We start from the raw sequence: 57,671 nt of genomic DNA on the forward strand, positions 1-57,671 counted from the left end.
GTTTATAAACCGGGCCCGGACCGTGGGCCCGGTTTATAAACTGGGCCCGGGGACGGGGCGGAGGTGGGGCAGGGCGCAGGTGGGGGTGGAGCGCGGGGGCGCTAGGGAGCGCGGCGATAGTGGGCGGCCAGGCGCCGGAAGCCCTCGTCCAGCGATACTGACGGGGTCCAGTGCAGGTCGGCGCGGGTGCGCCGCTGGTCGAACCAGTGCGCGGTCGAGAGCTGCTCGGCCAGAAACCGGGTCATCGGCGGTTCATCATTACCGGGACGACGATGCCAGATGGCCTCGATGATCGAACCGGCGGCCCGGGCAGCGGATGCCGGCACCCGCCAGACCGGCGCGGTCACGCCGGCCGCGCCACAGATTCCGGCCAGCAGTTCCGCGACCGGGCGCGGTTCACCGTTGGTGATCACATAGGACTGCCCGTGCACGACCGGTGCGGCGTCGAGCGCCGCGTGGATCGCGGAGGCGGCATTGTCGACGTAGGTGGTGTCGATGAGCGCAGCGCCGTGTCCGAGCAGCGGCAGCCGTCCGTGGCGGGCGCGGTCGACGATCCGGTCGATCAGCTGGGTGTCGCCTGGCCCCCAGACCAGGTGCGGGCGCACCGCCACCACGCTGAATCCGGGAGCATCAGCGGCGAGCGCGAGCAGTTCGGCCCTGGCTTTGGTGCGGGCGTAGTCGCCGCGGGCGTGCTCCGGCGAGGCCGGCAGAGCATCGGAGCCCATGATCGAGGCGCCGGTGTGGGCCACCGACGGCGAGGAGACGTAGACGAATCGGGAGACGCCGGCATGCTCGGAGGCCTGCAACACGGTGCGCGTTCCGCCGACGTTGACCGCCTCGAACTCGGCCGGGTCGCCGGCGAGCGATACCTTGGCGGCGAGGTGCACGACCGCGTCCATGCCGCTCACGGCGTAGGCGAGGCCGGCATAGGGGGTGTCGGCGGCTGTCGTGATCGAGCCGTGCACGTCTTCGACGCCGGTCAGGCCCGACGCCCGCCGCTGAAAGGTGCGCACCTCGTGCCCGGCAGCGCTAATGCGGGCGGCGACGGCCCGGCCGAGAAATCCGCTGGCGCCCGTGACCAGGACTCTCATTACCTGGCCCTCACGGCTTCACCCAGCGCCCGCCAGAGAGGATGCCGGTGGCCCAGCGCGACAGGCGGCTGCGGTCGATCTTGGAGTTGTGCCGAATGTCGGTCGGCAGGGCGCGCACGACCAGCACGGCGGCGACCGGCGAGCCAACGGCCGCGCGCACAGCGGCGGCGAGTGGTTCGGGCGCCCGGTGCACTCGATGGGCCGGCGACACGGTTTCGATCACGGCGACCTGCTGCTGGGTGCCGAGCGGACCGACACCGACGAAGGCGGCGCGAGAAACCTCGGGCAGCGTTTCGATGCGCTGCTCGGGACCCACCGGGGTGACCACGCCGTCGGCCGTCACGATGATGTGCGGCAGGCGGCCCTCAACCCAGAGTCGGCCCGCGCTGTCGAGGTGACCGACGTCGCCGGTGCGGTGCCAGCGTTCGCCCGGCGCAGCCCCACGACGCGAAGCCCGTTCGGTCAGCCACAGCCGGTCGTAGTGGTCCTTGACGTGCGGTGCAGACACCACGATCTCGCCGGTCACGTGGGGCTGTTCCGACAGCTCCCCAACGGATGCCCCGCTCGCGTCGAGCGCGCTGATACGAATGCGGGTGGTCGCCGTCGACCCGCCGACGCAGACGCCGCCGGCCGGGTTTATAGTTTCGGCCGAAGTCACTATCGAAGCGGCCGCAGCCTGAATTCCCTCGAGGGTGATGTCGGCCATGAGCAGGCCTTCGGTCATGCCGTACGGGGTGTGCGCGGTGGCGCCCGGCATGAGCGCCCCGGCCTGAGTGAGCAGGCTTTCGGAGATGGGCGCGCCGGCCGACAGAAAACGCTGCACGCCGGCAAGGGCGGCGTGGTCGGCGGGAGTGAGCGCGGCGGCAGTAGCGACGACGTTCACGAGGGCCGCGGGCGAGAGAAAGACGACGGTCGCGTCGATCGCGGCGACGGCGGCCGCAACGGCGCTGGCCGTGAGGGTTTTGGGCGCGGTGACGTCCATGTCGGGGGTGACCGAGCGGGCGCCGAGGGCCGGACCGAGCAGGGCGAACGGGGCGAATCCGGCCACGAGGCCGGTGCCAACACCCACGCCATACTGCAGAAAGAGAGCGCGGCTCACGGCGGAAAGCTGCCCGTGCGTGTAGACAACGCCCTTGGCCGGGCCGGTCGAGCCGGAGGTGAACAGCACGGCCGCCGGGTCACTCGGTGCGGGCTCCGCTGGAAGACCGTCGCCGGCGCTGAGTCGGGCCTGGCCCAGGGCGATCAGCTCCGCGAGGGTGTGCTCGATGCTCAGCAGCCGTGCCATCGGGGCCGGAAAGCCTGCGACCGAGATCTTGCGCCCTGGCCAGCCGAGGGCGCGGGCGGCCAGGAGGCCGGGAGCGGCCCCGATGACGAAGTCGGGGCGGGCGCCGCGCACGGCGCGGGTGAGGCCGGCCAGACCGAGGCCGGCATCCGCTACGACGACGACGGCGCCGATGCGCACGCAGGCGTAGAGCACCGCGGTGAGGTCGGCGCTCGGCGGCACCAGCAGCGAGACGCGGTCGCCGGGCTTGACGCCGATGTGCACGAGTCCGGCACCGAGCTGTCGCACGCGGCGGGACAGCAGCCGCCAGCTGACCGTGCGCGGGGCCGGCAGCATGTCGACCAGGGCGGTTTCGTCGGAGTTCTGTAATTCGTCGAGGTAATGGCAGAGCGGATGCGTCCCCGCCGCGATCCACGCGGCGCCAACTTCACCGCTGGCGGTCTCGGCAGGCCCGACGGACAGAGACGGCGCGGCCGCCGCGACCGGCTCGGTACCCGAGACGGCGGTCTCGGCAGACTCGAGCAGCGACACGGGTGCGGCCGCCTCGGGCGCGAGTGTCGGAGTAGCGGCGGGCAGCGCGCCGGGCGCTCCCACCCGCTGATCCGGTCTCGACAGGCTAGACAACCGGTCGATACCGTCACGTTGGGAACGCGACGAGGCTACGCGAACGGGGTCGAGCAGACCGGGCGTGACGGCATCGCCCAGCCAGAGCAGCGTGGCGGCGGCGTAGTCCGCGTCTTCGGCGAGCAGGTGGCCGGCACCCTCGAACCGGTGCACGCGGGCGTGCGGCATCCGTTCGACGAGGTCGTCGAGGTAGCGGTCGCTGAAGATCGGGTCGCGCGGGCCCCAGAGCAGCAGCGTCGGCACTGCGAGCTCGCGCACGGCCTCGGCGATTCGGTCGAGTTCGGGCCGGCTCTCGTGCGCGAGCCCGACCGGAATGTCGGCGACGAACCCGCCGATTCCGCCACGACGGTCGCCGGTCAGGTACGGAGCGCGGTAGCCGCGCTTGACCGCGGTCGAGAGCGGCGGATGCGCGAGGTTCAGCGTGGTCGCGAGGAAGGCTGGCGTCGTGACCGTCGCCTGGCTGAGGATGCCGCGCCCGAGGGCGAGCCGCAGCGGCGCCGGAATCGGGTCGCCGGCAGGCTGGTGCACCGCGGTATTGAGCAGCATGACTCCGGCCAGCCGTTCGGGGTGGTCGACGGCCCAGCCGAGCGAGACGACGCCGCCCCAGTCGTGACCCAGGGTGACCACCGGGCCGGTAAGTTCCAGGGCGTCGGTAAGATCTCCAAGGTCACGAACCCGGCGGGCGAGGTGGCGAACAGCGCCAGCGGGCCGGCGGCCGGGCGCGCCAGCGGGATCAGGCAGAGCGCCAGCGGGCCGGCGGCCGGGCGCGCCAGCGAGATCAGTATCCCCGGTGCGGGCGGAGAAGCCCATGTCGAGCTGGTCGACGGCGATCACGCGCCAGGCCGGCGCGCCGGACGCCGCGGCATCCGTTGCGGCTGAGATCAGGCCGCGCCAGAGGTAGGACCAGGTGGGGTTGCCGTGCACGCACAGGATCGTTCCGACCGGAATCACGCCGAGAGCATCGAGCTGCGGGCCGTTGTCGAGTACATGCCAGCCGCGGGTGACGCCGATCGCACTGCCGCTCTGTGTGACCTCGATCAGGCGAGACCACTCCGGGTCGAGCCCCGCCAGGCCGGCCGGTGGCAGCTGGGCCGGGGCCGAAGCGGTGCGGGGCAGACGACGGGAGGTACGGTTTTCAGTCACAGGGCCATTTCTGAACGGATCACGGTCACCAGACGAGTTCCATCATGGCGGTATTGAGGCCAGAGCCGACGCCCATCAGCAGCACCCGGTTGCCCGGTTGCAGCTTCGACGCCTCCTGGGAGAGCGTGATCGGGATCGACGCCGGGCCCACATTGCCAAGCGTTGGATAGGTCAGCGGAACCTTGGTTTTATCCATGCCGGTCGCCTTGACAATGGCGTTGGTGTGCACGTCCGAGACCTGGTGCACGATGTAGCGGTCCATGTTCGACCAGCTCCAGTCGCGTTTGGCTTCGGTCCAGGCCGAGACGACCAATTCCATTCCGCCCTTGAGCAGCGCTTTCGCGTCGGTGAACATGCCGTCGACGCTGCCGACGCACAGCCCATTGAACTGGGTGGCCGCGCGGGTGACGCCGCCGAGGATGCGGTGGCCGGCGGGGTGGGCATCCGCTGGACCGAGCACGGCGGCCGCGGCACCCGAGCCGAGGGTGAGGCTCGCAAACTCGCTCATGAAGTCTTTACGCTTGATTCCCGGGCGACCGAGGCGGTCGATCGTGTTGGTCTGGATCTCGTCGGCGTCTTCACCGTCGATGATCACGGCGTACTTAATCTGCCCGCTGTCGATAAGCTGCGCGGCGAGCGTCATGCCGTTGACGAAGCCGAGGCAGGCGTTGGCGATGTCGAAGTTGATCGCCGACGACGGCAAGCCGAGACCGTGGTGTATCCGCACGGCCACCGAGGGTTCGAGATGCTTGCGGGTGACCGAGGTGTTGATGAGAAGGCCCACGTCGCTCGGCTTGATGCCGGCCTCTTTCAACGCGATCTTTCCGGCCTTGACCGCGGCATCGTCGAAGGTCTCGTTCGGCCCCCAATTTCGGCGCTCGTACACTCCGGCCACACGTTGCAGCAGCCCGGTCGGCAGTTTGAGGCGCGCCAAAACCGGCTTTAACCGAAGATCGATCTCTTCCGACGTCGTGATGAGGGGCGCCATCAGGCTGGTGACCGACAACAAGGCGACGTTTCGGTGCGTCGTCGTCGCATTTCCGTTCAAGCGTGAACCCCTGTCGAATTGTGGACAGCGGTAATCATACGTCCCCTATGAGTTTGCCCCACGAAACTGTATGTAAACCGCGCGTAGCCTGCGCGCACTTTCGCAGAACTGCGGAGAATTCCGCCGAAACCGCCCCCCAGCGTGTGGTCGGGGGCGGTTCAGCCAAAATCTCCGCAGTTATGTGCGGCGTCCGCCCTAGATCACGCCGTCGGAGAGCGTGCTCGGGTTGCCGAACCGGTGCGCGGTGATCGAGATGGCCTGCTCGCGCAGAAACGGCAGTACCTCGATGCGGCCGGCTTGGGTGACAGCGTTCGAGTACACGGCGATGTCGGGGCTGCCGTTCAGAGCCGCGGCGAGAGCGGATGCCGCCTCCCGCGCTCCCAGCACCGGGTCGCTGCCGATGAGGCGCACGCGGCTGGTCGTGATTTCGCCGGAGCGGGCCCGAACGAGCCATTCCTCGTCGCTCTCGATGACCACAGGGATCTCCCGCTCGGCGAGAATGTTGCGCACGGCGGGCGGCACCGGGATGGTGCTCGACACGTCGAAACGCGACGTCGACAGGGTCGCGGCGGCGATCACGCGCAGCAACTGGGCGAGGGTGCCGGTCTCGGTCAGGCGCACGGTGACCGGCAGCGCTCGGTAGCGGAACAGGTTGCGCTCAACGCCGAGGTCGGTCGCATCGCGCACAACATTGAACTCTTCACGCCAGGCCAGGGCGTCGCTCACGGCCGAGCGACGCAGCACATCGAAGTCGGCGTAGTCGAGGAAAGGCTGGCTGGCCTCAATGATGTCGGTGACGCGCTGCTCGAGACCGCGAAGGTGCAGCGTCGAGCTGTTGCGGCCGGGCTCGTTGACCCAGCTGCCGAGGCCGAGAAGATAGTTCGGCCCGCCCGCCTTGGTACCGGCGCCCACGGCGGAGCGCTTCCAGCCGCCGAACGGCTGCCGCTGCACGATGGCGCCGGTGATGCCGCGGTTGACGTAGAGGTTGCCGGCTTCCACTGTGTCTACCCAGAGGGCCAATTCCTCGGCGTCGAGCGAGTGCAGGCCGGTGGTGAGCCCGAAGTCGACGGCGTTCTGCAAGCGGATGGCTTCTTCCAGGTTGCGCGCGTGCATCACGCCGAGCACCGGGCCGAAGAACTCGGTGAGGTGAAAGTACGATCCGGGCGCGACGCCGGTGCGGATGCCCGGCGACCACAGCTTGCCGGTCGTATCGAGCTGCTTCGGCTCGACCAGCCACTTCTCTTCGGCGCCGAGGGTGGTCAGGGCGTGCAGCAGTTTGCCGTCGGCCGGCGACATGATCGGACCCATCTGGGTGACCGGGTCGCTCGCCGGGCCGATCTTGATCGAGGTCGCGGCATCGACGAGCTGGCCGAGGAAACGCTCCGACTTCGCGACCGATCCGACCAGAATGACGAGGCTCGCGGCCGAGCACTTCTGGCCGGCGTGACCGAAGGCGCTCTTCACAACGTCGGCGGCGGCCAGGTCGAAGTCGGCCGAGGGGGTGACGATGATGGCGTTCTTGCCGCTGGTCTCGGCCAGCAGGGGCAGGTCGTGCCGAAAACTGCGGAACAGCTCGGCCGTCTCATAGCCGCCGGTGAGGATGACGCGGTTCACCGCGGGGTGCGCGATGAGCTTGGCGCCGAGGTCGCGGTGCGGCAGGTTGACCAGCGCGAGGAGCTCCCGCGGAATGCCGGCTTCCCAGAGCGCTTCGACAACGACAGCGCCGGTGCGCTGGGCGACCGTGGCGGGTTTGATGACAACCCCGGCGCCGGAGGCGAGGGCGGCGAGCACCCCGCCGGCCGGGATGGCGGTCGGGAAGTTCCACGGCGGGGTGACCACGATGAGCTTGGACGGCACGAAGATGGCACCCTGCACGTGGTCGAGGTCTTTGGCTCGCTCGGCGTAGTAGTGGGCGAAGTCCACGGCCTCACTCACCTCGGCGTCACCCTCGGTGATGGTCTTGCCGCACTCGCTCGCCATGACTTCGATCAGCCGGTCGCGGTTGGCGGCGAGTGCCAGGCCGGCGCGGTGCAGCACCGCGGCGCGCTCGGCACCGGTCTTCTGGCCCCAGGCTGCTCCGGCGGTCAGCACGCCATCGATGATGTTGTTGAGCGCTGCCTCGTCGGGGACGGCGGCAGCCTCGATGGTCTCGGTACCGAGAACGGATGCGTCGGCGCGGGCCAAAATGCGACGTCCCCAGGCCCGGTTGGCGGGCAGTGATGGGTCGGTGTCCGGCTCGTTGTGAAAGCTGGAGTGCAGGGGAACCGAGCCGCGGGTGATGCCCAGCAGCGCGCCGGTCAGTTGCGGGTCGACGTCTGACGCGGTCTCGGTGTCGTGGCTGCGGGCATCCGTGTGGGCTGCGGCAAGTCGGTCGAGATCGTAGCTGCTGGAGCGGTCCTGCACCCGGTTGGGGGTCGGAACCCGATCGTCGAGGGCGTCGAGCGAGGCCTGAAACCGAGCCTTCTCTCGGTCGAACAGCTCGGGGTTGCTGGTCAGCTCGAACACGGCCGACATGAAGTTCTCCTGGCTCGCATTCTCTTCGAGCCGACGGATGAGGTAGCTGATGGCCACGTCGAACTGCGCCGGGTCAACGACGGGGGTGTACAGCAGCAGCTGTCCGACGTCCTTGCGCACGGCCTGGGCCTGGCCGGTGGCCATGCCCAACAGCATCTCGAAATCGACCCGGTCGTCAACGCCGCGGGCGACGCTGAGCAGGTGCGCCCAGGCCACGTCAAACAGGTTATGGCCGGCGATGCCGAGCTTAACCGCATCGGTGTTCTGCGGGGTGAGCGCCCAGTTGAGCACACGCTTGTAGTTGGTGTCGCTGTCTTGTTTGGTCGAGAAGGTCGCGAGCGGCCAGTCGTGCACGGCGGCGTCGACGTGCTCCATGGCGAGGTTGGCTCCCTTGACCAGGCGCACCTTGATCGGGGCTCCGCCGGCAGCCCGGCGATTCTGGGCCCAGAGGGTGAGCCCCTGGATGGCGCTGAGGGCGTCGGGCAAGTAGGCCTGCAGCACAATCCCGGCCTCGAGCTGAGCGAGCTGCGGCTGGTCGAGCAGCCCCTCGAACACCGCGATGGTGAGGTCGAGGTCGCGGTACTCCTCCATGTCGAGGTTGATGAACTTGGGGGTAGCGGATGCCGCGGCGAACTCGAACAGCGGCGTCAGGCGTTCGATCACCCGGGCGACGGTCTCGTCGAAGGCCCACATTGACAGCTGGCTGGCGATCGACGATACCTTGATCGAGACATAGTCCACGTCGGGGCGCTGCAGGATGCGCATGGTGCCCTCGAGTCGTTCGAGCGCCTCCTTCTCGCCGAGAACGGACTCACCGAGCAGGTTGATGTTGAGGCGGTTGCCGCCCTCTTTCAGGTGCACGAGCGCCGGACCGAGCTTGTCGGGGGTGGCGTCGACGACGAGGTGGCCGACCATTTGGCGAAGTACGGTGCGGGCGGCGGGAATGACGACCCAGGGCAGCACCGGCCCGAGAATTCCGCCGAGTCCGATGGCGGCGCGCATGGGAACCGGCAGAAAGCCGGGCGCCTTTTTGGCGACCTTCTGCAGGCTGTAGCCGGCGACCATCTTGTCTTCGGGGCGCATAACGCCGTCCACGAAACCGACCGTGAAGTCCAGGCCGTTCGGGTCCTTGAGCACACCGGCGAGCCGCTCCGCCGCGGCATCCGCTGGGATCGTGGCGCTTTCGTCTAGCCATTTCTTAACGAGCTTGACGACCTCCGAACTGAAATCCTCGTTGGCGGGGCGGGTGGAGGCGTTGGTCATGGTCACGAGACTAGTCTTTCGTTCGCGGATGGGCTGCTCTGGTGGTTCAAGTCTGAGGCCAGCCTATATTTAGCAAAAGCAATTGTTTGTGCAGCATATTGGTTACAATTTCTAATGATTTGGTTTTGCGTGCGACACAGGGTGTAGGGGGAACGGATGCTGGATGTCAGGCGGTTGCGACTGCTGCGCGAACTGAAAATTCGCGGCACCCTCGCCGGGGTCGCAGCGGCCCTCGCCTACAGCCCATCGGCGGTGTCGCAGCAGCTCGCCCTGCTCGAGAAAGAGGCGGGCGTGGTGTTGCTCAAGAAGGTCGGTCGCCGGGTGCAGCTCACGCAGCAGGCCGAGATTTTGGTCGAACACACCACCCATCTGCTGGAGCGACTCGAGCTCGCCGAAGCCGACCTGCGCGCGAGTACGACGACGGTGTCGGGCACCGTGCGGGTGGCCGTGTTCCAGTCGGCGGCCCTCGCGGTGATTCCGCGGGCGCTCACTCTTCTGGCCGAGGATTTTCCGGCGCTGCGCGTCGAAGTGACCGAACGGGAACCGGAACGTGGCCTGTTCGAGGTAGCTGCGCGCGACTTCGACCTCGTGCTCGCCGAGCAGTACCCCGGCCACACTCGCGCGCACTGGCCCGACCTCGACCGGGTCAACCTCGCAACGGATGCGCTGCGGCTCGCGGTGCCGCCCGAAGACACTGGCCGGGTGCGCGCGGCGACCCTCGAGGAGACTGCCGGGCTGCCCTGGGTGATGGAACCAGTCGGCACCGCCTCGCGGCAGTGGGCGACGCAGCTCTGCCGCTCGGCCGGGTTCGAACCAGACGTGCGGTTCGAGACCGCCGACCTGATCGCACACATCCGCTTGATCGAATCGGGCAATGCCGTTGGCATTCTGCCCGACCTGGTCTGGGCCGGGCGCATGCCGGCCGTGCAGCTGCACGACCTGCCGGGCACTCCGCATCGCACCCTGTTCTCGGCCGCGCGCCGGTCGAGTGCGCAGCGCCCGGGGGTGGTCGCGGTGCGCGGCGCCCTTGACCGGGCAGTGAGCAAGGTCGCCAAGCCCACCGAGTCAGACCCGCTCGAGCCGCCGCGCCCGTTCGAGCCCCTCGCGCCGGTCTAGCCGCGCACAGTATTCACCGGCGGCGCCCTGCCCTGGCCAGGCTCTGGCTAGGCTCTGGTCATGAGCGAACCCACACACGACGTCGTGATTCTCGGTGGCGGCCACAACGGCCTGGTCGCCGCCGCTTACCTCGCCCAGGCCGGGCGCCGCGTGCTCGTGCTCGAACGCGAACCGCAGGTCGGCGGCGCCGCTATTTCAGCGGATGCCTTCCCCGGCATGGGCGCGCGCCTCTCACGCTACTCCTACCTGGTGAGCCTGCTGCCGACCAGAATCATTCGCGAGCTGGGGCTCGACATCGAGCTCGCGCGGCGCCGATACTCGTCGTATACGCCGGGGCACTCTGCTGACGGGCTCCTGGTGGACCACGGCGACGCCGCTGCCACCCAGGCCTCGTTCGTGCGCATAGGTGCTGCAGCCGATTTCGATTCTTGGACCGCCTTTTATGACCACACCGCCCGGCTGGCCCGCGCGGTATTTCCGACGGTGTGCGAACCGCTGCTCACCCGCTCGGAGGCCCGGCGGTTGGTTGGCGACGACGCGCTGTGGACGTCGCTGATCGAGCGGCCGCTCGGCGAGGTGATCACCGACCGGTTCGACAACGATCTCGTGCGCGGCGTCGCCGCCACCGACGGCCTGATCGGCACGTTCACGAGCCTGACCGACCCGAGCCTCGCGGCCAACCGCTGCTTTCTGTACCACGTGATCGGCAACGGCACCGGCGACTGGGACGTACCGATCGGCGGAATGGGCGCCGTGACCGGGGAGCTTGAACGGGCGGCGCGCGAGGCCGGCGCTCGTCTCGAACTCGGCGCCGACGTCGAGTCCCTCACTCCGGACGGCGCGGTGACCTACCGGCAGAACGGGCGGCTGCAGGCGGTAACGGGCGGCGTGGTGCTGGCCAACGTGGCGCCGTGGGTGCTGCGGGAGTTGCTGGCGGTGGGGGGCGGGGCATCCGCTCTTTCGTCGCCGGCACCGCCGAAGCCCGAGGGCGCGCAGGTCAAGGTCAACCTGCTGCTGACCCGGCTACCACGATTGCATGACGCGAGCGTGTCTGGCGAAGCTGCCTTCGGCGGCACCTTTCATATCAATGAGTCGTACGAGCAATTGCAGACCGCGTTCGAGCAGGCGCTGGCCGGGCAGATTCCGGCCGAGCTTTCGTGCGAGATCTACTGCCATTCGCTGACCGACCCGAGCATTTTGTCGCCCGAGCTCGCCGCGGCCGGGGCGCACACCCTGACCGTGTTCGCGCTGCACACCCCGAATCGGGCGCTCACCGAGGCGAACAATGCGTCGATGCGGGCCCTGCTGCAGGCCGCCGTGCTGACCTCGCTCAACTCGGTGCTGGCCGAACCGATCGAAGCGCTGCTCATGGCGGATGCCGACGGTCGCCCCTGCATCGAAACCAAGACCACCCTCGACCTTGAGCACGCCCTGAACCTGCCAGGCGGCAACATCTTTCACGGGCCCCTCTCGTGGCCATTCCTCGAGGACGATGAGCCGCGCAGCACGCCCGCCGAGCGTTGGGGAGTCGCCACCGAGCACCCCCGCATTCTGATCTGCGGGGCTGGAGCCAGGCGCGGTGGCGGGGTCAGCGGGCTCGGCGGCCACAATGCTGCCATGGCCGTTCTGGAAGGCCTGTGACGTATAGCCGACGGGCGCAATAGGGCCTAGCCTGAGTTAAGACTCACGTTTCACTCACAGTGGAGGTCACCATGTCAGCTAAGCCCACCGGACGCCTCATTCACCGCGAGGACGGCCTGTATCTCATGCTGAATCGGCTCTTCAATGCGCCGATCGAACAGGTCTGGGCCAGCCTGACCCGCCCGGCCGAACTCGAGAAGTGGATCGGCACCTATTCGGGCTCGCCGGCGACCGGCGCGGTCAAGTTCAAGATGACGGCGGAGCCGGACGCCAGGTGGGAGTACGTGAGCATTCGCGAATGCCAGGCTCCGCACCGGTTCAACGGTGATTTTGGCGAGGGTGAGGATTCCTGGCGCGCGCTGTTCCACCTGGTCGAGGGCGACGGCATGACGAACCTCACGTTCGGGCAGCGTCTGCGCTCTGCTTCGGAGGCCGCCACGGTCGGGCCGGGCTGGGACTACTACCTCGATCGTCTGGTTGCCTCGCGCGCCGGCCTGCCGCTGCCGGAGTGGGAGCACTACTATCCCGCGCACGCCCAGTTCTACAAGGACCTCATCGTTCCGGTGCGCACCATCTAGGTTCGCTACTCGAATTGCGCCACCGGCGCAGCTCCCGCACCGCGCAGTACCGCCCGCAGCTAGTTCCAGATGCTGGGTGCGGCAGCTCGCGTGGCGGGAGCGGCAGCGTTGCGGCTCCACTCAAGCAGCCACTCGGGAACACTGACGTTGTCGGGGGCGACGCCGATCGCCTCGAGCAATTCGTCGATCGTCACGACGCCGCCGGTGCGCTTGAGAAAGCGACCACGAATGTAGCCGTGGGAGTAGATCTCGGGTGCGCCGTCGGCATCCGGTCGCACGAAGCGTTGCTCGACGTACACGGCTTTCTCGTCGAAGCCGAGGATGCGCGACTCCACCGTGAACTTCTGGCCGACCGTGAGTGACTTGCGAAAGCTGATCGTCTCTGACACCACGACCGGGTACCAGCCGCGTTCCTGGAAGATGGCCCAGACGCCGGTGCGATGGAGCATGTCGAAGCGCGCAACGTCCATGATCGACAGGTAGACACCGTTGTTCATGTGCCGCAAAATATCCAGGTCGGTCGGCATCGTCACGAAATTAGTGCGCGCGACGTCGAAGTGACCGAGCCGAGGACCGAACTTCGACAGCAGGGAGTGGAGGAGGGTTCGAAAGAACATATGCACGAGACGATGCTAACGAAGCGGGGGCACGGGCCGGGCATCCGTTGTGGGTGAGCGCCAGCATCCGCTGCCCCAGCGCCGATTGCGTGCACGATGTGCCACAGTCCCCGGCGGGTCTACCATTCAAGAATGCTCTCCCTGCCCACCCTGCTGACGTTCGCACTCGCGTCGATCGCGCTCATCGTCATTCCCGGTCCGACCGTGCTGTTCGTGATCGGGCGTTCGCTCGCCCTCGGCCGGCTCGGTGGGTTTCTCAGTGTGCTCGGCAACGCGCTTGGACTGATTCCGGTGATCATCGCGGTGTCACTCGGGCTCGGCGCCATCGTGACCCAGTCGGTGCTGCTGTTCACGATCGTCAAGTTCGCCGGCGCGGCTTACATCATCTATCTCGGAGTGCAGGCGATTCGCAACCGGAGCACGGCCGCCCACCTGAGCGAGACTCGGGTGGCCCGCAAAACCAAGTGGCGGCTCGTGCTTGAGGGCTTCGTGGTGGGGCTGAGCAACCCCAAGTCGCTCGTGTTCTTCATCGCGGTGCTGCCGCAGTTCGTGAACTACCGGGCCGGGGATGTGCCGCTGCAACTCGCGGTGCTCGGGCTGGTGTTCGTGGTGCTCGCCCTGCTCGGCGACAGTACTTGGGCCCTCGCCGCCGGCACGGCCAGGGCCTGGTTCGCCCGGTCACCGAAACGCATTGAAAACCTGTCGTCGGCCGGCGGGGTGATGATGATCGGCCTCGGCGGGGTGCTTGCCGCCACCGGCGCGCGGTCCTGACTTAGACAGCTACCGCCCGCGGCGCGACGGCACGCACAAAGGCACCGAGCTGGCGATAGACCTCCTGGGATTCCGGATGCGTGTCGTCCTGCTGCCAGGTGTGCTTGGTGTTGACGCTACGCCGACCGTAGATGAGGGTGTCAACCCGAATTTTGCGTACCCGCAGCGCCTCGATGAAGTTGAGGTTGGCGCGGTAGAAATAGTCCCGCTCCGAGGTCGTGACGAAGACCGGCGGAAAGCCCCGGTCGAGCCACTCGATCGGGGACATGAACCGCGCGGCCGTGCGCAGGTGCAGGCCGCGGCCGCGCTCGGGTAGCAGCATCCGCACGAAGTTGAGGCTCAGGACGAAGCCGCGATTGAACAGTACAGAGAAGTCGGCGATGCTGCAGTGCTGCACCAGGCCGCGCAGGTTTCGAGCCGCGACCGGATCGCGAATGCCGTAGTGCTCGGCGAGCTCTGGCGCGTAGGCAGCGGCCGTGAGCAGCGCCGCGATATGGCCACCGGCGGAGTCACCGCCGAGCACGATCCGGGTGGGATCGCCCCCGTAGGCGGCGATATTGCGGGCGACCCATTCGAGCACCGCGTTGCCGTCCTGCATCATGTGTTTCAGTTGGAACCGGGTGGCCATGCGGTAGTTCGCGTTGACCACGATCATGCCCTCGGCGGCTTGGGTCGCGCAGTACTTGGTGAGCGGGTCCTTGTCGCCCGAGGTCCAGCCGCCGCCGTGAAAGTACACGTAGACGGGCAGCGGTTGCGCGCCGTCATCCCGCTTGGGCGCTAATACGTCGAGCCGATGGATTTTCTCGCCATCGCCGACGTAATCGAGATCGAGATCGTACTCAACCGAATCGATCGGATTCAGATTGTACTTGTGCACCGGAGTCGCCCGTCGCAGCATGAGCGCGCGCCACGCCCAGACGGGCAGCCGGCGGATGCCCGTCTCCCGGTGCGCCGAGCGGTCGACAGTCACCCCGTCGGCGTGCAAACGGATGTCGTGCAGCCAGGCCCTGGCCGATGTGGCGGCGCGATTTGTGGGGGAATGGTGCGAGGGAGTGGGATGAACGGTGCTGAACGCGGTTCTGGTGTAACTCACCGCCTGAGGCTAAGTCGACTCCCCCGTATGCTCACTGGGAAGTACCCCATTTGGGGGCAACTCCCGGTTTCGGGTGGGCCGTCAGCACCCGCGCTCAGGCGGCGGATGCCCCGCCGGCGACTCCGGTCGCCTCCAGCACCGCACGCGCGAGCGTGTGAAAGTGCAGGTTGAAGCCCAGAACGCCCGGGGTGGATTGCGGGTCGAGGTCTAGCGTTGCCACATCGACGGCGTGCACGATGAACTGGTAGCGGTGCGTGCCGGTTCCGGGCGGCGGCCCGGCACCGACAAACGAGGTGAGGCGATACTCGTTCGGCAGCGTGAGCGAACCCGCCGGGAGAGCGCCGCCGGGGTTTCCAGCACCGGCTGCCAGCTCGGTCACCGACACCGGAATGTCAGCCACCGCCCAGTGCCAGAATCCGGAACCGGTCGGCGCGTCCGGGTCAAAAACGGTGAGAGCGAAACTTTGGGTATCGGCGGGGAAACCCGACCAGGACAGCTGCGGGGAAACATCCGCTCCCCCGGCGTCGGCCCCGTACTGGGCGGCGAGCAGCGGGCCCCCGTCGGTCATGACGGTGCTCGTGAGGGAGAACTGGGGCACCGCGCCGAAGCGAGCGAGCGGGTCGATGGTCACGTGTTGCCTCCGATATTTGTGCTGCCCTGTTGCAACACAAGCAGTTCGGCCAGCCTACGCGCGCTCTCCTAAAATAGCCCCATGGCCATTCCGAAGATTCTGCTCTATTACATCTTCACGCCGTTGGCCGACCCGGAGGTCGTGCGGCTTTGGCAGCGCGACCTGTGCGCCGGGCTCGGCCTGCGCGGGCGCATCCTCATCTCGGCAGACGGCCTGAACGGCACGGTCGGCGGCGACCTGCCCGCCATCAAGAAGTACGTGCGTAAAACCCGCGACTACCCGGCATTCAAGAACATCGACTTCAAGTGGAGCGAGGGCACCGGCCTCGACGCCAGCGGGCGCAGCCTCGACTTTCCACGGCTCGTGGTCAAGGTGCGCGAGGAGATCGTGAGCTTCGGCGCCCCCGGTGAGCTGCGCGTCGACGCAGCCGGAGTCATCGGCGGCGGCACCAAACTGGCACCGGCCGAGCTCAATGCGCTGGTCGCCGAGCGCGGCGACGACGTCGTCTTCTTCGATGGGCGCAACAAGTTCGAAGCCGAGATCGGTCACTTTAGAAACGCGGTCGTGCCCGACGTGGCCAACACCCGCGAGTTCGTGGCCGAACTCGACAGCGGCAAATACGATCATCTCAAGGGTAAGCCGGTTGTCACCTACTGCACCGGCGGTATCCGCTGTGAGGTGCTGAGCGGCCTCATGAAATCGCGCGGATTCGGCGAGGTCTACCAGCTCGACGGCGGCATCGTGCGTTACGGCGAAGCCTTCGGCAACGAGGGCCTCTGGTCGGGTTCGCTCTACGTTTTCGACCAGCGAATGTCACTCGACTTCGCCCCGAATGCTGCCGTGCTCGGTGCCTGCCGGGTCTGCGCGGCGCCGACGACGAATATGCTCAACTGCCGACAGGTGTCGTGCCGGGAGCAGCTCGTGGTCTGCCCCGAGTGCGTCGCGCTGGCGGCGCCGGCCTGCGCCGCGCACACCTGATCAGCTTCCGGCGAGCGCTCCCTGCCGAACCGACCACACTGTTGGTTCAATTCACCTCAGATTGCCCGGTCGGAGGAAAGAAAGCTCCGGAATCGGTGTCGCAATCCGTTCCCGCAACATGCCGGGTAATAGGGTGGGAAACACCACTGAGGGGAGTCGAATGCCTACCGGCGCTGTTATCGAATTCACGAGCATCAGCAAACGCTTTGGCGCGGTCGCCGCCGTCAACGACCTGTCGTTCACGGTGGAACCTGGCCGGGTCACCGGCTTTCTTGGTCCGAACGGTGCCGGCAAGACCACGTCGTTGCGCATCCTGCTCGGGCTGGTCGCAGCCAGCAGCGGCACGGCCACGTTCGGCGGCGTGCGTTACCGCGACCTGCCGCATCCGCTTAAAACGGTGGGCGCCGCTCTCGAAGCCGCGAGTTTCCACCCCGGACGTACCGCCCGAAGCCACCTCGGCGTCTATGCGATCGCCGCCGGGCTGCCGCGCACCCGCGTCATGGAGGTGCTTACCCAGGTGGGCCTTGCCGCCCACGCCGCCCAGCGCGTCGGCGGCTACTCGCTCGGTATGCGCCAACGCCTCGGCCTGGCCTACGCCCTGCTCGGCGACCCGGGCGTGCTCGTTCTCGACGAGCCGATCAACGGGCTGGACCCGGAGGGCATCCGCTGGATCCGTGGCTTTCTGCGCGACATGGCCGCCGAGGGTCGTACCGTTCTGGTCAGTTCCCACCTGCTCTCCGAGGTTGCGCAGAGCGTCGACGACGTCGTCATCATCGCCCGCGGCGAACTCGTGCATCGAGGCCCACTGTCGAGCGTCGACACGGATGCCGCGCCCCAGACGATCGTCGATTCTCCCGACCGCGAGAACCTCGCCGCAACCCTCACGGCGGCCGGCATCAGCTTCTCGATCGGCCGCACCGGGCTGCTCGCCGCGACGGGCGACCCGGCCATGCTCGGTCACCTCGCCTTCGAAGCCGGGGTTGAACTGAGCGTGCTGCATCGGCAGAAAGTCGGCCTCGAAGACTCATTTCTCGCCCTCGTCGGCGGAGGCCACTCACTATGACAGTGTTCCTGCGCTCTGTGTCAGCCGAATTCGCCAAGATCTTCACCACTCGCCTGTGGTGGATCCTCGCCATGATTTTGTTTTGCTACATCGGTCTGCTGGCCGGCGGCCTCGCGGCGCTGTTTTCCGCAATCCAAACCGGTGTGATCAGCCCGGATGCCGTGAACACCGGCGGCGGCCCCACCAATTTCGGCAGCCTCCCACCCCTCATCTACAGCTTCGCCTCCTCGGTCGGCTACGTCTTTCCGGTGTTGCTCGGCGCCCTCGCAACGACCGGTGAATTTCGCCACCAGACGCTGACACCGACGTTTCTGGCCACACCCCGCCGCGGTGTGGTGCTCGCCGCGAAGACGGTAACCCTGATTCTGATCGGCGCTGGCTTCGGGATCGTGGCGTTGGCGGCATCCGTTGGCCTGGGCGGCGGGGTTTTGAGCGCCTTCGGGGTTGACGCGCTGCTACTGGACACGGAGACCTGGCTCCTGGTGGCTCGCACGCTGCTCGCCATGGGCCTGTGGGCGGCGATCGGCGTCGGCCTCGGCGTGCTCGTGCCCAACCAGGTCGCCTCGATCGTGATCGTGCTGGCCTTCACCCAATTCGTCGAGCCGCTGCTGCGTCTGGCGGCTTCGTTTCTTGAGGTCACGGCAAAGATCGGTAACTTTCTACCGGGCGCCGCGTCCGATGCGCTCGTCGGCGCGAGCGTCTTCACGATTGCGAACCCGGTCGGCGCCGCACCGCTGAACTGGTGGCAGGGCGGCCTCGTGCTGCTCGGGTACGCCCTGGTCGCGACGGTCATCGGCTACGCCGCGAGTTGGAAGAAAGACGTCACTTAGCCTCATTCCCCAATTTAGGGGGGACCGTTCCACCCCTGCTTGGGGGCGTTACGACCTGAGAAACTCTCACTAAGCTCCGACCAGTGCGGTGGCTATCCTACGGCTGCAAACAGCGTCGAAGTGAGGCCTCCCCGGTGAGTGAGCTACTTTCTGTCCAAAATCGGTTTTTTGCCGTCGTCGCTACTGCCGCGCTCGTTGTGGGCGCCCTCGCGGTGCCATTAGCAGCCGTCGCTGACAGCCGCCCCGCGGATGCCACCACTCCCGTGACGGTATCCGCCGATTCGCTCCCGACCGCGCAGATCAATGGGGTCGTCTGGGCACAACTCATTGTGGGCGACACCGTCTATGTTGGGGGCGAGTTCACCCGCTCGCGACCGGCCGGTTCTGCCGCCGGCGTGAACGAAGTCGTGCGCAACAATTTGCTGGCCTACAACCTCACGACCGGCGTTCTGGTTTCATCCTTCAATCCCAATGTCAACGGCGCTGTCCGCGCCCTGACCGTATCGAGCGACGGGTCGCGGCTCTTCGCGGGTGGTACGTTCACGAATGTCGGTGGCGTCAGCCGGACCCGCATTGCCGCTTTCAATACGACAAGTGGCGCCCTCATCTCTGACTGGTCTCCGGTCATCAACTCGGGTGTCAGAGCGTTGACCATCGCCGGTGACACCGTCTATGCGGGCGGAACCTTTACCTCGGCGGATGGCCAGACCCGAGCCGGGATGGCCGCCTTCAATGGCACTACCGGGGCCCTGGAACCATGGTCAGGCGCACCGACCGGCGGCAGCATCAATGCCCTCGCCGCCTCACCCGATGGCACCAAAGTTGTCATCGGTGGCTCCTTCACGGCCTACAACGGCAGTTCAGATCCGGGCTACGGTATGGCCGCGACCGATGCGAGTACCGGTGCATCACTTCCGTGGAAAATCAACGGCCTCATTCGTAATGGCGGCAGTCAGGCGGCCATCCTCAGCCTGACCGGATCCGCCGAAGGCCTGTTTGGCACCGGCTATGTGTTCGGGACTGGCGGAAACCTCGAAGGAACCTTTCGGGCCAGCTGGGAGGACGGCAGTCTGATCTGGGTCGAAGACTGCCACGGCGACACCTACTCCGTGGCACCGGCCGGCGACACGGTCTACACGACCGAGCATGCGCACTACTGCGGAAATATCGACGGCTTCGAGCAGACCGAGCCGTGGACCTACCATCGCACCCTGGCCTTCAGCATGGATGTCGGCGGCACCATCACCGCAGACAAGCACGGCTACTACAACTTCGCGGGCACTCCCCGGCCCACGCTGCTCCACTTCTATCCCGACATCAACACCGGTCGCTACACCGGTCAGGGCCAGGGGCCCTGGCACGTCACCGCCAACACCGAATACGTGCTGTACGGCGGGGAATTCACAGTCGTCAACAACAAGCGCCAACAGGGTCTCGCCCGATTTGCCGTGCCGGCCATCGCACCCAACAACGAAGGACCGCGCATCGCCGACGTGTCCTTCGTGAAATCGGAGTTCGTACCATCGGTAGCGTCGTTCGTGAACGGAACCGCACGTCTCAGTTGGAAGTCGGCCTATGACCGCGACAACGAGAACCTCAGTTACGACGTGCTCCGCGATGGAGTCGTCGTGAACACTTTCCAGGCGCCCTCTTCCGACTGGAACCGGCCGAACCTCGCTTTCACCGACACCGGGCTGACTCCCGGGCAGAGCTACTCCTATCGAATCCGGGTCACCGATCCCTTCGGCAACACACACACCGGAGACGCGGCCAGCGTCGTGATCGCATCCGGGGTCGTCAGCGACTATACGACGGGCGTCCTGGCGGATTCCCCCCGTTCCTACTGGCCGCTCAACGAAGCATCCGGAGCCACTGCCTTCGATTGGACGGGCGGCGCCGACCTGGCCCGAAACGGCGGCGTCACCCCCGGTGCGCCGGGCGCAATTGTGGACGACCCGAGTACGGCCAGCAGTTTTGACGGCACGGCCTCCGGGTTCACCTCGACCCAAACCGCCGAGGACGCCTCGAATTCGTTCAGCGTGGAGGCGTGGGTGAAGACCGAGACAACACAGGGTGGAAAAATTATCGGCTTCGGCAACAGCGCCACCGGGCGAGGCAGCAACTACGACAGGCACGTCTACATGGACAACAGCGGTCGCATCTGGTTCGGCGTCTACCCCGGCGGAACGCGGACGATAACTTCGAGCGCGTCTTACAACGACGGCAAATGGCATCAGGTCGTGGCGAGCCTGGGCAGTGCCGGGATGTCGTTGTCAATTGACGGTAAAAAGGTCGCCCAGCGCTCCGATGTGACCACCGGTCAGGACTACCAGGGATTCTGGCGCATCGGCGGAGACAGCGTCAATGGCTGGCCCAACCAGCCAACGAGCGCCTTCATCGCTGCCGACATCGCTCAGGTCGCCGTCTATCCCGCTCCCCTCTCCCAGAAGCAGATCGTGGCGCACTTTGTGGCTTCCGGCCGAACGAGTCCCGTCACCCCCGCACCTGCAGACGCCTACGGCGCGGCCGTTTACAGCGCCGAACCCGCTTTGTACTGGCGCCTGGGTGAGTCGAGTGGAACCAAAGCGATCGACTCGTCGGCCTCCGAGCAGCCCGGAACTTACACGGACCCGGTCAGCCTCGGCGCTGCCGGACTGGTCAACGGCACGAGCAACACGGCGGCGACGTTTGGCGGCGGGATCGTCAGCAGTGACACCCGGATTGATGCTCCTGATACCTACGCGCTCGAAGCCTGGTTCAGCACATCGACGCAGCAGGGTGGAAAGATCATCGGCTTCGGCAGCGCTGTGACCGGGTTGTCGAACAACTACGACCGGCACGTCTATCTGCAAGACGACGGTCGACTCGTCTTCGGCACCTATACCGGGCAGACCAACACCATCCTGACCGAGGCCAGCTACAACGATGGGGCGCCGCACTATGTGCTTGCCCAGCAGTCATCTGCTGGAATGGCGCTCTATGTTGACGGCGTTCTCGTCGGCACGAATCCGCAGACCGGGGCACAGGGCTACTCCGGCTACTGGCGCATCGGCGGCGACAATACCTGGAACTCGTCGAGCCCGTGGTTCGTCGGCACAATCGACGATGTCGCGGTCTATTCCCTCCCGCTGAGCGCCACCGAGATCGCCCGCCACTATTCGCTCGGCTCGGCCACCACTACCCCCGACAACGCGGCACCCACAGCCGCCTTCACGGCGAGCACCGACCAGCTGTCGGTTTCAGCGGATGCCTCGGCCTCGGCCGATTCCGATGGTACCGTGACCGGATTCGCGTGGTCCTGGGGTGACGACAGCACCAGCACAGGCCCCACCGCTGAGCACGCTTATGCGGCCGCCGGAACCTATGCCATCACCCTGACCGTCACCGACGACGACGGCGCCACCGACACGGCCATTCGATCCGTTACCGTCTCAGCACCACCACCGGTCCCAACCGGAATCGCCGCCGATACCTTCACCCGCGAGGTCAGCCGAGGGCTCGGCGTGTCCGAGAACGGCGGAACGTGGACCACCACGGGATCGGCCGCCAATTACTCGGTTACCGCTGGTTCCGCTCACCTGCGTGTGGCCGCCGGAGGTAAGTCGAACGGCTATCTCGACGGTGTTTCGTCGGAAAGCACGGATGTCACGGTCTCCACGTCCCTGCAACAGGCGACGACGGGAGCCGGCACCTACGTTTCGCTGATCGGCCGCCGTGTCGCCACGGACGACTATCGGGCGCGGGTTAAAGTTCTCTCCAGTGGCAGCGTGCAGCTGCAGCTCATGCGTGGTAACACCACCCTGCAAGCGAGCACTGTCGCCGGACTGACCTACGCAACCAACGATCAGTTGCAGGTGCGGCTGCAGGTGTTCGGTACTGAGCCGACGACGATCCGGGCCAAAGTGTGGGCCGCGGGATCGGCGGAGCCCACGACCTGGAAGCTCAGCCGAACGGACGCAACACCAGCTCTGCAGCGGGCCGGATCGATCGGTCTTGCCCTGTACGCCAGCGGATCGTCGACAACCCCGATGACCGTCTCCTTCGATTCTCTCTCCGCGATCGCGGTGACGGAACCGTAGCCGGGGCCGATGCGAGCGTCAGCTGCTCAATCAGGCCGGCAGCTTGAGGGAATCGACGAAATCGCCCGCGTGCTGACTCGTGAGAATAACGCGGGCGAATTCTTCGTCGACGAGGTCGATCACCACAGCCGGGCGATGACGTTTGATCGAGACGAAGTCCTTGCCGCCGTGAAACTTCCAGGTTCCGGCGGCAAGGACGAGCGGAACGATCGAGCCGAGAGAGCGAATGCCGCGCAACCAGATCCACGGATCCTCGGTAATGATCACCGAGCGAATATTCTCCCGCTGTACCACGATCGACTCGCGTCGCAGCGCGAGGGTTCGTTCCGCGCGTGTTAGGTGGATCTCGAGCCGGTCGGAGTGCACGCTCAGGGAAGCCATTGTTCCAGTCTGCCCGGTCAGCGGCGAAAACCCGTTGTCTGAACCTCACAAAGCATTAACGTTCCAGCGCAGGATCCCTCCAACGTCAGCCGATCAGGCCGCCGGAGCTGCGGCGGCCGCAGCCTTGGCCGCGGCGGGGAGAGCCTCGAAGATGCGCCCGATGGCGCTCTGGTCGTGCGCATCTGAGACGAACCAGGCCTCGAACACGCTCGGCGGCAGAGACACTCCGTGGTCGAGCATGGCGTGGAAGAACGGCGCGTAGCGATAGGCTTCCTGACGCTGCACGTCGGCGTAGTTGCGTGGGGCTGAACCCTGCGCTTCTGCTCCGAAGACGAAGCTGAACAGGTTGCCGGCCCGCTGCACCCGGTGGGCCACGCCCTCGGCTGAGAGCGAGGCGGAGACCGCCTCCGAGAGGATGGTGGCGGTCGCGTTGAGCCGGTCATACACGCTCTCATCGAGCAGTTTGAGGGTCGCGATGCCGGCTGCGACGGCGACCGGGTTACCCGACAGCGTTCCGGCCTGGTATACCGGGCCGGTCGGGGCCAGAAAGTCCATCACGTCGGCTCGCCCGCCGAGAGCGGCGACGGGCAGGCCACCGCCGATGATCTTACCGAAGGTGAGCAGGTCGGGCGTGTAGAACTCTTCGCCAGCCGACTCCAGGCTGCTGGTTTCGAGGCCCCAGAACCCGGAACGGCTGACCCGAAAACCGGTGAGTACCTCATCAAGAATGAGCAGCGCGCCGTTCGCGTGCGCGATCGACGACAGTGCCGCGTTGAAGCCAGCATCCGGCGCGACGACGCCCATGTTGGCGGCGGCCGCCTCGGTGATAATGGCGGCGATGCGCCCGGGATGTGCTTCAAAAGCGGCTCGAACGGCATCGAGGTCGTTGTACGGCAGTACGAGTGTCTGTGCGGCGGTCGCTGCGGTGACACCGGCCGATCCGGGCAGCGCGAGCGTGGCCAGGCCGGAGCCCGCCTGGGCCAGCAGTCCGTCGGAGTGGCCGTGGTAGTGCCCAGCGAACTTGATCAGCAGGTCACGACCGGTGAAGCCCCGCGCCAGACGGATGGCCGTCATGGTCGCTTCGGTGCCGGTGGACACCAGGCGCAGCTTTTCTACGGCACCGACACGGTCGGCGACGAGTTCGGCCAGCTCGGTCTCGGCCGGCGTCGACGCGCCGAACGACAGGCCGAGAGCGGCGGCATCCTGCACGGCCTTAATGACGTCGGGGTGGGCGTGACCGAGAATGGCTGGTCCCCACGAGTTGACGAGGTCGACGTACTCGCGGCCGTCGGAGTCAGTGACGTAGGCACCAGCAGCCTTCACGAGAAAGAGCGGGGTGCCACCGACCGAGCCGAAGGCCCGCACGGGAGAGTTGACCCCGCCGGGAATCACGCGGCGGGCGCGGTCGAATAGTTCATCATTGTGGGTTGCGGCGTGCTCTACCGGGGTCGGCATCTCTTGCGCGTTGATCGTGTCGGTCATGCTTGCTCCTCCTTGAGCCAGGTGGCCAGTTCAACGGCCCAGTAAGTGAGTACGGCGTCGGCGCCGGCCCGTCGGATGCTCAGCACCGACTCTTCGACGGCGCGACGCCGGTCGATCCAGCCCTGTGCTGCGGCCGCCTCGATCATGGCGTATTCGCCGGAGACCTGATATGCCCAAACTGGAATATCACTCATGGCGGCGACGTCGGCGAGCACGTCGAGGTAGCTGCCGGCCGGCTTGACCATGACGATGTCAGCGCCCTCGTCGATGTCGAGCTGCGCTTCGCGCACGCCTTCGCGACGGTTGGCTGGATCGAGCTGGTAGGTGCGGCGATCGCCGACCAGGGTCGAGGCGACGGCTTCACGAAACGGACCGTAAAAGGCGGAAGCGTACTTGGCCGAGTAGGCGAGAACGGCGGTATCTTCGAAACCGTTGTCGTCGAGGGTCTCGCGCACGGCGGCGACCTGCCCGTCCATCATTCCGGAGAGGCCGAGCAAAGCGGAACCGGCCGTGGCCTGGGCCAACGCCATGTCACGGTAGCGCTCAAGGGTCGCGTCGTTGTCGACGTGGCCGTCGGCGGCCAAAACGCCGCAGTGGCCATGATCGGTGAATTCGTCAAGGCACAGATCGGTCTGCACAACGAGCGCGTCGCCGATCTCGTCGACGAGCGCGCGGGCGGCCAGGTTGAGAATGCCGTTCGGGTCGGTCGCGCCGGTTCCAGTGGCGTCGCGCCGGGAGGGCACCCCGAACAGCATGATGCCGCCGATGCCGGCTTCGGCAGCCTGCCGCGCGGCGCGGCGCGCACTGTCGATGCTGTGCTGCACAACGCCGGGCATCGAACTGATCGCGCGCTGCTCATCGCCTTCCCGCACGAACATGGGGAGCACAAGCTCGGCCGGGTGAACACGGATTTCGCTGGCCAGGCGACGAAGAGCACCGCTGGTGCGCAGTCGTCGCGGGCGGATTACGGGATTGGTCACCCTTGTACCCTACGCCGCCCGGCTGGACGTCTCGTTATCCGGTCGTTACCTGCCCGGCTACAGTGCCGGTGCGGTTCCCGCGAGAGCGGCGTCGACCAGCGCCTCGATGAGGGACTCGGCGCTGCGCTCGGAGGCGACAACGTCGACGCGCAACCCGAGGGCCCGGGAGTCCCTGGCGGTCTGCGGGCCGATGCACGCCACGAGGGTGCGCTCGGGAATGTCGCCGAACTGTTCCCGCACCTGACGCGCGACGCTGCCGCTCGTGACGAGCACGGCGTGTACGAGGCCGGCCTTCACGTCGGCGACGACCTGGTCGCTGACCGGAACACCGATCGTGCGGTAGGCGACGACGGATTCCACGTCGTGGCCGACGCGGCGCAGTCCTTCAGTGAGCAACGGTTTGGCGATCTCGCTTCGCAGGGTCAGCACGCGCAGCGGGATGACGCCGGCGGTGGCGGTCTCCCATTCCTCGAGCAGGCCGCGGGCTGAGTTGTCTTCGGAGGGAACGATGTCCACGTGGTAGCCGGCCGCGATGAGCGCGGCTGCGGTGGTTTCACCGACCGCAGCAATTCGCGTTCCGGGCGCGACGGCCGCACGGTGCGACGACAGAACGTCAACGGTCGTGGCGCTCGTAATGGTCATCCAGTCGAAATCGCCCGCGGCGAGGCGAGTGAGTGCCGCGTCGAGCGCCGGAGCGTCGTCCGTGGCGGCGAAGTTGATCATGGGAGCGACGATCGGATGCGCGCCCCTGGCCCGCAGGTTGGCTGCCACCTGGTCACCCCAGGGTCCGCCGCGCGGAACGAGAACTCGCCAGCCCGCGAGGGGCTTGGTCAGTTGATTGGTCACGTGATCACTCCGTCACTTTCAGGGGAGAGAACTCCGCCGCGCCGCCGGCCAGAAGATCTATGGACACTCGTTCGGCCACGTCGAGCGCAGCTTCGGTGAGATGGAGGGGGGAGTGGGAATCCGGTGTCGCCGCATGCGAGCTGGTGACCTTGCGGGAGCCATCCGGGCTGTACACGGTCGCGGTGAGAAAGAGCAAACCATCGTCAACGACCCCTGTCGCACCGATCGGTGCGGCGCAGCCGGCCTCGAGGCGGGCCAGCACGGTGCGCTCGGCGGTCGTCGTCGCCTGGGTGGAGGCGTGGTTCATGGCGGCGAGCGCCACGGCGAGCAGACGATCGGGCTTGCCATCACGCACTTCGATCGCGAGCGCTCCCTGGCCGGGAGCCGTCGGCCAGGCCGACAGGTCGAGAAAGTCGGTCGCGACGGCATCGAGGCGTCCAAGCCGTCCGAGACCGGCAGCGGCGAGCACGACGGCGTCAAGGTCGCCCTCGGCGACACGCCCTACCCGGGTGTCGATGTTGCCACGAATATCCACGATCGTCAGGTCGGGGCGACGCTCGAGCAGCTGGGCGACCCGGCGGGGCGAGCCCGTGCCGACGCGGGCCCCCTCTGGCAGGGTGTCCAGGGTGAAGCCGGAGCGCGCGCACAGCACGTCGCGGGCATCCGCTCGCTTAGGTGTCGCACCGATACGCAGGCCAGGGTAGCTCTCGGTCGGCAGGTCTTTAAAGGAGTGCACGATGACGTCGCACTCGTCGTTCAGCAGGGCCTCGCGCAGGGCGCTCGCGAACACTCCGGTGCCGCCGAGGCTCGAGAGCGGCTCGGTCGACGTGTCGCCGTGCGTGGTGACGCGCACGATTTTAACCTCGACGCCGGCAGAGGCCGCGATGCGGTTGACGATGGTCTGGGTCTGTGCCAGCGCGAGGGCGCTCGCGCGGGTGCCGACGCGAATGACGGTCATGGTGCCATTCCCGCGACGGCCGGCTTGAAGCCGAGGCGCACGTTTTCGCAGCAGCCGGGGCGGCACACGTCGTACCAGGGCCCGAGCGTGGTTGTGGCCGGTCGATCTTCAACCGGGGTGTCGTTGAGGCGTTCCTCGATCAGGTCGACGAGGCCGCTCACGAAGTCGGGCGACACACCGGGAGTCGGCACGCGCACGGCTGTGATGCCGAACTTCTCGCTGGTCTCCATCGCTTCGTTGTCGAGGTCCCACATGACCTCCATGTGGTCGCTCACGAAGCCGAGCGGCACAATGATCACGGCACGGATGCCGCGGGCCGGCAGCAGGGCGATCGCGTCGTTGATGTCGGGTTCGAGCCACGGCATGCTGGGCGGCCCGCTGCGGGACTGGTAGACCAGCTGCCACTGAGTCTTCAGTTTCGCGGTGGCATCGTCTGGTTCAACCAGGGAATCCATGATGACCTGCGCTACGGCGTTGTGCTGCGCTGCATAGGCACCACCCTCGCCGAAGCCACGTTCGGCCGGGCCGCTCTTGTTGGCATCCGTCATGGGGATCGAGTGGGTGGAGAACAGGATCTCGACCTCGGTGTCCACGTCGATGCCGGGGACGGCCTGTCGCACCACCTGCAGGCCCTGAGCCACGCCCACGATGAACGGGTTGACGAAGCCGGGGTGGTCGAAGAACTGGCGAATCTTGTCGATGTGCACCGTGCCGGTCAGGCCCTTGTCGGCGAGCGCCGCGGCGAAGTCTTCTCGGTACTGGCGGCATCCGCTGTAGGAGCTGTAGGCACTTGTCGCGATCGCGAGCAGGCGGTCCTGGCCAGCCTCGTGGGCCTCGGAAATCGTGTCACGCAGGTATGGCGCCCAGTTGCGGTTGCCCCAGATGACCGGCAGGTCGATGCCACGACGGGTCAGTTCAACCTGCAGGGCCGCTTTCAGCACGCGGTTCTGGTCGTTGATCGGGCTGACGCCACCGTAATGGCGGTAGTGCTTGGCGACGACCTCGAGACGTTCCTCTGGAATACCGCGACCGCCGGTGACGTTTCGGAGGAACGGAATCACGTCGTCCTGGCCTTCAGGACCGCCGAAACCGGCCAGCAGTACGGCGTCGTACTGAGCCACTACTGCAACACCTCCACGAGCTCTGCGGTAGAAATGCGTCGTCCGGTGAAGAACGGAATCTCTTCGCGCACATGGCGGCGGGCCTCGGTGTCGCGCAGGCCGCGCATCAGGTCGACGAGCTCGGTGAGTTCGTCGCTCTCGATCGGCAGCAACCACTCGTAATCGCCGAGGGCGAAGGCCGAGACGGTGTTAGCGATGGCTCCACGGTAGGCGGCGCCCTTTCGACCGTGGTCGGCCAGCATCTTGCTACGCTCGTCCTCCGGCAGCAGGTACCACTCGAAGCTGCGCACAAAGGGGTAGATGGTAAGCCAAGCCTTCGGCTCGACCCCCCGCAGAAAACCGGGGACGTGGCTCTTGTTGAACTCGGCGTCGCGGTGCACGCCCATGGCATTCCAGGTGGGCAGCAGGCTCTTGAGCAGGCGGCTGCGGCGCAGTTCGCGATTGGCCCACTGCAGGGTCTCGGCGTTGTCAGCGTGGGTCCAGATCATGACGTCGGCGTCGGCCTTGAGGCCGGAAACATCGTAGAAGCCGCGCACGGTGACACCCTCAGCTTCGATGAGGGACACAACGTCGTCGAGCTCGTTCACGGCGTGCGGAACATCGCGGCCGTCGAGGTCATCGGGGTTGTGCGGATCTTTTCGCAGAACGGTGAAAAGAGTGAAGCCTTGCGGTGAAGCCGCGGGTACTTCGAGATCGGTGGGGGTGGTGGGCTGAACGCTGGGTACTGCCTCTCCGGCAGCCGGGTGAGTCATAGCTCTAGTGTGCTCCGTATTGGTCCCGGTACCAAAATGAGCGCTGCCGTTCCTGTGAACCCGCCCGAAAGCTAGCGGTTTCTGGCCACCGCAGAAGCGCCGAACCAGACGATGACGCCCACCACGGTCGCCGCGCCGAGCGCTATGCCCACCAAGGCGGCCGGGCTGTCTTCGCCGAGCTGACGCAGGGCGTGGGTCAGGCGACGTCGTTTGATGCGCAGCTGCTTGGGCAGGTTCAACTTGTACTCGATCGCATCGAGCGTCGAGGCAAGGTCGGCGCGTGCGTGCCGCGCTTCGGAGCGCAGATCGCCGATACCGTGCTTTTCGATCTCAGTGCTGCTATTTGTGGTCATATTCGCCAACTCCCTTGAATGCATCTGCGTCTGCACGGATGCTCGCGTGTACGCCCTCAGGGTCGGGTTTGGTAGCCGCCTTCACCCGATTCACACCGATCAGCACGAGGATGACGGCCACGAGCACAAGTGCCACCGCCACGATGAGGGTGGCCAGCCAGAGCGGCAGCACCAGGGCCAGCGCGATCACCGCGAGGGCGACGAACACGCCGAGGGCGAAAAAGAGGATGGCGCCGGCCACCACGAAGAGGGCGGCACCGACCCCGACGTTTTTGGCCTTCGTGGCGAACTCGGCCTTGAAGGCGTCGAGTTCGGCTCTGACGAGGGCGCTGATCTGGCCGGGCAGCTCCCCGATCAGGGCGAGCAACGGGCGTTTGCTCTTCGGGTTGAATCCACTGCTAGTCACGGATTGCCTTCCCTACGTTCGGGTGTCAGTGTTTCAGGGGTCTGAATTCTACGAGTACGTGGTTAGATCGCGGCCGTGTCGTCGGCGTTCGCTGCAGGCTTCGCCTTCGGCTTCGGCTTTGGCTTTGCGGCGGCCGGGTGCCTTGTGGCGGTGGTGGCCGGGGTGGTGGCCGCATCCGCTTTGCTGGCGGCTCGCTTCTTCTTCGCCGCAGCCTGGGTGACCGCCTTCTTGCCCGCCTTGAAGAGCGTGGTGGGAACGTCACCGACCAGTTCAAGGGCGGCGTCGCGCACCTCGGTCACCCGGCGCTGCACCGGTTTGGCGTTCCACAGATCATTGGCGGCGGCAGCGATCTGGTCGTAACGTTTGCGGCCGGCACGCGCACCGAGCACATAGCCGACGAGTCCGCCCGTGATGAACAGAAGCTTTCCGCGCATTGAGTCTCCACTCTCGTAAGGTCTCCCCAGAGTAACCCGGTTCGCCGCTTCGGTCTCTGGTGCTGCCGGGTATGTCTCGAAGTGCTCGTATCAATACAGGAAGTGCACAGTTTCGTGGTTGGGGATGCGCCGCGTGCTCAACCGGATCCCGAGCGCCGTTCTTCTCGGCGTAGCGTGCAGAACTGCGGAGACTACGGCGAATCAGGCTCCCCGCTGCCTAATCTCGATGTTCACCTCAAGAATCTCCGCAGTTATGCACGCTAGAGGTCGGGAGCGGTGATGGTGAGGCCGAGGGCGGCGTGCCGAATGCGGTCGCCGGCCTCGAGGGCGTGCGGAATGACCGAGGCGAGGCCGGTTCCGGCGAGCCAGGCGCCGGTGATCTCGAGCGCTGGGGTCCGGGCGACGGCTTCGCGCACCCGTTGCGCACGTTCGGGCGCCCCGAGCGTCGCCGGCGAGAGGGCATCGCGCCACTCGGTGCGGGCGAAGGCGCGCACGCTGCTCGCCGGCAGCGGCACCCCGAGCAGAACGGACGCGTCGTGCAGCGCGAGTGCCTGCAGCTCATCGTCGCTGAGGTCGTCGGTGGGGTTGGGGTGGCCGGCGCGACCGTAGGAGAGCCGCACGACGTGGCGGCCGGGCCCGGCGGCCTGAGCCACCCAGGCCCACTTCGCGGTGACATGGGTGAGGGCCTTGGCGGTGACATCGGGCGCGTCGATGGCGACGAGCACGCCGGTTCCGCGCGGATGGGCGTCGAGGGCGGGCGCGTCGAGCACGAGCGAGGTGAGCGTGACGGCGGTCGGGGCCGGCCAGTCGAGTTCGGCAAGCGCGTCGAACTGGGCGCCGAGCGGATTGACCAGTCGCAGGGCCTGCGCGCCCTGGGTTGCGACGATCACGTACCGGGCCGTGAGGGTTGCCGTGGCGGGCGCTGCGTCGGAAGGCGCTGCAGTTGCGGGCACAGTGGGGTCGGAGTCGACGGGGTCGGCTTCCGCTGGTCGGGTGACCGTGACGCTCCAGGTGGGCGCGTCGTCCGTGCCGGATCGGGCTAGGGTTTCGGCCGTGGTCGAGGTCAGAATGGTCACGTTGTGGCGGTCAAGGGCGGCTACGAGTGCGGCGGGCAGGCTGGCCATGCCGCCGAGCAGTCCGCCAACGTTGGAGCCGGCCGGGGCGCCGGCGCGCAGGGCAGAGACGGCGCCGGAGAGCGATCCGGCGGTGGTGAGGGCACGGTTGAGTCCGGGGGCGACGACGTCGATCTCGAGGTCGACGGCGCTGGTCGTGTAGACGCCGGAGGCGACCGGTTCGACGAGGCGGTCGAGCACACGCGCTCCCATGCGCTTCTTCACGAGTTCGCCGAGGCTGTGCTCGCGGCCGATGGTGAGTACGGGCATGAGCCGGTCGAGGTAGGCGCGCAGCGAGCCGCTCCAGCCGATGACCCGGCGCACGTCGTCGGCGAGCGGCGATCCGGGAATGCCGAGAACGCCGGCCTTGGGCAGCGGAACGCTCACCGCGGCATCCGTTCCTGAGCGCCGTGAACGGGATGGGAGGGCTGGCAGGTGCAGCCATGCCCCGGCTACGTTGGGCGCGACGACCTGGTCGGTGAGGCCGAGATCTTCGATGAAGGCGGCCACGGTGCCGCCGCGCACCGCGAAACTCTCGGCACCGCTGTCGAGGCTGAGCCCGTCGAGAACGTGGCCGGCGACCGGGCCGCCCACGGCATCCGTTGCCTCGATAATGGTGACGCTGAGCCCCACCTGGGCGCATTCGCGGGCGGCCACCATGCCGGCCACGCCACCGCCAATGACGAGAACATCGATCGGTGTGGTCATGTTGCTGCTCCTATTCGGCCGCGCTCACGTCGTGCACAAGGCCGACCAGGCGAGTCAGCACATCGGGGTCGGTGCCCGGCGGAACACCGTGGCCGAGATTGAGTACGTGGGCCGGTGCGGTGCGTCCACGTTCGAGCACGTCGCGCACGTGCGCTTCGAGCACGGGCCAGGGTGCTGCAAGCAGGGCCGGGTCGACGTTGCCCTGTACCGGAACGGCGCCGCCGAGCCGACGGTTGGCCTCGTCGAGCGGCACCCGGTAGTCGACGCCCACGACGTCGGCACCGATGTTGTGCATTTCTTTGAGCAGTTCGCCCGTTCCCACACCGAAGTGCACGATTGGCACGTTGCGGTCGGTTTGTTCTTCGTCAGCGCCAGGCACGCGGTAGGTCAGGTCGCGCACGTGGGCGATCGCCGCGGCCGAGGCCGGGGCAACGGATGCCGCATAGTCGGCCAGCGAGAGCGCTCCGGCCCAAGAGTCGAACAGTTGGGCGGCGCTGGCGCCGGCAAGCACCTGCGCCCGCAGGAACCGGCCGGTGACGTCGGCGGTCCAGGCCATGAGCTTCGCCCAGGCCTCGGGCTCAGAGTGCATGAGCGTTCGCGCGTGGATGTGATCCTTCGACGGCCCGCCCTCGACCAGGTACGCGGCGAGGGTGAACGGGGCGCCGGCGAAGCCGATCAGCGGGGTCGATCCGAGCTGGGCGACCGCGAGCTCGACGGCGGCGCTGATTGGGGCGAGGGTCGTTTCGAGCAGGGCGGGGTCGAGAGAGGTGAGCTCGTCGACATCCGCTGCGGTGCGTACCGCCTTGCCCAGAACGGGACCCTTGCCGGCCACGATCGACACGTCGACACCGACGAGCTTGAGCGGAACGACGATGTCGCTGAAGAAGATTCCGGCATCGACATTGTGGCGACGCACCGGCTGCAACGAGATTTCGCTGGCCAATTCGGGGTCAAGGCACACGTCGAGCATGCGCGTTCCCACCCGCAACTCGCGGTATTCGGGCAGTGATCGACCGGCCTGCCTCATGAACCACACCGGCGTCACGGCGGGCCGGGTGCCCTGGTAGGCCTGGATCAGGCGGGAATCGGCGGTGAGGCCGGAGGAGAGTGGATGCTGCGCGTCGAGGATCATCTCGCCCATTCTCTCAAACATCCCTGACCCTGCGCGACGTGATGGTACAGCAAGAAGTCGTAGAATCATCTAGTGCTCATTCTTCTGTCCGCCAGTCACAAAAACTCCACCTTCGATGTGCTGGAGAAATTGTCTGTGGGCGGAGGGTCATCGGCCATTCGCATGGTCGAGCAGCACGGGCCGCTCAGCGGCGCCGTCGTCGTCGCGACCTGCAACCGATTCGAGGCCTACCTCGATCTGGCTGAGCCGTACGGCGTGTCTCCGCTTCCCGCCGTCTACGCCGCCATTGAGGCCGTGAGCGCCAGCAGCGGGCTCGACGCCGATATTCTGCGCGACAATCTCACCCTCGTGCACGGCAACGGTGTCGCCGAGCACCTCTTCGCCGTGACCAGCGGGCTCGAATCGGTCGTCGTCGGTGAGGTCGAAATCGCCGGTCAGGTGCGCCGTGCCCTCGAGCAGGCTCGCGCCGACGGCACCACGAGCCCCGAACTCGAGCGCCTGTTTCAACGGGCCTCTCAGACCTCTCGCGGCGTGAAGAACCGCACCGGAATCGGCTCGGCCGGCCGCTCGATCGTGCGCCTCGCCCTCGAACTGGCCGAGAGCCGGGTCAGCGACTGGTCGAGCGCCCGCATCCTGCTGGTTGGTACCGGTCGCTACGCGGGCGCCTCGCTCGCCGCCCTGCGCGACCGCGGAGCCGAGAACGTGCGCGTCTATTCACCGTCCGGTCGCGCCGTCGGATTCGCCACCTCCCACAGCATCGACGCCGTTCCGACCGAGGATTTCGCCGCCGAGGTCGCGCGCGCCGATGTTGTCGTCACCTGCACCCTGCGCGACGACCACGTCATCGACGCCGCCCTGATCACCCGCGGTCGTGCCGAAATCGGCACGGACCCGTTCGCGATCGCCGGCGCCACCGCCGAGGCCCCAGCTCGACTCTGCCCGGCCGACTCCGGCCCCGAAGCACCGCCGCAACTCATCATCGACCTCGGGCTGCCCCGAAACGTGGCTCCCGATGTGACCCTCGTTCCCGGTGTCGAACTGCTCGACCTCGAGACCATCAGCATCCACGCCCCGCTCGAAGAGCTCAACGCCACGACCGAAGCCCGCGAGATCGTCGGCAGGGCCGCCCGCAAATTCTCCGACGTAGCCGAAGAGCAGAGCCTCACCCCGGCCGTGGTCGCCCTGCGCAGCTACGTGTTCGAGCTGCGCGACGCCGAAATCGCCCGGGCACGCAGCCGCGGCGACTCGAGCGAAGCCACCGAGTCGGCCCTGCGTCACCTGGCCGGCGTACTGCTCCACACCCCCATGGTGCGCGCCCGCGACCTCGCCCGCGCCGGAGCGCAAGACGCCTACCTCGGGGGGCTCGACGCCCTGTTCGGCATCGATATCACCCTGCCAGCCGCAGGTGCAGCGGATGGCGCCGGCTCGCTGGCGTCCTAGCCCATCCGGCGACCATCACGGTTCGATGCCTGTAGCTAATTCAGGAAATCGACCCGGTCATCCGCTGCCCAACCCTGGAAATAGCGCACCCGCAGCGTCCGTTAGCTCGCATTTCCTGAATTAGCCACGCCTGGCGGGAGAACAGGCTCAAAGTGGGTGGGTGAGTTCGATCAGGGTGACGCCGGCCGAAGCGCCGGGAGTAGACATCGCGGCCAGAGCCGCTGGCGCTTCGGCCAGGGTGATTCGGCGGCTGATCAGCTCTGCGGGACGCAGTCGGCCGGTCAAGACAAGGTCGAGTAGCGCCGCGTAGTCGTGGGCGGGCATGCCGTGGCTGCCGAGCACGGTTAGTTCGCGCGCGATCACCGTTCCCAGCGGCAGGCGCGGGTCGGCGGCCAACAGGCGAATCTGCACGTGCCGCCCGCGGGTGGCCAGCGAGCGGATGGCGATGGCGATGGCGATGGCGATGGCCACGGTGTTTTCCCGGGCTGGGTCTGGTTGCGGCAGACCTGCCCGTTACCCACGTCGCACTCCGCCCACTCTCCGCAGGCGCAGACGAACGGCACGGTCGCCCGCTGGCCCACTCGGAACCGACGCACGAGCGGCCCGACCGCATCGATCACGCCGACCAGTTCGTGCCCGCGAACGTGCGGCAGCGCGATATCGGCGTCGTGGCCGAGCCAGCCGTGCCAGTCGCTGCGGCAGAAGGACGGTGGCCTCCACACGCACGATAAAGCCGGCCGCGGGCCGGCCCGCGGCCGGCGCCGCAGCATCCGTTTCTAGCCGCTACGCGCCGCGGAGGCGCACGGCCAGGTAGGCCTCCAGCTCACTCAGCGGCACGCGTTCCTGCGCCATGGTGTCGCGGTCGCGCACGGTAACGGCCTGGTCATCGAGCGAGTCGAAGTCCACGGTGATGCAGTATGGCGTGCCGATCTCGTCCTGCCGACGGTAGCGACGACCGATGGCGCCGGCGTCGTCGAAGTCCACGTTCCAGAGCTGGCGCAGGGTGGCGGCGAGCTCGCGCGCCATCGGTGACAGCTTTTCGTTGCGGGACAGGGGCAAAATTGCGGCCTTCACCGGCGACAGACGCGGGTCGAGCTTGAGTACGGTGCGCTTGTCAACGCCGCCCTTGGCGTTCGGCACCTCCTCTTCGACATAGGCGTCGACCAAGAAGGCCATCAGCGAACGGGTGAGGCCGGCGGCCGGCTCGATAACCCAGGGTGTCCAGCGCTCGTTTTTGGTCTGGTCGAAGTAGGACAGGTCCTTGCCGGATGCCTTGGCGTGCGTTGACAGGTCAAAGTCGCCACGGTTCGCCACCCCCTCCAGCTCACCGAATTCGGTGCCGGTGAAGCCGAAACGGTACTCGATGTCCACCGTGCGCTTGGAGTAGTGCGAGAGTTTCTCGGCCGGGTGCTCGAACAGGCGCAGGTTCTCGGGGTTGATGCCAAGGTCGGTGTACCACTTCATGCGGGTGTCGATCCAGTACTGGTGCCAGGTCTCGTCGGTGCCGGGCTCGACGAAGAATTCCATCTCCATCTGCTCGAACTCGCGGGTGCGAAAGATGAAGTTGCCCGGCGTGATCTCGTTGCGAAAGCTCTTGCCGATCTGGCCGATGCCAAACGGCGGCTTCGAGCGGGAGGCCTGCAGCACGTTGGCGAAGTTGACGAAGATTCCCTGCGCGGTTTCGGGGCGCAGGTAGTGCATGCCGGCCTCGTCATCGACCGGGCCCAGGTAGGTCTTCAGCAGGCCGGAGAAGGCGCGCGGTTCGGTCCAGATGTGGCGGTTGCCGCAGTTGGGGCAGGCGATGTCATCGAGACCGTTCTCCGGTGGGCGCCCCTTCTTCTCCTCATACTGCTCTTCGAGGTGGTCGGCGCGAAAACGCTTGTGGCAGCTGGTGCACTCAATCAGCGGGTCACTGAAAACCTCAACGTGACCGGATGCTTCCCAGACCTGGCGCGGCAAAATAACGCTCGAGTCCAGGCCCACCACGTCGTCGCGGCTGGTGACCATTGAGCGCCACCACTGCTTCTTGATGTTTTCTTTGAGCTCAACGCCGAGGGGCCCGTAGTCCCAGGCGGAGCGGGATCCGCCGTAGATCTCACCGGCCTGAAAGACAAATCCGCGGTGGCGGGCGAGGGCGATAACGGCATCAAGATGGGTGGGTGCGGCCACGGTGGCTCCAATGGTCGAAGGCGCAGAGAGGGGCGAATGCCCGAAATACCCATTTTACGCGCTCTGTCGGGCGCGAATTTTCCGACTCGCCCGCATTGCGCGCCCCCAAGCCGGTCTGGGGGTAACGTGAGGATGCGCATTTTTTATTACACGCAAGCTTCTCAAGGGGGAGACATGGGCGCCAAGTCCAGTATGAGCAAGGGCATTTCTGAAGAGCCGCAAGCTCTGCAACGGGCTCCGCACGATTTGGCCGTGGCGGTCGATCCCGATGAGCTCGAGGCCCATGATCGCAAGTGGACACCGATGAAGATCGCCATCTGGGCGGTAATTTCCCTGCTCGGCGGGCTCAGCTGGGTCATGCTCGCCGTGGTGCGCGGCGAGACAGTCAACGCCATCTGGTTCGTCTTCGCCGCCATTTGTACCTATCTCATCGGGTACCGCTTCTACTCCAAGTACATCGAGAAGCACCTGCTGAAGCCCGATGATCGTCGGGCCACCCCCGCCGAGTACAAGGCCGACGGCAAGGATTTCGCCGCGACCGATCGTCGCGTGTTGTTCGGCCACCACTTTGCCGCCATTGCCGGTGCTGGTCCGCTCGTCGGCCCTGTTCTGGCCGCCCAGATGGGCTTTCTCCCCGGCACCATCTGGATCATTGTGGGAGTCGTCTTCGCCGGCGCCGTGCAGGACTACCTGGTGCTGTATTTCTCCATGCGCCGCGGCGGCCGTTCCCTCGGCCAGATGGCCCGTGACGAACTCGGCGTGATCGGTGGAACCGCCGCCCTGATCGCGACCCTGGTGATCATGGTCATCATCGTGGCCATCCTCGCCCTCGTCGTCACCAACGCCCTCGCCGAAAGCCCGTGGGGCGTCTTCTCGGTTGGTATGACCATTCCCATTGCCCTGTTCATGGGTTGCTACCTGCGGTTCTTTCGGCCGGGCAAGATTACCGAGATTTCGATTATCGGTTTTGTGCTGCTGCTGGCGGCCATCATCGGCGGCGGCGCTGTTGCCGGCACCGAATGGGGCACGGCGCTGTTCACCCTCGACAAGGTCACCATCGCGTGGGGCATCATCATTTACGGTTTCATCGCCGCCATACTGCCGGTCTGGCTGCTGCTGGCACCTCGGGACTATCTCTCCACCTTTATGAAGGTCGGAACCATCGGCATGCTCGCCGTAGCGATCATCATCATCCGCCCCGAGATCACCGCCCCGGCCGTGAGCGAATTCGCCACCAATGGCGCCGGCCCGGTTGTCAGCGGAAACCTGTTTCCGTTTCTCTTCGTCACCATCGCCTGCGGCGCCCTCAGCGGGTTCCACGCACTGATCGCCTCGGGGACCACCCCCAAACTCATCCAGAAGGAACGCCAAACCCGCTTCATCGGCTACGGCGGAATGCTCATGGAATCGTTCGTGGCGATCATGGCTCTCGTTGCCGCGCTGTCAATCGACCGCGGCCTGTACTTTGCCATGAACTCCCCCGCTGCCCTCACCGGCGGCACCATTGAAGGCGCCGTCGCATTCGTCAACGGCCTCGGAATGACCGGCGTCAACATAAACACCGAGCTGCTCGCCCAGACGGCTAAAGACGTGGGAGAGGCCACCGTTGTCTCGCGCACCGGCGGCGCACCGACCCTCGCGGTGGGGCTCGCGCACATCATGCAGCAGCTTGTCGGCGGCCCCGCCATGATGAGTTTCTGGTATCACTTCGCCATTATGTTTGAGGCCCTGTTCATTCTCACCGCAGTGGATGCCGGCACCCGCGTTGCGCGGTTCATGATGCAGGACAGCCTCGGCAACTTCTTTCCCAAGTTCAAGGAGACCTCGTGGCGTCCGGGAGCCTGGGTGGCCACCGCGATCATGGTGGCGGCCTGGGGCGCCGTGCTCATCATGGGCGTGACCGACCCGCTCGGCGGAATCAATACGCTGTTCCCGCTCTTCGGCATCGCCAACCAGTTGCTCGCCGCCATCGCCCTCGCGGTGTGTATGGCCATCATCGCCAAGCGCGGTCTCTTCAAATACCTGTGGGTGGTGGCGCTGCCGCTGGGTTTCGCATCCGTCATCACCATCTACGCCTCGTTTCTCAAGATCTTCTCGACCGTTCCGGGAATTGGCTACTTCGCGCAGAACCGGGCGTTCTCGGCAGCCCTGGCCGACGGCAAAACCAGCTTCGGCACGGCTCCATCGGTTGAAGCCATGGAGGCCGTGGTGCGCAACACCATGGTGCAGGGCCTGCTGTCGATCGTCTTCGTGGTGCTGACCATCATCGTGATCATCACCACGATCCACGCCACCATCCGTGCCTATCGCAAGCACTCGAATGCTACGAGTGAAGATGCCGCCGTTCAGTCCGAGATCTTTGCTCCCGCCGGGTTTCTGCTGACCCCGCCCGAAAAGATCGTGCAGGCCCAGTGGGATGCCGTGCCGGTGGCCAAGCGCCCGAAGAAAACCGGCCACTGATGACGGTGTCGGTCGGTGGTGGAGCGGGTTTTCGCTTGATGCTGGGCGAGCGTGCCCGACGCGTTCGCTGGTGGGTGCGCGCCCTCATGGGCGAAGACGCCTACGACAAATATGTACTGCACCACGAGAGTTGCGAAACGGATGCTGCGCATCCGCTGATGACGGAGCGTGAGTTCTGGCGCGACCAGACCGACCGCCAGGATAAGAACCCGCAGGGGCGCTGCTGCTAGCGGCTAATCTGGGGAGATGACGAGTGGGGGCAGAATAACGCGGCCCCGCTCGCGGCCCTTGCGACTGACGTCAGTTCTTGGCCGGCTCCCGGCGTGGGGCCTTGTGCTGCTGATCTGGGCGGCGTCTCGGGTGCTCACCACGACGCTGCTCGGCACCCTGTTCACCGTCGCCACGCGCGCCGATTGGACCTTCGCCAGCTACCGGAGCAACCCCAACTTCTTCACCTTCTCGGGCTCGTGGGACAGCTCGTTTTACCGGCAGATCGCTCTGACCGGTTACCCGACCAACCTTTCAATGGATGCCGCTGGCAACGTGGAGCCGAACGCCTGGGCCTTTCTTCCGGTCTTTCCCGGGGTCGTGCGCGGGGTTTCTTTTGTCACCGGACTCGATTTCTACGTTGCCGGCGTGCTGGTAGCAACTCTTTTTGGCGCGTTGGCAACACTCGCGCTCTACCGGTTGCTGGCCCCGAAGGTGGGCGCACGCTCGGCCCTGTGGGCGGTCGCACTGTTCTGTTTCGGGCCCCTGTCGTTCATTCTGCAGGTGGCTTACGCCGAAAGCCTGTTTCTGTTCCTGGTCTTCGTGAGCCTCGCCCTCATGATGGAGCGGCGCTACCTTGTGATGATTCCGGTCGCCGTGCTGGCAGCCTTTACCCGCCCGGGGGTGCTCGCCCTGTCGTTGGCCCTGGCGATCCTGCTCCTGGTGCGCTGGCGTGAGGGTGACCGGTTTGCCTGGCGAGAGCGCTTCGCCATCGTGGCCGCTGGGCTGACCATCGCCGCGGCCGGGCTGGCCTGGCCACTCGTTGCGGGCTTTGTCACTGGAGTGCACGACGCCTATCTACTGACCGAGTTGTCGTGGTGGACCGGTTTTGTCGGCCGAGTCGAATTCGTGCCGCTCACCCCCTGGTTTCTGATGGCCGGAAAATATCTGGGCGTGGCCGGAATTGTGATCGTGCTCGTGCTTGCGGCGAGCTTTGCGTGGTGGTTGTCGCGCCGAGCGCTGCATCCGCTTCGGCCGGAAGTCGTGTGGTACTCGGCCAGCTATGGCCTTTACCTGGTAGCCGTCTTTCTGCCGCAACAGAGCCTGTTGCGACTGCTCATGCCGCTCGCCCCGCTGCTCGGCGACCCGGCGATCGCCCGGTCGAAGCGGCTGCGACGCACCCTGCTCGCAGCATCCATCGCCCTGCAGCCCGCAGCGATCGTGCTGCTCTGGTTCATCGGGTACCCCTGAGCTCGCCGAGCCGTGAGTGTTGCGGTGTTGAACCGACCAAACGGAGTTGAAACTCACGGCTCGACGGGCTGGCTCGACGGCTCGGCTCGACTTCAGACCCCGTAGATCAGGGCGCGCTGGCTCGCGTAGTGCGCCCGCACGTCGGTGGCCCAGTCGCGGGCGTTCGAGGGCTCGAGTTCGGTCGCGATCTCTCGCTTCCACTCGGGAAAGCTTCCATCAAGCGCCCAAGCTGCCTGCCGGGCAGCGCCCAGGGCCACGTATTCGCCGGGGGCAGGCAGAACGACCGGCACCCCAAAGACATCCGCGGCAATTTTCTGCACGGCGGGCGACTGCGAGCCGCCGCCGATCAGGATGACCTGCTTCACCGGCACACCCTGGCTGCGCAGCGAGTCGAGCGCATCGGCGAGGCTGCAGACCAGGCCTAAAACGGATGCCTGGGCCAGGTTTTCGGGGCGCATATTGGCCCGGCGCATGCCGGTCAGTGACCCGGTAGCGTGCGGCAGGTTTGGCGTGCGCTCACCGTCGAGGTAGGGCAGCATGAGCAGCCCCTCCGCGTCGATCGGAGCCGACAGCGCGAGGGCGCCGAAGCGCTCGATATCGACATCGAGCATGCGGGCCGTGGCCACGAGCGTGCGGGCACCGTTGATGGTCGCGATGAGGGGAAGTTGACCGCCCGCCGCGTCGGCGAACCCGGCAACGCTGCCGGAGGCATCCGTTATGCGAGCCGTGGTGCTCGCGAACACGGTGCCGCTCGTGCCGATCGAGACGACCACGTCGCCCTCCGCGGCGCCGAGTCCGAGCGCCGCCGCAGCGTTGTCGCCGGCCCCGGCCGACACAATCACAGCATTGGGCGTCACCCCGGCCCGGTCCGACGGGCCGAGCACGCGCGGCACCCGGGCGGCGCGGCCGAGCGCGGCCTCGAGCAGATCGAGCCGATACTCGTTGCTGTGCACCGAGAAATATCCGGTGCCAGAGGCGTCGCTGCGGTCCGTTGTGGTTTCGGTGGGCCTGCCGAGAATGTTCCAGGTGAGCCAGTCGTGCGGCAGCAGCACCTGCTCAACCCGCGCGGCGAGGTCTGGCCGGTTCTCGTGCAGCCAGGCCAGTTTCGTGATGGTGAACGAGGCGACCGGTACGACGCCGACCTCCTCGGCCCACATCATCGCGCCGTACTGCTCGGTGAGCGCGGCTGCCTGCGGGGCGCTGCGCACGTCGTTCCAGAGCAGGGCGTCGTGTACGGGCGCACCGGCGGCGTCCAGAGCCACCATCCCGTGCTGCTGCGCACTCACACCGAGGGCGAGCACGCCGTCTGCCCCCGCAGCGGATGCGCCACCTCCGGCTTGCTCGAACGCCTCCCACCAGCGCTGCGGGTCGACGCTCGTGCCGTCGGGATGGGGTGCGCTGCGCAGCTGCAACAACTCACCGGTGTCCGCGTCGACGCTCACGACCTTGCAACTCTGGGTCGAGGAATCGACTCCGGCAACCACACGACGATTCAGTGCCAACGGCATCTCCTTTGAAACCCTGTTTGTGTGACCAAGCCTAATCGAGCGGTTTCATGAGCTGCTCAAGGGTGCCGCGGGCACCCACGGTATGCAGCAGGTCGAGCGCATGGTCGTACGCCGCCACGAAGGAGGCATCGTCGATCAGGTCTCCGAACAGGTCGCGGTTACGCAGGAAGGAGTGCGGGTCGCTGGCGTAGCCTGCGGCGCTCTGCATGACGCTGTCCTTGATGCGGTCGACGACGTCGATCGGTTCGCCCTGCTCGTCGGTGCCCTCGGCGTAACGGGCCCAGCTCGCCACGATCGCGGCCGAGAGGGCGAGCTCTCCGCCATGGGCCGACTGCTCCCGAATCACCGGCAGCAGCCACTTGGGAATGCGGTCGCTCGACTCGGCGGCCAGTCGGGCGACCGTGTCGCGCACACCCGGGTTGCTGAACCGCTCAATGAGCTGCGCCTTATAGTTTTCGAGGTCGATTCCGGGCACCGGCTTGAGCGTTGGCGACCCCTCACGGTCCATGTACGCGCGCAGAAAAGTGGCGATGAGCGGATCGGCCGCGGCGTCGTGCACGAGGCGGTAGCCGCACAGGTGCGCAAAGTAAGCGAGCCCCTGGTGGCTCGCATTCAGCAGGCGCAGCTTCATCAGCTCGTAGGGTTCGACATCACTCACGAGCTGGGCGGCCGTCTTCTCGTAGGGCGGCCGACCGTCGGTGAAAGCATCTTCGAGCACCCACTGCAGAAACGGCTCGCAGACGACCGGCCAGCGGTCGGCGAGCCCGAAGGTGGCCGCGATCTGGGCCCGATCGTCGTCGGTGGTCACCGGGGTGATGCGGTCGACCATGGAATTCGGAAAGCTCACCGAGGCATCGATCCAGGCGCCCAGGGCCGCATCCTTGGCGGTGGCGAAGGCCACGAATGAGCGGCGGGCGACACGACCGTTGTCCTGCAGGTTGTCACACGACATGACGGTGAACGGCACAACAGAGCGCTCGCGACGTCGCCGCAGGGCCTCGACGACAAGGCCGAAGACCGTCGCGGGGGCGGCATCCACTTGCAGGTCGGCGGCGATCTGGGGGTTGCCAAGATCGAACAGGCCGGTCACCGGGTGAATGTTATAGCCGCCCTCGGTGACGGTGAGCGAGACGATTTTTACCTCGGGGCTTGCGAGACGTTCGATGACGGCCTCGACGTCGTCGGGGGCGAAGAGGTAGTCGATGATCGACCCGATCACGCGGGCGTCCAGGCTGCCGTCTGGGTGCTTCACGACCAGCGTGTAGAGGCCGTCCTGCTCGAGCAGGGCGTCGCGCATGCGGGCGTCGGAGGGCATCACGCCGACGCCGCAGATGGCGAAGTCGCGGGCGAGGCCAAGCTCGAGCAGGTCGTCGATCATGAGCGCCTGGTGCGCGCGGTGAAATCCGCCGACGCCAAAGTGCACGATGCCGGCCGTGAGACCGGCGCGGTCGTAGCTGGGAATCTGCACGGCGGGCGACAGCGACGAGAGCGTCTTGTTGCTCAGTTCGACCAGCGTGGGGGTGTCGGTCATGCGGTCCTCATTCGTTCGGTGTGTGGTTGGGGTCGGCGCGCAACTGCACCGCATCATCCAGGTAGAGCAGGGTGCCGTCAAAGCGGATGCCCCGCAGGTCGGCCAGGACGAGGGTCGCCGTGGTGTCGAGTCCGCGCGAGCCGATGCCAACGGTGAGACCGATCTGGGCGGCCTGCGCCGAGGCCACCCCGGCATCGGCGTCTTCAAAGACCACGGCGCGGCGCGGGTCGATTCCCAGCCGTTTTGCGCCAAGGCGATACGGGTCGGCAGCGGGTTTACCGCGCGCAACATCGTCGAAGGTGACCAGGCCATCCGGGCACGGCAGCCCGGCCGCGCGCAGGCGGGCGCGGGCCACGATGGCCACGGCGCTCGTCACGATGGTGAATCTGCCGGCCGGCAAGGCCAGGAGCAGGTCGCGGGCGCCGGGCAGGGCCCGCACGAGCGGTGCCGTCTCGACCTCTTTGAGCATGAGTGCCTGGTCGGCTCGCTGCACGTCGGCGGCCGGCACGAGTTCGGCAATCGTCTCCCGGGCCGGTCGACCGTGAATGATGTCTCGATCGAAGTCGAATCCGGGCGCGTACTCAACGGCCCATTCGTTCCACGCCACGGCTGCGGCTTCGTCGGAGTTGACAAGCACTCCGTCGCAGTCGAACAAGAGCCCGTCAATTCGATAGCTGCCGATCTGCGACGCGAGGCTGGCGGCGGTCACAGTGCGAATTCCGTCTCGTTCGTGTTCGCCAGCAGCACCGGCACTCCGGCCTCGGCGGCGAGGGCGAGTACCGCCTCGCTCACGCCGGTATCGACGACGAGGTGGTCGACCTCGTCGAGTCTGGCGAACTTCACCAGGCCGAATGCTTCCAGGTGGTTGTGGTCGGCGATGAGTACGACCGTGGTGGCGGCATCCATTGCGGCGCGCTTGACAATGGCCGCCTGCGGGCTGGCGGCGAGGAGTTGGCCGCTGGGCGTGAGCCCACTGACGCTGATGAACGCGAGATCCAGGCGAACGTGTTCGAGCGATTCGCGGGCCCACTGCCCGGATTGCGAGTCGTCGACGGGGTCGACGGTGCCGCCGAGGTTGTAGACCGATAGTTCGGCATTGCGGCTCGCCACCAGGGCGACCGGAATCGACGTTGTGACAACCTGCAGGGCGGCCGAGTTTGGCACACACACCGATAGCGCCTCGGCGATGGGACCGGCATCGATGAAGAGGATGCCGCGCTCCGGCAGCAGGGTCGCCGCGAGTGTCGCGACCGGGTGGGCGGCCGGCTCGGGCACCGTCACGCGGTCCAGATCGGCCACCGGGTCGGCCACGCTGATCGCCCCGCCGTGAGCTCGACGCAGCAGGCCGTCGTCTTCGAGGGTGCGCAGGTCCCGCCGAATCGTCTCCTCGGCGACGGCGAGTGACTCAGCGAGTTCGTTCACCTCGACCCGGCCGGCCCCGGCGAGCGCGGCCAAAATACTGGCTCGGCGTTCATCGGCACTGCGGTTCGTGCTCGTTGGATCCGGTTTCATCTGGCTCCCCTATCCTGTCGGCGACTACTTGATCGCGCCCATGGCCAGGCCGGTGACCAGGCGCTTCTGCGCCAGCCAGCCAGCCAAAACCACGGGCAGAACCGCGAGGGTCGATGCTGCCGAGAGTACCGCGAGAAACTGCCCGCGCCCGTCGACAAAGCTGCCGAGGAACGGCGGGGTGGTGCGTGCCATGGTCGAGGTGAGCAGGCTGGCCAGAAAGTATTCGTTCCAGGCGAAGATGAAGCAGATCAGCGCGGCGGCGGCGATGCCGGGCGCGACGATGGGCATGACCACGCGCACGAGTTCGGTGAAGAAATTCGCGCCGTCAATCTGTGCCGCCTCGACGATCTCGAGCGGTACCTCGCTGAAGAATGAGCGCATCATCCAAACAGCCAGCGGCAGGTTCATTCCGACGTAGAGAATGCTCAGGGCCGAGATGTTATCGAGGGCTCCAAAGCTCTGCAGCAGCAGGTAGATCGGAATGATTGCGGCGGCGATCGGCATGAAGCGGGTGGAGATGAAGAAGAACAGGGCGTCGGTCGATTTGATGATCGGGCGAATCGAGAGGCCATAGGCGGCCGGAATGGCCAGCAGAAGCACAATGACGGTGCTCATGACACTCGCGGTGAGCGAGTTGAGCAGATAGACGCCGAACCCGCGGTCGAGCACCTCGGCGAACCGGTCAAGGGAGAGCGCCGTGAAGATGGTCGGTGTTTTCGTCGCCGCGGCGGCCTCGGTCTTGAAGGCCGTGAAGACCATCCAGGCCACCGGAAAGAAGAACCCCAGCGTGACGATCCAGGTGAAAATGGTGAGGGCCGTGCTGGTGGCGCGGTGACGCATCCGCTTGGAACGACGACGCGGTGGGGTCAGGGCGCTTCGTGGGGGTGCTGCGCTGACCTTGGTGGCGGTGGCGGTACTCATGACTTGGCCCCTTCGCTGGAGAAGATCTTGAACAGCAGGCGCAACGCAACGCTCGCCACGATGATGGTGAGCAAAACGGTGATCACGCCATAGGCGGCCGCTTCGCCGATTTCGAGCCCCACGAAGGCTCGTTCGTAGAGCAGGTACGACAGGGTCTTGGTGCCGCCGGTGCCGCGGGTCATGATGGCGATCGGATCGAACACCTGCAACAGCATGATGCCGCCGAGCAGCACGGCAAGCTCGATGTACTGGCGCAGGTGCGGCAGTGTCATGTGTACAAAGCTGCGAATAGGGCCGGCTCCATCAACGGATGCCGCCTCCAGCGTCTCCTTGCTCTGGCTCTGCAGCCCGGCGAGCAGAATGAGCATCATGAAGGGCGTGTACTGCCAGGTAAGCACCATGATCACGGTGAGCGCGGGAAAGTCGGTGTTCCACTGCACGGGGTCAACGCCGAGCACCGACAGGCCCCAGTTGACCATGCCGACGTTCGCGTCGAGCATCGACCACTTAAAGATGAGGGCGGCGGCGGCGGGCATCATGAGGAACGGCGTGATGACGAGTGTGCGGGCCAGGCCCTGACCGAAGAATTTGCGGTTGAGCAGCAGGGCGATGCCGAGACCGAACAGTACGGAGAGCACGATCGACGAGCCGGTGATGACCACGGTCGCCGCCAGCGACTGCATGAAGGCTCCGCCGGTGAAGACGGTCACGTAGTTGTCGAACCCGGCGAAGCCGCGCGAGCCGGGGCGCATCAGGTTCCACCTCTGGAACGAGTAATAGATGGTAACGAGAAAGGGAATCTGCGTCACCAGAATAGCGACGACGATGGCCGGCCAGACCAGGGCGCGGGCCAGGCGGAGAGCCTTCTTCTGGCCGCCGCTCAGCTCGGGTTTCGGGGGGCGACGACGTGTTGTCCGTGACGCGGCCGGGGCCTGGTCTTCGGGTTCAGCCACGGTCCTGATCAAATCTGGCGCGGTCATGTCTGCAGTCTCTTTCTCGTTCTCGGCGTTGAACTGACGAGGGTGGTGGGCGGCGTCTCGTCGACGCCGCCCACGTTCACGGGTGGTGCCTACTTCTGGGCGTCTCCGGCTTGCTGGGCAAGCTCCTGGCCCTTATCGAGAACGTTCTCGACCGTGTCGCGACCGGCGAACACGTCGGCGATGTCCTGCGAGACCTGGTTTCCCAGGTCTTGGAACTCCGGTACGGTGACGTACTGAATGCCGACCCACGGCTGCGGGTTCACACCGGGCTGCGTCGGGTTGACCGCGAGCATGATGTCCTTGGTGATCGGTGCGAAAGAGGATGCCGCGGCGAGATAATTCTCATTCTCATAGGTCGAGGTGCGCGATCCCGGGGGAACGCGTTCCCAGCCGAGGGTGGTGCCGACCAGGTCGATGTACTCGGTGCTGGTGGCCCAGCTCACGAACTGCCAGGCGGCGTCCTGGTTCTTGCTGGTGTTGGGAATGGCGAGGTTCCAGGCCCAGAGCCAACCGGATTCTGCGGTCTCCTTGACCGGGGCGTGCACGTACCCGACCTTGCCGGCGACGGCGGAACCCTCAGCCTCCAGGGGGCCAGCGGCACTCGTGGCGTCGTACCACATGGCCGCGTTGCCCTGCGAGAACAGGTTGAGGCACTCGGTGAAGCCGGTCGAGACGGGGTCGGCTTCGCCGGCATCGTTCACGAGGTCGGTGTAGAACTTTACGGCTTCGGTGAACTCCGGGGAATTGACTTCGGCGTTCCAGTCCTCATCGAACCAGCTGCCGCCGAAGGTCTGCACGACCGTGGTCAACGGCGCAAACAGTTCGCCCCAGCCGGGTTTCCCACGCAGGCAGATGCCGGCAGCGTCGTCGGTCTTGAGGGTGCGCGCGAAGCCGGCGACCTCGTCCCAGGTGGGATTGGTCGGCATCTCGAGGCCGGCCGCGGCGAACATGTCCTTGTTGTACATGAGAAAAGACGACTCGCCATAGAACGGAACAGCGTAGAGGCTGTCATCAACGGTCAGGGCGTCACGCACGGGCGGCAGCAGGTCGTCGACGTTGTAGGCGGTGTCGGCTTCGGCCAGCGGGCCGAGGTCGACGAGCCAGTCGTTCTGGCCCCAGATCGGTACCTCGTAGCTGCCGACGGTGACGATGTCGTACTGGCCGCCCTGGGTCGCGACATCCTTGGTGACGGCGTCGCGAAGGTCGTTTTCCTCCATGGCGACGAAGTTCACGCTGATGTCGGGGTGGGAATCTTCGAAGGCGCCCTTGAGCTCCTCCATGTCCTTCATCTGCGGGTTGTTCACCGTAGCGAGGGTCAGGGTCACTGGGCCGTCGGCCTGTTGTGTGCCGCCGCCGGCTCCGGTGCATCCGGCCAAAAGCACACCCACCGAAGAGAAGGCGACTGCGCGGAGCACAAGCCTTTTCTTCATGGAATAAGACTTCGTCATCTCAAACCTCTTCATCGTCGACACGTCCTTGTGGACTGGTATGAAGCTACTGTGAACCGATTGAGTGGAAAAAGCAACTCAAATTGTGGTTTTGTGATGTTTCTGTGACGAAATATTGCCCGATCATACATATATTCGGTCGCAATACCCACAAAAACGGATGCCACCGGTCGACTGCCGCGCGCCGAATTGCTAGTCTGAGGCCACCGGCCCGATGCCGGTGGCTGCGAGGAGGCAGGCATGTACCCAGCGGAACGACAGGCCGCGATCATCGCGCTCGCGCAGGCCGGCACCGGTGAGATCTTGGTGGCCACCGCCAGCGTCGCGCTCTTGGTCACCGCCGAGACCATTCGCCGTGATCTCGTCGTGCTCGAGCGCCAGGGGGTCCTTCGGCGTCAGCACGGCGGCGCCCGTCTCGTGCAGAGCACCCCATTCGAGATCGCAATGGCCCAGCGCAGGCTGGAGAACGCGCCGCAGAAGCATCGAATCGCCCAGCGGGTGCTGCAGGAGCTGCCCGACGACGGGGTTGTGCTGCTGGACTCCGGCGCACTCACCCTGGTAATCGCATCCGTTTTTCCGGAGGACCGGCGGCTGATCGTCGTGACCAACAATCTGCCCGCGGTGCGGTTGCTCTCCCGAAAGCCCCTCCTCACCGTGCTCGCGCTGCCCGGACGGGTGCGCAGCGTTTCGCAGGGCGCCGTCGACGAGTGGACCCGGGCGCGCATCAGCCAGCTCAACGTGGACGTCGCGTTTGTCGGCGGCAACGGGCTGACCGCCGAGGCCGGGCTCACCACGACGATTCCCGATGAGGCCGAGGTGAAACGAGCCATGATGCTGTCGGGGCGGCGGCGGGTACTCGCGCTGACCTCGAGCAAAATCGGCCAGAACTCGTTCTGCCACGTCGCCGACGCCAACGAATTCGATCTCATTATCACCGACGACGGGATCGACCCCCGTCAGTCCCGCAAGCTGAGCGCCGCCGGCCCCGAGCTCGCAATCGTCTGAGCTGCGGGCATCCGCTCGTGGATTCTGGCGCTCGGGCGGCTTGGCGAGGTGTGAGTCTCGGTCCGTTGAAACGTTCAAATCCGGCCGGGACTCACACCTCGTTGATTCAGGCCAGGGAGCCGTCGACCAGCTTCACGATCATGGAGCAGTCCTTGCCGCCCTCGCCCTGGTCAATCAGGCGCTGAAACAGCTGTTGCACGTGCGTACCGATCTCGAGCGGCGTGTCTGTTGCTGCGGCGGCCGCGACCGCGAGGCCGATGTCCTTGTTGGCGAGCTCGGCCGTGAAGGTCGGCGCGAAGTCACGGTTTACAGCCGCCGATGGCACGACCCCCTTGACCGGATACCAGGTGCGCAGGGCCCAGCTGTCGCCCGACGAAACGGATGCGATATCCCAGAACACCTGCGGGTCCAGTCCCAGCCGATCGGCCAAAACTGCTCCTTCCGACGTTGCGGCCAGATTGATGAACAGCATCAGATTGTTGCAGATCTTCGCGGCCTGGCCGGTCGTGGCACCCCCGGTGGGAATGATGTTCGCGGCCATCGGCTCTATGTAGGCGGTCGCGGCGGTGACGGCATCCGCTTCGCCGCCGATCATGAAGGTGAGCGTGCCGGCTTCAGCACCGGTGATTCCGCCCGAGACGGGAGCGTCGACGAACCGAAAACCGGCTGCGGCGGTCGCATCGTGCAGCGCCTGGGCCGATTCGATGTCGATCGTCGAGGAGTCCACCAGCAGGGTCGTCGTGGCGGCGTGCGCCAGCACGCCATCGTCGCCGAAGTACACGGCACGGGCGTGGTCGCCCTTGGGCAGCATGGTGAAGACCACGTCGGCGCCGGCGACGGCGTCCTTGATACTGATCGCGCGGGTGACGCCGGCGGCCACCGCAGCGTCGAGAGCTTGCGCGTTGAGGTCGAAACCGCGCACGCTGTGCCCGGCCTTCACCAGGTTCGCCGTCATGGGGCCGCCCATGTGGCCCAGCCCAATCCATCCGATTACCGCCATGGCAAAGCTCCTTCGCATAGGTGACGGGCCGCTATGCCCGACAACATCCACGATGGCACAAATTGTCGGCGGGCTGGTCGCCGACCCGAGAGTTTCGGTCGTTGATCTGACTCCGGGCCCACCCTGTGGCCACGGGCCCAGTTTATAGGCTGGGCCCGTGGACGGGGCCCGGGCCCCGTCCGGATCAGTGCACGTACTCCAGCAGATCGGCCCCGACCGCGCGCATTCCGTCGAGCGCGGCGAGTCGGGTCATTAGCTGCGAATCGTCGAACAGCATCGCCACCGCGTAGGTCACGCCAGCACGCGGACCACGCAGGATGCCCACCTCGGCGCGCACGCCGGCATCGGTTCCGGTCTTGTTGACCATGAGCAGCCCGAGGTCACTCTCTCGATGCGTCAGGGGATCGAGCCCGAACGCACTCGCCACCATCGACAGGTCGGAGTTGAGCGAAAGCCAGCCAATCACCCGGCCACTCGTCTCGGCGTCGACGATCTCGCCCCTGGCGAGTGCGGTGAACAGCCAGGTGAGCTCTTTGGCGCTGCCCACCGACAATTGGGGCGCGTCGTCCGGGCCGCGCTTGTTGCGCACCAGGTCGAGCAGGGCCGTGCGGCTCAGCCCGAGACTTTCGGTGCGCGCCCGCACCGCGTGCAGGCCGACGGCCCGAATGAGCACATTGGTCGCTAGGTTGTCGCTCGTGGCGCCCACGAGCGCGGCAAGGTCCGCGACGCTCAGCCGGGAGACCTGGAGGTGCTGCCAAATTCCGGAATTGCCCACGGCGTCGGTGCTCGAGCGTTCGAGCATCGTGGCCAGGCCGAACTCGGCATCCTTCAGCCGAGCGGCCACCTCGATCAGCAGCAGCACCTTGCCCACGCTCGCTGTGGGCATCGAGACGTGGTCGTCGACCGAGAACAGCACCCGCCCGGTCGACAGGTCCGTCGCCCGCGCCGAGACCTGCACGCCGTTGAGGGCCAGTTCACCGAGCGACGCGAAACCACGGGCGAAGTTCTCGGGAGCATCGGTTCCGCGATGTTTGCCACCGGAGGCCGCAGCATGACGGGAATGACCGGCATCACCCGCGTTCAGACCGGCGCGGCGGCCACCGACATTTGCCGACGGGCCAGCATCGCCGCGAGTCGGAAAGTCCACTGTCTGCCCCTTCCTTCCCCGGTGCGGCCACGCACCCGCCATCCCCTGCTCTTTCCAGCAAGGCCCACACTAACCCAGGCGTGTTACCAGATGGTGACGCGCGTCTCGGGGGCGAGGTAGAGGGCATCCGCTTCGGTGACGTCAAAGGCCTCGTAGAACGCCGGAATATTGCTGACGATCTGGTTGCAGCGAAACTCGTTCGGCGAGTGCGGGTCGATAGCCAGCAAGCGGATGGCCTCGGCGTCGCGCAGCTTCATCTGCCAGGCCTGGGCCCAGGAGAGGAAGAACCGCATTTGCCCGGTGAGTCCGTCGATGACCGGCGACTCCTCGCCGCCCAGCGAGAGCAGGTAAGCCTTCCAGGCGATGGAGAGGCCGCCGAGGTCGCCGATGTTCTCGCCGATCGTGAGCGCACCGTTCACGGTGTTTCCCGGGATGGCTTGCGGTTCGAGGCCCTCGAACTGGGCGATCAGCGCGGTCGTGCGCGTTTCGAACGCCGCCTTGTCGTCGGCGGTCCACCAGTCGATGAGACGGCCGTCACCGTCGTACTTGGAGCCCTGGTCGTCGAAGCCGTGGCCGATCTCGTGGCCGATGACCGCACCGATCGCGCCGTAGTTGGCGGCCGGGTCGCGGGTCTCGTCGAAGAACGGAAACTGCAAAATAGCGGCCGGAAAGACGATCTCGTTAAATCCGGGGTTGTAATAGGCGTTGATGGTCTGCGGGGTCATGAACCATTCGTCGCGATCGAGCGGCTTGCCGATCTTGCCGAGCTCGCGCTGAAACTCGAACTCACCGGCGGCCTTGACGTTGCTGATCAGGTCGCCGGCGGTGATCTGAAGGCTCGAGTAGTCGCGCCATTTCACCGGGTAGCCGATCTTTGGCGTGAATTTGCGCAGCTTCTCGAGGGCGCGCGTGCGGGTCTCCTCGGTCATCCAGTCGAGGGTGCTGATGCTGTTCTCGTAGGCCGTGACGAGGTTGGCCACGAGCACGTCCATGCTCTCCTTGGCGCTCGGCTTGAAGTGGCGCTGCACGTAGATGCGGCCGACGGCCTCGCCGAGGGCTCCCTCAACGAGTGAGACGCCGCGCTTCCACCGGTCGCGCAGCTGCGGGGTGCCGCTCAGGGTACGCCCGTAGAAGTCGAAATTCGCCTCCACGAATTCACCCGACAGATAGGCGGCACTCGAGCGGATGACCTGCCAGCGCAGCCAGTCCTGCCACGACTCCAGGCGGTCATCGGTCAGGGTCTCGGCGAGCCCAGCGATGAAGCTCGGCTCCCGCACGACGACCTCGTCGAAGGCGCCGACCGGGGCGTCGAGGCCGTCCAGCCACAGGTCAACGTCGGCGCCGGCGGCGAGCGCCGAGACCTGGCCCCAGGTGCGCAGGTTGTAGGTTTTCTCGCTGTCGCGGGTGCTGACTTTGTCCCAGTGGTGCGCGGCGAGTTCGGTTTCGAGGGCGAACACCCGCCCGGCCCGTGCGGCGGCGTCTGCGAAACCGGCGAGGGTGAACATCCGCTCAAGAAACTCTTGATACTTCGTTCGAATCTCGGCGAATTTTTCTTCGCGGTAGTACGACTCGTCTGGCAGGCCGATCCCGCCCTGCGCGATGAAGACCAGGTAGCGTTCGGGGTTGCCCGGGTCGTTGTCGACGTAGAGGTGGAAGGCTCCGGCGATGCCACCGCGCTCGAGGCGGCCGAGGGTCGCGAGCAGCTCGGAGATGGTGGTGACCGCGTCGACCTCTGCAAGGTCATTCTGCAGCGGGGTGGCGCCGAGGGCTTCGATGCGTTCTTCGTCGAGGAAGCTCGTGTAGAGGTCGCCGAACTTGCGCTCGAGGCCGCCGGCTGGGGCGGACTGCGCCTCGACGATGATCTCGCGCACCGCTTTCTCTGCGTCTTCGGCGAGCATCATGAAGGAGCCCCAGCGGGCCTTGTCGGCGGGGATCTCGCTGCGCGCGATCCACTTGCCGTTCACGTGCCGAAAGAGGTCGTCTTGCGGTCGCACCTCCGGGTCGAGTTCGTCTCTGTTGATTCCGGATGCAGTCGCCAGCTCAGTCATGGTCCCAGCCTATCCGGGGCCGGTGACAGGTGGCCGTGTGGGGGGCTCGTTTCGATCTGGCATGGCCGCGCCCGATATCGGTAGCCGCTACGGTAATGGGCGTAGCGCGCACCCATCTGGGGCGCGGTCCTGCAGACGCGGCCGCCTACAGCGCCTTGAGTTCCTCGGTCACCTGGGCGACGGATTTCTTGGCGTCGCCGAAGAGCATGGTGGTGTTCTCGCCGAAGAACAGGGGGTTCTCGATGCCGGCGAAGCCCGAACTCATCGAGCGTTTGAGCACGATGACCGACCGGGACTCGGTCACGTTGAGCACGGGCATGCCGAAGATGGGCGAGTTGGGGTCGGTACGGGCGGCGGGGTTGGTGACGTCGTTGGCGCCGATGACAATGGTGACGTCGGTGCGCGAGAACTCGCCGTTGATGTCGTCCATCTCCTTCATTGCGTCGTAGGAGACGTCGGCTTCGGCCAGGAGCACGTTCATGTGGCCTGGCATGCGCCCAGCCACCGGGTGGATCGCGTACTTGACCTCGATCCCGCGCGCCTCGAGTACCTTGGCCATGTCCTTCACGGCGTGCTGGGCCTGGGCGACGGCGAGCCCGTAGCCGGGCACGACGATGACCTGGTTGGCGTAGGCGAGCTTGATGGCGGCATCCGCTGCGGAGGTGGACTTGGCGATCTGGTCGCCACTACTGGCCGCCCCAGCGCCCTGGGTACCGCCGCCGCCGAACCCGCCGGCGACGATCGAGAGGATCGATCGGTTCATGGCCTTGGCCATGAGGTTGGTGAGGATGGTGCCCGACGCCCCCACGATCATGCCGGCGACGATCATCGCGATGTTGTTCAGCGCGAGCCCCGCCGCCGCCGCCGACAGACCGGTGAGCGCGTTGAGCAGGGAGATGACGACGGGCATGTCGGCGCCGCCGATCGGGAGCACGGTGGTGACTCCGAGGATGCCAGCCAAGACGAGGATCGCAACGAACCAGACCGGGTTGGCGCCGGTGTCGACCGAGCCGATGCCAACGATGACGGCTGCGACGATCGAGCCGAGGAACAGGATCGCGTTGAGCGGCTGTTGCAACCGGCCGACCGACAGCGGATGCCCGGGCAGAATCTGCTGCAGTTTCATGAACGCGATGATCGAGCCCCAAAACGACAGAGAACCGATGATCGCCGCGAACAGCGAAGCGATAACCAGCGGAAGGACCGGGCCGGAGGCGACGTGCAGGCCGGTGAAGCCGTCGCTTTCAATGAACTCGCCCCAGGCGATCAGGGCGACAGTTCCGCCGCCAACGCCGTTGAACAGGGCGACCAGCTGCGGGACCGCCGTCATTTTTACCTTGCGGGCCGGCGGAATGCCGATGATCACGCCCACGATGAGGGCGATAATGATGATCAGCCAGCTGCTGGTCTCGCGAATGTGGATCAGGGTCGCCACGAAGGCAACGGCCATGCCCGCCGCGGCGATCTTATTGCCGCGCACGGCAGATCTCGGGGCGGTCAGGCCGGACAATCCGAGGATGAACATCGCGAAAGCGAGAATATAGAGGGCGTAGACGAGGATATCCATGGTCAGTTCTTCCCGTCGGTTGCGCTCGTGGTGTTGGTGTTCACGGGGCGGGTCTTGAACATCGCGAGCATGCGGTCGGTCACGACGAACCCGCCAATGACATTTACGGTTCCGAACACAATCGCCACGAACGAGATGATCTGCAGCGGCAGGCCTGGGTTCTCGGCCGTGCCGAGCACCACGAGGGCGCCGAGCACGACGATGCCGTGAATGGCGTTGGTGCCCGACATCAGCGGGGTGTGCAGGGTGTTGGGCACCTTGGAGATCACGGCGAAGCCGATGAAACCCGAGAGTACGAGAATGGCGATGTTCGCCAGAAAGCCGGTGTAGTCCATGGGTCAGATCCTGTTCGAGGCCGAGGCGCGCGTGACGCAGGAAAGCGCCACCACGTCGTCGGAATAGTCGGGGTTGAGTCGGCCATCCCGCACGAGCAACTCGAGCAGGGCGGTGAGGTTCTTCGAGTAGAGCTCGCTCGCATGCTCTGGCATCGTCGAGGGCAGGTTCAGCGGGGACGCAATGGTGACGCCGCCGACAATTACGGTCTCACCGGGCACGGTCAGCTCGCAGTTGCCGCCGGTCTCGCCCGCCATGTCGATGACGACACTGCCGGCTTTCATGCCGTACACGGCCGCGGCGGTCACCAGCCGCGGCGCCGGGCGCCCCGGCACGAGGGCGGTCGTGATCACGACATCGAACGTAGAAATCGCCGTCTCGAGCGCGGCCTGCTGCTCGGCACGTTCGTCGTCGGTGAGTTCGCGGGCATAACCGCCGTCACCGGCGGCATCGATGCCAACCTCGAGCCACTGGGCTCCCACCGACCGCACCTGATCGGCGACCTCCGGCCGCACGTCGTAGCCGGTTGCGCGTCCGCCGAGCCGTTTGGCGGTCGCGAGTGCCTGCAGCCCGGCGACACCGACGCCGAGCACGAGCACACTCGCCGGCTTGACGGTGCCAGCCGCGGTGGTCAGCATCGGAAAGAACCGGGTCGACAGCGACGCAGCGAGGATGACCGACTTGTAGCCGGCGACATTCGCCTGCGACGAGAGCGCGTCCATCACCTGGGCCCGCGAGATACGCGGGATTGCCTCCACCGCGTAACCGACGATGCCAGCATTTTGCAGTGCAGCAATCTTATTGTCCGCGTTGCGTGGCGCGAGAAACCCGATCAGGGTCGTGCCCGCCGCCAGGCGGGCGATCTCGGCATCGGTAGGCGGGGCCACCTTGAGCACGATGTCGGCGCTCCACGCGTCGCCGATGGTGGCGCCGGCGGCGAGATAGAGATCATCACCCATGAGGGCTTCCACTCCGGCGCCGGCCTCGACCACGACGTCGAAGCCCTTCGCGACGAGGGAGGCGACGGCGCGGGGCACGAGGGCAACGCGCCGCTCATCCGCCCCACTCTCACGAACGACGCCGATGCGGGGCGCCTCGGGGGGTAGCTGGGGATCGGGCATTGTAGAGAGCCTTTCAAAGCGATCAGGAAGTCAGCACGCTCATCAATGAGGTGGCAAACCTCCCTACGGGGAGGGGGCACTCGAGGCTGGGAATGATGTCCCCGGCGCGGCGGAGTGTGCCCGGGACAGCCACGGTCAGCAGCAGTTCCTTGCACGAACATATCCAAATGGAGCGTGACATGCGCCCGTTTTGAGTGCGCCGCGCATGAAAGATTCGACATTCTTAACAATTACGTCGATGTCGGGCTGACATTAGCCGTCTCCGTAACGTGCGCCGTCGGCATCCGTCGGTGTTGCCCACCGGAGGAGCGCGGGGCGTGAGCGCGGTGAACGACAGCCCGTAGAGTCGAAACATCAATATCTTTCGCACCCAGCCCATCGACCGGGACATTCTGCGGCTCGCCGTACCCGCACTCGGCGCGCTCGTGGCCGAGCCGCTGTTTCTGCTGGCCGATTCCGCCATGGTCGGGCACCTTGGCACCACGCCGTTGGCCGGTCTCGGCCTGGCGAGCGCTGTGCTGCAGACCATCATTGGCCTGATGGTCTTTTTGGCCTACAGCACCACCCCTGCGGTGGCCCGCTGGCTCGGGGCCGGCGACAGCCGCAGGGCGGTGTCGGTCGGCATCGACGGGCTCTGGCTCGCCCTCGGTCTCGGTCTCGTGCTCGCAGCCTTCGGCCTGCTCGCCACCCCGGCGCTCGTCGGCGCGTTCGGCGCCGAAACCGCCGTGACAGCGGATGCCGCCACCTACCTCGGCATCTCCATGCTGGGCCTGCCCGCCATGCTGTTGGTGTTCGCGGCGACCGGCCTGCTTCGCGGTCTGCAGGACACCCGCACCCCGCTCTACGTGGCCGGGGTCGGTTTCGGAGCGAATATCGCGCTCAACTACGTCTTCATCTACCTGCTCGGCTGGGGCATCGCCGGATCGGCCGTTGGCACCGTCGTGGCCCAGTGGGGCATGGTCGCCGTCTACCTCGTCGTGGTCGCCCGGCACGCCC

Annotated in this window: 49 protein-coding genes (1 of these 49 running past the window's edge); 14 read left to right on the forward strand and 35 right to left on the reverse strand. The window is 66.4% G+C overall.

The window, feature by feature from the left end; all coding sequences use genetic code 11:
• Positions 1–101: 101 nt before the first annotated feature.
• The 4 genes from QMK31_RS16495 to QMK31_RS16510 form a co-directional block, all read right to left on the reverse strand.
• Positions 102–1,091, reverse strand: coding sequence for an NAD-dependent epimerase/dehydratase family protein (locus QMK31_RS16495; protein ID WP_283502040.1), 990 nt, complete (start codon positions 1,089–1,091; stop codon positions 102–104).
• A 10-nt stretch (positions 1,092–1,101) separates the two neighbouring features.
• Positions 1,102–4,140 (reverse strand): alpha/beta fold hydrolase, encoded by a 3,039-nt coding sequence (locus tag QMK31_RS16500; RefSeq protein ID WP_283502041.1) that lies wholly within the window; start codon positions 4,138–4,140, stop codon positions 1,102–1,104.
• Positions 4,141–4,165: 25 nt separating this feature from the next.
• Positions 4,166–5,188: a 3-oxoacyl-ACP synthase III gene (locus tag QMK31_RS16505; protein WP_283502042.1), complete on the reverse strand. Its 1,023-nt coding sequence runs from the start codon at positions 5,186–5,188 to the stop codon at positions 4,166–4,168.
• Positions 5,189–5,383: 195 nt separating this feature from the next.
• Positions 5,384–8,965: a proline dehydrogenase family protein gene (locus tag QMK31_RS16510; RefSeq protein ID WP_283502145.1), complete on the reverse strand. Its 3,582-nt coding sequence runs from the start codon at positions 8,963–8,965 to the stop codon at positions 5,384–5,386.
• 156 nt (positions 8,966–9,121) lie between these two features.
• Between QMK31_RS16510 and QMK31_RS16515 the strand changes: the two genes are divergently transcribed.
• The 3 genes from QMK31_RS16515 to QMK31_RS16525 all read left to right on the forward strand — a co-directional run bounded on the left by QMK31_RS16515 (position 9,122) and on the right by QMK31_RS16525 (position 12,300).
• The gene (locus QMK31_RS16515; protein WP_283502043.1) at positions 9,122–10,081 is read left to right on the forward strand and encodes a LysR substrate-binding domain-containing protein; all 960 of its coding nucleotides are present in this window, start codon (positions 9,122–9,124) and stop codon (positions 10,079–10,081) included.
• A 60-nt stretch (positions 10,082–10,141) separates the two neighbouring features.
• A complete protein-coding gene (locus QMK31_RS16520) occupies positions 10,142–11,722 on the forward strand; it encodes a phytoene desaturase family protein (protein WP_283502044.1) in 1,581 nt (526 codons plus the stop codon).
• 71 nt (positions 11,723–11,793) lie between these two features.
• Positions 11,794–12,300 (forward strand): SRPBCC domain-containing protein, encoded by a 507-nt coding sequence (locus QMK31_RS16525; protein ID WP_283502045.1) that lies wholly within the window; start codon positions 11,794–11,796, stop codon positions 12,298–12,300.
• A gap of 59 nt (positions 12,301–12,359) precedes the next feature.
• On the opposite strand, the gene QMK31_RS16530 is transcribed toward QMK31_RS16525, so the two are convergent.
• Entirely contained in the window at positions 12,360–12,917 is a 558-nt protein-coding gene (locus QMK31_RS16530; RefSeq protein ID WP_283502046.1) for an acyl-CoA thioesterase, read from the reverse strand.
• Positions 12,918–13,049: 132 nt separating this feature from the next.
• On the opposite strand from QMK31_RS16530, the gene QMK31_RS16535 reads away from it, so the two are divergent.
• Positions 13,050–13,688, forward strand: coding sequence for a LysE family translocator (locus QMK31_RS16535; protein WP_283502047.1), 639 nt, complete (start codon positions 13,050–13,052; stop codon positions 13,686–13,688).
• A 1-nt stretch (position 13,689) separates the two neighbouring features.
• Here QMK31_RS16535 and QMK31_RS16540 read toward each other — a convergent pair whose 3' ends face one another.
• Together QMK31_RS16540 and QMK31_RS16545 are read right to left on the reverse strand one after the other, a co-directional pair.
• Complete coding sequence (locus tag QMK31_RS16540; protein ID WP_283502048.1) at positions 13,690–14,781, reverse strand: alpha/beta hydrolase; 1,092 nt, start codon at positions 14,779–14,781, stop codon at positions 13,690–13,692.
• Positions 14,782–14,875: 94 nt separating this feature from the next.
• Complete coding sequence (locus QMK31_RS16545; protein WP_502853484.1) at positions 14,876–15,349, reverse strand: YbhB/YbcL family Raf kinase inhibitor-like protein; 474 nt, start codon at positions 15,347–15,349, stop codon at positions 14,876–14,878.
• 144 nt (positions 15,350–15,493) lie between these two features.
• On the opposite strand from QMK31_RS16545, the gene trhO reads away from it, so the two are divergent.
• From trhO to QMK31_RS16565, 4 genes are all read left to right on the forward strand, one after another.
• On the forward strand, positions 15,494–16,390 hold the full coding sequence (trhO, locus tag QMK31_RS16550) for an oxygen-dependent tRNA uridine(34) hydroxylase TrhO (RefSeq protein ID WP_283502050.1): 897 nt from the start codon (positions 15,494–15,496) through the stop codon (positions 16,388–16,390).
• A 160-nt stretch (positions 16,391–16,550) separates the two neighbouring features.
• Entirely contained in the window at positions 16,551–17,453 is a 903-nt protein-coding gene (locus QMK31_RS16555; RefSeq protein WP_283502051.1) for an ATP-binding cassette domain-containing protein, read from the forward strand.
• Positions 17,450–18,283 carry an ABC transporter permease gene (locus QMK31_RS16560; RefSeq protein WP_283502052.1) on the forward strand — a complete coding sequence of 278 codons (834 nt, stop codon included), beginning with the start codon at positions 17,450–17,452 and terminating at the stop codon, positions 18,281–18,283. Before QMK31_RS16555 ends, QMK31_RS16560 begins: the two co-directional genes overlap by 4 nt.
• Positions 18,284–18,417: 134 nt before the next feature.
• Positions 18,418–22,362 carry a LamG-like jellyroll fold domain-containing protein gene (locus tag QMK31_RS16565; protein ID WP_283502053.1) on the forward strand — a complete coding sequence of 1,315 codons (3,945 nt, stop codon included), beginning with the start codon at positions 18,418–18,420 and terminating at the stop codon, positions 22,360–22,362.
• 30 nt (positions 22,363–22,392) lie between these two features.
• Here the strand turns inward: QMK31_RS16565 and QMK31_RS16570 are convergent, their stop codons facing one another.
• The 12 genes from QMK31_RS16570 to hemE all read right to left on the reverse strand — a co-directional run bounded on the left by QMK31_RS16570 (position 22,393) and on the right by hemE (position 33,048).
• Positions 22,393–22,743, reverse strand: coding sequence for a hypothetical protein (locus QMK31_RS16570; RefSeq protein WP_283502054.1), 351 nt, complete (start codon positions 22,741–22,743; stop codon positions 22,393–22,395).
• A gap of 93 nt (positions 22,744–22,836) precedes the next feature.
• Positions 22,837–24,225, reverse strand: a complete 1,389-nt coding sequence (gene hemL, locus QMK31_RS16575) for a glutamate-1-semialdehyde 2,1-aminomutase (RefSeq protein ID WP_502853442.1) — start codon at positions 24,223–24,225, stop codon at positions 22,837–22,839.
• On the reverse strand, positions 24,222–25,205 hold the full coding sequence (hemB, locus tag QMK31_RS16580) for a porphobilinogen synthase (RefSeq protein WP_283502055.1): 984 nt from the start codon (positions 25,203–25,205) through the stop codon (positions 24,222–24,224). Before hemB ends, hemL begins: the two co-directional genes overlap by 4 nt.
• Positions 25,206–25,262: 57 nt before the next feature.
• Positions 25,263–26,051, reverse strand: coding sequence for a uroporphyrinogen-III synthase (locus tag QMK31_RS16585; RefSeq protein ID WP_283502056.1), 789 nt, complete (start codon positions 26,049–26,051; stop codon positions 25,263–25,265).
• 4 nt (positions 26,052–26,055) lie between these two features.
• Complete coding sequence (gene hemC, locus QMK31_RS16590; protein WP_283502057.1) at positions 26,056–27,009, reverse strand: hydroxymethylbilane synthase; 954 nt, start codon at positions 27,007–27,009, stop codon at positions 26,056–26,058.
• Entirely contained in the window at positions 27,006–28,130 is a 1,125-nt protein-coding gene (locus QMK31_RS16595; RefSeq protein ID WP_283502058.1) for a ferrochelatase, read from the reverse strand. Before QMK31_RS16595 ends, hemC begins: the two co-directional genes overlap by 4 nt.
• Positions 28,130–28,882 (reverse strand): hydrogen peroxide-dependent heme synthase, encoded by a 753-nt coding sequence (hemQ, locus tag QMK31_RS16600; RefSeq protein ID WP_283502059.1) that lies wholly within the window; start codon positions 28,880–28,882, stop codon positions 28,130–28,132. Before hemQ ends, QMK31_RS16595 begins: the two co-directional genes overlap by 1 nt.
• Before the next feature lie 71 nt (positions 28,883–28,953).
• On the reverse strand, positions 28,954–29,235 hold the full coding sequence (locus QMK31_RS16605) for a hypothetical protein (RefSeq protein ID WP_283502060.1): 282 nt from the start codon (positions 29,233–29,235) through the stop codon (positions 28,954–28,956).
• A complete protein-coding gene (locus QMK31_RS16610; RefSeq protein ID WP_283502061.1) occupies positions 29,222–29,641 on the reverse strand; it encodes a phage holin family protein in 420 nt (139 codons plus the stop codon). Before QMK31_RS16610 ends, QMK31_RS16605 begins: the two co-directional genes overlap by 14 nt.
• A 62-nt stretch (positions 29,642–29,703) precedes the next feature.
• A complete protein-coding gene (locus QMK31_RS16615) occupies positions 29,704–30,075 on the reverse strand; it encodes a hypothetical protein (protein WP_283502062.1) in 372 nt (123 codons plus the stop codon).
• Positions 30,076–30,335: 260 nt separating this feature from the next.
• The gene (locus QMK31_RS16620) at positions 30,336–31,895 is read right to left on the reverse strand and encodes a protoporphyrinogen/coproporphyrinogen oxidase (protein ID WP_283502063.1); all 1,560 of its coding nucleotides are present in this window, start codon (positions 31,893–31,895) and stop codon (positions 30,336–30,338) included.
• 10 nt (positions 31,896–31,905) lie between these two features.
• Positions 31,906–33,048: a uroporphyrinogen decarboxylase gene (gene hemE, locus QMK31_RS16625; RefSeq protein ID WP_502853449.1), complete on the reverse strand. Its 1,143-nt coding sequence runs from the start codon at positions 33,046–33,048 to the stop codon at positions 31,906–31,908.
• Positions 33,049–33,099: 51 nt separating this feature from the next.
• Here hemE and QMK31_RS16630 point away from each other — a divergent pair, with 51 nt between their 5' ends.
• Positions 33,100–34,467, forward strand: a complete 1,368-nt coding sequence (locus QMK31_RS16630) for a glutamyl-tRNA reductase (RefSeq protein WP_283502064.1) — start codon at positions 33,100–33,102, stop codon at positions 34,465–34,467.
• Positions 34,468–34,614: 147 nt separating this feature from the next.
• On the opposite strand, the gene QMK31_RS16635 is transcribed toward QMK31_RS16630, so the two are convergent.
• From QMK31_RS16635 to QMK31_RS16645, 3 genes are read right to left on the reverse strand one after another with little or no spacing between them, the layout of a single operon-like run.
• The gene (locus QMK31_RS16635; RefSeq protein ID WP_283502154.1) at positions 34,615–34,938 is read right to left on the reverse strand and encodes an MDR/zinc-dependent alcohol dehydrogenase-like family protein; all 324 of its coding nucleotides are present in this window, start codon (positions 34,936–34,938) and stop codon (positions 34,615–34,617) included.
• Entirely contained in the window at positions 34,827–35,237 is a 411-nt protein-coding gene (locus QMK31_RS16640) for an alcohol dehydrogenase catalytic domain-containing protein (protein ID WP_283502065.1), read from the reverse strand. Before QMK31_RS16640 ends, QMK31_RS16635 begins: the two co-directional genes overlap by 112 nt.
• Positions 35,238–35,250: 13 nt before the next feature.
• The gene (locus QMK31_RS16645; RefSeq protein WP_283502066.1) at positions 35,251–36,636 is read right to left on the reverse strand and encodes a glycine--tRNA ligase; all 1,386 of its coding nucleotides are present in this window, start codon (positions 36,634–36,636) and stop codon (positions 35,251–35,253) included.
• Positions 36,637–36,810: 174 nt separating this feature from the next.
• On the opposite strand from QMK31_RS16645, the gene QMK31_RS16650 reads away from it, so the two are divergent.
• The 3 genes from QMK31_RS16650 (at position 36,811) to QMK31_RS16660 (ending at position 40,554) form a co-directional block, all read left to right on the forward strand.
• Positions 36,811–39,096, forward strand: coding sequence for a carbon starvation CstA family protein (locus QMK31_RS16650; RefSeq protein ID WP_283502067.1), 2,286 nt, complete (start codon positions 36,811–36,813; stop codon positions 39,094–39,096).
• A 38-nt stretch (positions 39,097–39,134) separates the two neighbouring features.
• Positions 39,135–39,326, forward strand: a complete 192-nt coding sequence (locus QMK31_RS16655; RefSeq protein WP_283502148.1) for a CstA-like transporter-associated (seleno)protein — start codon at positions 39,135–39,137, stop codon at positions 39,324–39,326.
• A 103-nt stretch (positions 39,327–39,429) separates the two neighbouring features.
• Entirely contained in the window at positions 39,430–40,554 is a 1,125-nt protein-coding gene (locus QMK31_RS16660; protein ID WP_283502068.1) for a hypothetical protein, read from the forward strand.
• Positions 40,555–40,646: 92 nt separating this feature from the next.
• Here the strand turns inward: QMK31_RS16660 and xylB are convergent, their stop codons facing one another.
• The 7 genes from xylB to QMK31_RS16695 all read right to left on the reverse strand — a co-directional run bounded on the left by xylB (position 40,647) and on the right by QMK31_RS16695 (position 48,436).
• Complete coding sequence (xylB, locus tag QMK31_RS16665) at positions 40,647–42,062, reverse strand: xylulokinase (protein ID WP_283502069.1); 1,416 nt, start codon at positions 42,060–42,062, stop codon at positions 40,647–40,649.
• A gap of 31 nt (positions 42,063–42,093) precedes the next feature.
• The gene (locus QMK31_RS16670; RefSeq protein WP_283502070.1) at positions 42,094–43,593 is read right to left on the reverse strand and encodes a mannitol dehydrogenase family protein; all 1,500 of its coding nucleotides are present in this window, start codon (positions 43,591–43,593) and stop codon (positions 42,094–42,096) included.
• Positions 43,594–43,600: 7 nt separating this feature from the next.
• Positions 43,601–44,302, reverse strand: coding sequence for an HAD-IA family hydrolase (locus QMK31_RS16675; protein WP_283502071.1), 702 nt, complete (start codon positions 44,300–44,302; stop codon positions 43,601–43,603).
• Positions 44,299–45,105, reverse strand: coding sequence for a DeoR/GlpR family DNA-binding transcription regulator (locus tag QMK31_RS16680; protein WP_283502072.1), 807 nt, complete (start codon positions 45,103–45,105; stop codon positions 44,299–44,301). Before QMK31_RS16680 ends, QMK31_RS16675 begins: the two co-directional genes overlap by 4 nt.
• Positions 45,106–45,129: 24 nt before the next feature.
• Complete coding sequence (locus QMK31_RS16685; protein ID WP_283502073.1) at positions 45,130–46,026, reverse strand: carbohydrate ABC transporter permease; 897 nt, start codon at positions 46,024–46,026, stop codon at positions 45,130–45,132.
• Positions 46,023–47,006, reverse strand: coding sequence for a carbohydrate ABC transporter permease (locus QMK31_RS16690; protein ID WP_283502074.1), 984 nt, complete (start codon positions 47,004–47,006; stop codon positions 46,023–46,025). Before QMK31_RS16690 ends, QMK31_RS16685 begins: the two co-directional genes overlap by 4 nt.
• 89 nt (positions 47,007–47,095) lie before the next feature.
• Positions 47,096–48,436, reverse strand: coding sequence for an ABC transporter substrate-binding protein (locus QMK31_RS16695; RefSeq protein WP_283502075.1), 1,341 nt, complete (start codon positions 48,434–48,436; stop codon positions 47,096–47,098).
• 258 nt (positions 48,437–48,694) lie between these two features.
• Between QMK31_RS16695 and QMK31_RS16700 the strand changes: the two genes are divergently transcribed.
• Entirely contained in the window at positions 48,695–49,459 is a 765-nt protein-coding gene (locus QMK31_RS16700; protein ID WP_283502076.1) for a DeoR/GlpR family DNA-binding transcription regulator, read from the forward strand.
• A 106-nt stretch (positions 49,460–49,565) separates the two neighbouring features.
• On the opposite strand, the gene mmsB is transcribed toward QMK31_RS16700, so the two are convergent.
• From mmsB to QMK31_RS16730, 6 genes are all read right to left on the reverse strand, one after another.
• Entirely contained in the window at positions 49,566–50,459 is an 894-nt protein-coding gene (gene mmsB / locus QMK31_RS16705; protein WP_283502077.1) for a 3-hydroxyisobutyrate dehydrogenase, read from the reverse strand.
• A 184-nt stretch (positions 50,460–50,643) separates the two neighbouring features.
• Positions 50,644–51,543, reverse strand: coding sequence for a serine hydrolase (locus tag QMK31_RS16710; RefSeq protein WP_502853486.1), 900 nt, complete (start codon positions 51,541–51,543; stop codon positions 50,644–50,646).
• 146 nt (positions 51,544–51,689) lie between these two features.
• A complete protein-coding gene (locus QMK31_RS16715) occupies positions 51,690–53,654 on the reverse strand; it encodes a M13 family metallopeptidase (RefSeq protein ID WP_283502079.1) in 1,965 nt (654 codons plus the stop codon).
• Between the two features lie 145 nt (positions 53,655–53,799).
• A complete protein-coding gene (locus tag QMK31_RS16720) occupies positions 53,800–55,221 on the reverse strand; it encodes an NAD(P)(+) transhydrogenase (Re/Si-specific) subunit beta (protein ID WP_283502080.1) in 1,422 nt (473 codons plus the stop codon).
• A gap of 2 nt (positions 55,222–55,223) precedes the next feature.
• A complete protein-coding gene (locus QMK31_RS16725) occupies positions 55,224–55,556 on the reverse strand; it encodes an NAD(P) transhydrogenase subunit alpha part 2 (RefSeq protein WP_283502081.1) in 333 nt (110 codons plus the stop codon).
• 3 nt (positions 55,557–55,559) lie between these two features.
• The gene (locus QMK31_RS16730; RefSeq protein WP_283502082.1) at positions 55,560–56,675 is read right to left on the reverse strand and encodes an NAD(P) transhydrogenase subunit alpha; all 1,116 of its coding nucleotides are present in this window, start codon (positions 56,673–56,675) and stop codon (positions 55,560–55,562) included.
• Between the two features lie 359 nt (positions 56,676–57,034).
• On the opposite strand from QMK31_RS16730, the gene QMK31_RS16735 reads away from it, so the two are divergent.
• A protein-coding gene (locus tag QMK31_RS16735) for an MATE family efflux transporter (RefSeq protein ID WP_283502149.1) crosses the window boundary here: on the forward strand, positions 57,035–57,671 show its 5' end (the start). 689 nt of this gene lie beyond the right edge of the window; only the first 637 of its 1,326 coding nucleotides appear in the window; the start codon lies at positions 57,035–57,037; its stop codon lies off the right edge, out of view.

Source organism: Cryobacterium sp. PH31-O1 (genome assembly GCF_030063455.1).
In the GTDB taxonomy this organism is placed as follows: domain Bacteria; phylum Actinomycetota; class Actinomycetes; order Actinomycetales; family Microbacteriaceae; genus Cryobacterium.

Coding starts and splice junctions, on each gene's coding strand:
- QMK31_RS16495 (WP_283502040.1), bottom strand. CDS start 1,091: ATGAGAGTCCTGGTCACGGGCGCCAGCGGATTTCTCGGCCGGGCCGTC.
- QMK31_RS16510 (WP_283502145.1), bottom strand. CDS start 8,965: ATGACCAACGCCTCCACCCGCCCCGCCAACGAGGATTTCAGTTCGGAG.
- QMK31_RS16515 (WP_283502043.1), top strand. CDS start 9,122: ATGCTGGATGTCAGGCGGTTGCGACTGCTGCGCGAACTGAAAATTCGC.
- QMK31_RS16520 (WP_283502044.1), top strand. CDS start 10,142: ATGAGCGAACCCACACACGACGTCGTGATTCTCGGTGGCGGCCACAAC.
- QMK31_RS16525 (WP_283502045.1), top strand. CDS start 11,794: ATGTCAGCTAAGCCCACCGGACGCCTCATTCACCGCGAGGACGGCCTG.
- QMK31_RS16530 (WP_283502046.1), bottom strand. CDS start 12,917: ATGTTCTTTCGAACCCTCCTCCACTCCCTGCTGTCGAAGTTCGGTCCT.
- QMK31_RS16535 (WP_283502047.1), top strand. CDS start 13,050: ATGCTCTCCCTGCCCACCCTGCTGACGTTCGCACTCGCGTCGATCGCG.
- QMK31_RS16545 (WP_502853484.1), bottom strand. CDS start 15,349: ATGACCGACGGGGGCCCGCTGCTCGCCGCCCAGTACGGGGCCGACGCC.
- trhO (WP_283502050.1), top strand. CDS start 15,494: ATGGCCATTCCGAAGATTCTGCTCTATTACATCTTCACGCCGTTGGCC.
- QMK31_RS16555 (WP_283502051.1), top strand. CDS start 16,551: ATGCCTACCGGCGCTGTTATCGAATTCACGAGCATCAGCAAACGCTTT.
- QMK31_RS16560 (WP_283502052.1), top strand. CDS start 17,450: ATGACAGTGTTCCTGCGCTCTGTGTCAGCCGAATTCGCCAAGATCTTC.
- QMK31_RS16570 (WP_283502054.1), bottom strand. CDS start 22,743: ATGGCTTCCCTGAGCGTGCACTCCGACCGGCTCGAGATCCACCTAACA.
- hemL (WP_502853442.1), bottom strand. CDS start 24,225: ATGACCGACACGATCAACGCGCAAGAGATGCCGACCCCGGTAGAGCAC.
- hemC (WP_283502057.1), bottom strand. CDS start 27,009: ATGACCGTCATTCGCGTCGGCACCCGCGCGAGCGCCCTCGCGCTGGCA.
- hemQ (WP_283502059.1), bottom strand. CDS start 28,882: ATGACTCACCCGGCTGCCGGAGAGGCAGTACCCAGCGTTCAGCCCACC.
- QMK31_RS16605 (WP_283502060.1), bottom strand. CDS start 29,235: ATGACCACAAATAGCAGCACTGAGATCGAAAAGCACGGTATCGGCGAT.
- QMK31_RS16615 (WP_283502062.1), bottom strand. CDS start 30,075: ATGCGCGGAAAGCTTCTGTTCATCACGGGCGGACTCGTCGGCTATGTG.
- QMK31_RS16620 (WP_283502063.1), bottom strand. CDS start 31,895: ATGACCACACCGATCGATGTTCTCGTCATTGGCGGTGGCGTGGCCGGC.
- hemE (WP_502853449.1), bottom strand. CDS start 33,048: ATGTTTGAGAGAATGGGCGAGATGATCCTCGACGCGCAGCATCCACTC.
- QMK31_RS16640 (WP_283502065.1), bottom strand. CDS start 35,237: ATGCTGCGGCGCCGGCCGCGGGCCGGCCCGCGGCCGGCTTTATCGTGC.
- QMK31_RS16650 (WP_283502067.1), top strand. CDS start 36,811: ATGGGCGCCAAGTCCAGTATGAGCAAGGGCATTTCTGAAGAGCCGCAA.
- QMK31_RS16655 (WP_283502148.1), top strand. CDS start 39,135: ATGCTGGGCGAGCGTGCCCGACGCGTTCGCTGGTGGGTGCGCGCCCTC.
- xylB (WP_283502069.1), bottom strand. CDS start 42,062: ATGCCGTTGGCACTGAATCGTCGTGTGGTTGCCGGAGTCGATTCCTCG.
- QMK31_RS16670 (WP_283502070.1), bottom strand. CDS start 43,593: ATGACCGACACCCCCACGCTGGTCGAACTGAGCAACAAGACGCTCTCG.
- QMK31_RS16680 (WP_283502072.1), bottom strand. CDS start 45,105: ATGAAACCGGATCCAACGAGCACGAACCGCAGTGCCGATGAACGCCGA.
- QMK31_RS16685 (WP_283502073.1), bottom strand. CDS start 46,026: ATGAGTACCGCCACCGCCACCAAGGTCAGCGCAGCACCCCCACGAAGC.
- QMK31_RS16690 (WP_283502074.1), bottom strand. CDS start 47,006: ATGACCGCGCCAGATTTGATCAGGACCGTGGCTGAACCCGAAGACCAG.
- QMK31_RS16695 (WP_283502075.1), bottom strand. CDS start 48,436: ATGAAGAAAAGGCTTGTGCTCCGCGCAGTCGCCTTCTCTTCGGTGGGT.
- QMK31_RS16700 (WP_283502076.1), top strand. CDS start 48,695: ATGTACCCAGCGGAACGACAGGCCGCGATCATCGCGCTCGCGCAGGCC.
- mmsB (WP_283502077.1), bottom strand. CDS start 50,459: ATGGCGGTAATCGGATGGATTGGGCTGGGCCACATGGGCGGCCCCATG.
- QMK31_RS16715 (WP_283502079.1), bottom strand. CDS start 53,654: ATGACTGAGCTGGCGACTGCATCCGGAATCAACAGAGACGAACTCGAC.
- QMK31_RS16720 (WP_283502080.1), bottom strand. CDS start 55,221: ATGGATATCCTCGTCTACGCCCTCTATATTCTCGCTTTCGCGATGTTC.
- QMK31_RS16725 (WP_283502081.1), bottom strand. CDS start 55,556: ATGGACTACACCGGCTTTCTGGCGAACATCGCCATTCTCGTACTCTCG.
- QMK31_RS16730 (WP_283502082.1), bottom strand. CDS start 56,675: ATGCCCGATCCCCAGCTACCCCCCGAGGCGCCCCGCATCGGCGTCGTT.